Origin of the sequence: Nonomuraea zeae (genome assembly GCF_005889725.1) — a bacterium.
Lineage (GTDB): Bacteria > Actinomycetota > Actinomycetes > Streptosporangiales > Streptosporangiaceae > Nonomuraea > Nonomuraea zeae.
On sequence record NZ_VCKX01000053.1, the window covers coordinates 1 to 51916 of the forward strand.

A 51916-nucleotide genomic window follows, 5' to 3' on the forward strand; every position below is an offset into this window, starting at 1 on the left:
GCCCCCGCCCCGCCTTGATGGCGATGCAGTCGTCGCCCACGTCGAACACGCACCCCGAGATCACCACCGAGCGGCACGACTCCGGGTCGCAGCCGTCGTTGTTGGGCCCGCGCGAGTAGATGGACACGTTCCTGACCAGCACGTTCTCGCATCGGACCGGGTGGATCTCCCACATGGGGGAGCGGACGATCCGCACGCCCTCCACCAGCACGTTCCGGCACAGGTACGGCTGGATCATGTTCGGCCGCAGGAAGTGGCCGGCGCCGAAGACGCGCTCCTCGACCGGCACGCCCTCCACGGCCATCCGCTGCAGCTCGGCCCAGTCCTCGGCCTCGTGCGGCGTGCCCTCCCGCCAGCCGAACTCCGGCGTCCCCACCCACGGCCACCAGTGCTCCGGCCCGGCCCCGCCGTCGAGCACCCCGCTCCCCGTGATCGCGATGTTCTCCTGGCCGTAGGCGTAGATGAAGGGCGAGTAGTTGTAGCACTCGATGGCCGAGAAGCGGGTGTAGACGGCCGGGAGGTAGTCGGCGGGGTCGGTGCTGAACAGGATCGTCGCGCCCGCCTCCACGTGCAGGTCCACGTTGCTGAGCAGGTGGACGGCACCCGTGGGGTACGTCCCCGGCGGCACCCGCACGTGGCCGCCGCCCGCCTCGTGACACGCCTCGATGGCGGCTCTGAACGCCTCGGTCCACTTCTCCCCGGCCGCGTAGGAGGTCACGTCGAGCCAGCGGTCGGGGAACTCCGGCGGGCGCACCCGGTCCCGGAGCTCGTCCGCGTACCGCCAGGCCTCGGCCTCGTTCATGTCACCTTCCTCATGCGCAGCGCGTGGTAGAGGGGCAGCGCGATCACCCAGGACGGGTTCCACGTGTTCGCCTCGCCCGTACGCTGCCAGTTGGTCTGGAAGAACCCTTCGCCCTGCTCGCCGGGCACCTCGAAACCCCAGTCGCCGGGCTCGGTGCAGATGCCCTGGCCCATGGCGCGCAGGATCGCCCCGGCCCGCTCGGCGTACCAGGGGCGGCCGGTGGTCAGGCCGAACTCCGCCAGCTCGGACGTCGGGAAGAACACGTCGAGGTGGTGGTTCTGCACGCTCACCGACGGCCACCCGTACGCCTTGAAGCCGCGCCGCTCGAACGTGCTGCCCCGGCCGAACTCCGGCGACCACACGTAGACGAACGTCAGCAGCCAGTCGGCGGCCACCTCCGCCCACTGCGCGTACAGCTCCCGGCCCGTCAGCCGGTACATCTCGTGGGCGGCCAGGAAGAAGTACATCCCGGCCTCCTTGTCCTCGCCGGAGGCGTCCAGGGTGGCGTGCGCGAACGGCCGCTCGAACGTGGCCGCGTGCAACCGGTGATAGCGGCCGAGCACCTCCTCGGCCCGCAGCAGCCACACGCGCTCGCCGCTCAGCCGGTAGGCCCCCAGCATGGCCTGCACGCACGCGATCCCCGCCGCGCTGACCATCGGCGTGATCGGCGACCCCAGCGGGGTCCAGCCCAGCGGCACGACCCCCTCGGCCAGCCTCGTGTGCCAGAAGAGCGTGGCGGCGTCCTCCACCGCCTCCTCCCACTCCGGCGGCACCTCCAGGCCCGCGTCCCTGAACTGCGCGGCGAGCGCGGCCAGGTCGGCGATCGTCTCGCCGTGGGCGCGGCTGGAGACGAAGTCGGCCCCGTCCTTGCGGAACATCTCCCACCTGGCGTCGTCGACCAGGTAGCGGGCCGAGCGCAGGCCGCGTACCGGCGTCGCGCTGCCCTCGACGTAGAAGTCGGCGGCGCGGCGGGCGCGCTCGATCCGCTCCGGCCGGTTCTCCTGGACGCCGAGCAGGGCGTCGCAGCGGGCCAGCTTCATGCACTGGCCGGTCCAGCCGTACAGGTACGAGCGGGGGCGGCCGTGGCGGACGCCCTCGTAGGCGAGGTAGCCGTCGCCCGTCCAGCGCGCGTCCATGGCGCCGGTCTTGAGCCGGACGATCTCGTCCACCGGCAGCGGCGCGGCGCCGCCGTCCGGGTAGAGCTTCGTGTGGACGAGCTTGCGGAAACCCAGGCCGCGCGGCTCCACCGGGCCCCAGTCCAGCGTGTGGTGGGTGGTGAGCGTCTGCCCAGGGGCGAGGTCCCGGTAGCCGACCGGCCGGTCCGCCACCTCGGCCTTGCTGACGTAGCAGACGTCCGGCTCGCCGTCGAACATGATCACGCCGGTCATCGCGGCCACGGTGAGGCCCGGCGCCCTGACGACGCCGAGCGAGCCGTAGGCGACGGTGCCGTCCTCGGCCCGGGTCGCCTCCGGGTGGGCGAAGAGGCTGACGTAGCGGTCGTCCCAGGCGGCGTTGACGGCGGGGATGGGCAGGCGGTGCTCCTCGCACACGTACCCGATGTGGGGGACCTTCCGGCTCGGGTCCGACGAGGGGTTGTCGTTGTAGAGGACGCCGGGCATGGTCACGTGGGCGTCGTCAGCGGGGAGGGGGAGCAGGAGGCCGGCCGCCACGTCGGCGACCTCCTCGCCCGAGCCGTTGCGCCACGTGGTGGTGAGGGTGAGCAGGCCGTCCGGGGTGAAGGCCAGCTCCAGCCGCGCGTCCAGCGCCCCGGCCGTCGCCGTCACCACCAGGGTCCCGCCGCCGGCGAGCCCGTGAGCCGGTGCGCCGGCCGCCCGGCGCAGGTGGACGGTGCCGGGTTCGGCGGGTTCGATGCGCCACGGGCGGCCCGCCGAGGCGGTGAGCAGGCCGCGCAGCGGCACCCTCAGGTACGGGGTGCCGGCGCCGCGGAGGCCGAGCAGCATCTCCGGCCCGCCCGGCCCCGTCACCATCTCGACGACCTTCCCGCCCGGCTCGGCGATGGCGGCCGTGGTGGTGGCGGCCGTGGTGGTGGTGTCCGTGGTGGTGGTGTCCGGGGCCCGGTGCGGGGGCGCGGTGGCCGTCACGGGCACCGCCTCAGCCGGATGGCCTGCCCGACCGTCCCCGGCAGGGGAACCGTCACCGTCGGGCCCTCCTGCACGCCACACGGGGTGACCGTCAGCTGCCACGTGTCGATCACCTCGACCTCGTACCGGCCGGCGGGCACCTCGTACTCCCGCTGCGGGAAGCGGTGGTCCCCGCAGAACTCCAGGTAGAACTCGCCGGGCACCTCCAGCATGGGCGCGTCCCGGTCGCGGTAGCGCGCCTCGTCCGGAGTGCCGCCCAGCACCTGCCGCAGCAGGGCGAGCCGGGGGACGGCCGCGCCGACCAGCGTGCCGCCGTTCCGCGACCAGGTCAGGCCGTCGTCGTCGGCGTACATCTCGCCGTGCGTCACGTAGCGCCGCCGCATCGCGCCGTCCCACGCGCTGGAGACGACCTCCTCAGGGGGAAGGCTGTGCCAGGGGTCGTCCGCGTCGCCCTCGTACCCGCACATGTCCATGAGCACCGGCTTGTGGTGCTCGCGCGTCCGCACCCAGGCGTCGCGCGGCCGGGGCGCGGTCACGCTGCCATGGGTGAACCCGTGCCGCCACAACAGCGGGGAGTCCGGCCCGGTCGTGATCGACAGCGGGTGGTGGCCGAAGTCCTCCTCTGCCACCAGGTGCGCCAGCCGCACCCAGTCGTGCTCGGACAGGCCCGGGATCCCCGAGGGGTCGTCCGACAGCGACCACCACACGTTCGGGTGCGCGGCCAGCCGCGGGACCACCTCGGCCACGTACCGGGCCGCCGCGCCGACGTCGGCGACGCCGTCGTCGGGACGCAGCAGCACGAGCTCGGCGGTCACGCCGATCGCCGCCAGCTCCGCGACCCGCTCCTCCAGCTCGTCGAGCGTGCACCGGGTGGCGCAGGCCGCCATCCGGACCCGGTCGAAGGGCGAGGACCGCAGCGTGGCCAGCGTCTGCGCGCGCCGCTTCTCCCCTTGCAGGTGCCAGCCGAGCGCGGTCGTCGCCATCGGCCCGATCTTCATCGGTCTCCCACCTTCGTCATGCGCAGCGCCAGGTACGGACGGCGCGGCAGCCCGACCCGGACCCGTTCCCGGTGCACCCCGTCCACCGGGGTGACCGTCATGTTCCAGACGTCGATCAGCTCGACCGCGTACCCGCCGTCCGCCGGCAGCTCCAGCGTGACCTGCCCGGGCTGCCGCCGGCCCAGGTAGCGCAGGACGGTGCCGTCGCGGCGCTCCTCCACGATCTTCCGGAGGAAGGCGATCCTGGCCGGGCTCTCGCCGTACAGACCGCCGCCGTTACCGATCCACGCCCGCTCCTCGTGGCCGGCCAGCGATTCGCCGTGGCCCACGTAGCCGCCGCGCGTCATGCCCTCCCAGAAGCGGTCCACCAGCTCCTCGCCGGTGACGTTGCCCCAGCGCTTGCCGATGTTCCCCTCGTAGCAGATCTCGTCGAGCACCACGGGCTTGGGGCAGGCGCGCAGCCACTCGCCGGTCGGCGCGACGTCCCAGTGCTGGATGCTCTGGTGCGTCACCCAGGGCTTGGTGTTGTCGTACAGGGTCGCGACCTCGTACATGCGGGTCCCGTTGTGGATCGAGCGCAGATGCTCGTACGGGTCCAGCCGCTGGATCGTGCGCAGGATGTCGTCCCAGTCCTCGACGCTCTTGGACTTGTTGAAGTCGTACTCGTTGGCGGCCGACCACCAGACGTTGCGGTAGGCGGCCAGGCGGGCGATGACGTGGCGCAGGTAGGCGTGGTCCGTCTCGCGCCCCATGTCTTCGATGCCGCGCACGCCCCCGTCGTACGGGTGGAAGAGGATCACGTCGGCCTCGATCCCCAGCTCCATCAGGTCGCGCACGCGGGCTTCGAGGTGGCGGAAGAAGACCGGGTTGAACCGGGTCTTGTCCAGCCCGCCGGGATCCTCGCCGGCGAACGGCACCTCGGGCGGCAGCATCGGCCCGGTCGGCAGCACGCACATGCGCAGCTTGTTGAAGGGGGAGGCGGCGAGGGTCCGCAGCGTCCGGCGCTCGCGCTCCTCGTCCATGTCGTGCGTCCAGTGGTACGCGGTCGTCCCGAACGGCAGGTACGGCGTGCCGTCCGCGTACGCGAAGTCGGTTCCCACGGCCCGCACGGGGCCGTGGTTGGCGGGGGAGGCGGCCGTCACGGAGAAGGCTCCGGACAGGCCGTCCAGCTCGGTCACGTTGCTGACGGTGGTGTAGCTCCACGGACCCACCGCGTCCGGCATGAACCGGACGCGGTAGACGCCTTCGCCGTCGTAGAAGCCCTCGGCCTCGACGATGCGATTGCGGAACTGGTACCGGGCCGACAGGCGAACCTCAGCGAAGGGGTTGCCGCCGGCCGGCCCGGCCAGCTCGATCTCGTGGACGCCCCAGCGTTCCACGATGGGGGACAGTGTTACCAATCCTTTCCGGATGCGGCCTGAGCCGTGATGTAGTTGGGGATGTCCTGCTGCTGGGTGAGGGCCAGCGCCTGGTCGGGCGTCCCGCCGTCACGCAGGATGTGCTGGCGGTAGACCGACCACAGCGGCAGGTCCCAGTACTCGGTGTTCTGGTAGTTCGAGATCGCGGCGTTCTCGCCCCAGTAGACGGCCGAGGTGTCGATCTTGGCCAGCTCGGGGATGGCCTTGCCGAAGCTCTGCACGACCTTGTCGGTCTGCAGGACCGCCTTGACGCCGTGGCTGGAGAGCTCGGTCTGGCCCTCCTCGGAGACCAGCCACTTCACGATCTGCAACGCCTGGTCCTTCTTGGGCGAGGACGGCGGGATGAACGCGGCCCGCGTGTTCGGCTGGTAGATCGTCTTGGAGTCTTGCTTGAGCATCGGGATCGAGCTGACGCCGATGTCGACGCTCTTGGCCTGATCAGCGAAGGCCGCCTCGTCCCCGTCCTCGATGAACAGCTCGTTGCCGGCGTACATGCTCAGCCGCGACAGCGTGTCGACCGCCATGGCCAGGTGGCCCGGCTGGCTCATGTCGCCCTTGAAGAAGTCGGTGACGGTGGTGAAGTCGTTGCGCGGGATCTCCAGGAAGCGGTACAGGTTGTCCACGTACTTCTTCCAGGCGTCACTGCTGACGTCGACCTTGACGTCCTCGGGCGCGGGCTCCTCGCTCGTCGTCGGCTGGAACGGGTAGAGGCCGGCCTGGTTGAAGTCCAGGTACTGGTCAGGGTGCTGCATGTAGCCCTTGTAGTGATCCAGGCCGTCGTCCCTGGTCAGCTGCTTGGCCTTCTTGTACGCCTCGTCGTACGTCATGCCGGGCTTGGGGTACTTGACGCGGAACTTGTCGAAGATCTTCTTGTTGTAGAGCAGCACGTGCTCGTCGATGAACAGCGGCACGGCGTAGATTCCGCCGTCGGAGCGCGACTTGGTCAGCTCCACCGAGGCCTTGTTCAGGGTGCTCAGGTCGATGCCGGCCTTCTCCAGGTCGGGCGTGAGGTCGCCGACCCAGCCCAGCGGCTCGAGGTCGCGGTCGATGCGGTTCTTCGGGTCCTCGATGATGATGTCCGGGGTGACCCCGGCCGCCTTGAGGTCCTCGTACCGCACGGGGTAGTCCCACGTCGCGTACTTGATCTTGACGTCAGGGAACGCCGCGCGCAGCTTGTTGCCGATGATCTCGTCGAAGACCCTGGTCGCGGCTCCCTGCTCATCCGCGACGGTCGCCTCGAACGGCTTGTAGTTGGCGGCGAAGATGAACACTTCGTCGTCGCAGACGCTGAACGGCAGCTTGTACTTGTTCGGCACGTCCTTGCAGGCGGCGGCCGAGGCGTTGCCGGGGACGGCGGTGACGCTCAGCGCGAGCGCCAGCAGAGCGAGACCACGAACCTGGTTCCTCATGAGTTCTCCTTCGCAGGCGCGTAACTGCACTGGCGCACGACATTCCGCCGGACGCCGTTCTTGAATTCGGTGATGGTGTGCTCGGGCCAATTGGAGAGCAGGCCGACCGAGTCGCGAAGATATTGCTCGTTGAAGACGACGTGCCGGATGTTGTTGCGGTTGTAGGAATAGACCATGTGAATGAAGCCGTCGGCGCTCTGCGTCAGCACGGGGTAGGTGAACTGCGGCCCCGACTGCGCCTCGACGTCCACCGTGTTCTCCCACGTGCGCCCCTTGTCGGGCGAGAGCGAGAGCCGCATGGGGGAGCGGTGCTCGACCCAGGGGTTGTAGGCCAGCACGAGCTTGCCGTCGTCCAGCTTGAGCACGGCGACGCGCGAGTTCGGGTTGCCGATGGGCTCGGCCACCGGCGCGCTCCACGTGCGGGCGAAGTCGGTGGACTCGCTCTTGTAGATCGCGCCGTCACCGGTGCGCAGGTACGCGACCAGCCGCCCCGGCTCCACCTCGGCGACGGTCGGCTGGATCGAGCCCTCCGGCGTGCGGATCCAGGCCCCGGTGTCCTCCGGGTACGCCTTCCACGAGGTCATGTCCTGGCTGAAGACGTAGAAGCCGGAGGTGGACTTCGACTCGTCGTAGATGGGCAGCAGCACCTCGCCGTTCGACATGCGGATCGGGTTGGTGCCGACCATCCACCCCCACTCCTTGCGGATGGAGGCCGGCTCGCTCCAGGTGTGGCCGCCGTCGTCGGAGGTGATCAGCCGGATCGGCGCCTGCTCCCAGCCGTGCCCCTCGATCGTCACGAAGAACAGGTAGAGCCGCTTGCCGTCCGACCACAGCACCGGGTTGCCGTCGGCCTTGCCCGGCTCGTCGAACACCACCTCGGGCTTGGACCAGGTCTTCGTGCCGGCCGCCAGCCGCGACAGGTAGAGCGCCTGGTCGGGGGCGCCCTCGGAGGCGCCGCCGTAGTAGACGGTCAGCAGGTCGCCCTGCGGGGCCTGCGCGATCGCGGCGGCGTGCACCTTGGGGACGCTCGTGTCGGGGGCGGCCACGTCCTGGCGGCAGGCGTACGCGCCGGTGGGCGCCACCTTCACCGCGCCGTCGTCGCGCTCGCCCGAGAGGTACGAGGGCACGGCCACCGTCACCGCCAGAGCACCGTATAAAAGGCTCTGCCGAACTTTCATCATGCGCCAATCTCTAGATATTTGATGGTCTTCCGCAGATAGGAGAAGGCGACCTCCAACCGCCCGTCCCCGCCGTCAATGACGCTCGGATAGGAATAGCCGAGCTCGTTCTGCCAATACTCGGAGTCGGAATCCTGCAGAATTCGCCGGAGCGGCCAGTTCGCGCCGCCGTCCTCGGAGACGGCGACGACCAGCGGGGTGCGCAGGGCCTTCTTGCGCCGCCGTCCCTGCTTGGTCACCCATCTGAACTGGTCGCGCTCCAGGCTCGCGTCGTTGTAGACGAGCGCGAGCCGTCCGTCGCCGAGCCTCGTGAGCTGGACGGAGGAGTCGTTGTTCGGCAGCTCGGTCCGCTCCGGAGCGGACCAGGTGCGGCCGTCGGCCGAGGTGCTGGCGTGGATCCGCCCCGCCCGCCGGTCGCGGAACATCGCCAGCAGCCGGCCGTCCGGTCGCCGCGCGATCGTCATCTGCACCAGGTCGCCGCTGCCGGGGATCTGGTGCTCGTCCCAGGTGCGCCCGCCGTCCGCGCTGACCTCGACGACGCTGCGGTCGCCGGCGGCCGTGTGGTCGCGGTCGTTGGGGGCGGTGCTGTGGTAGGCGGGCAGCACCCACGTCCCGTCATCCTGGACGATCGGCGGATGCCGGACGAAGATGCCCGGCTCGGAGAACAGCACGCGCGGCTCGCCCCACGTGCGGCCCGCGTCGGCCGAGGTGCGGGCCACGACGTGCGCCGTCGTCTGGTCGTACGGCTCGCTGGAGGTGTGCAGCAGCCACACCAGCCCGTCGCCGTCCTCGAACAGCACCGGGTTCTGCTCGCTGCGCCCCGGGTCGGCGGCGACGAGCACCGGCTGCTCCCAGCGGTCGCCGGACAGCCGGGAGACCACCACGTTCGTGCCCGGGTTGCCCTCCTCGGGCCCGCTGAACCAGGTGCACAGCAGGTCGCCGCCGCGCGTGCGCAGCAGGTTGGCCGCGTGGTTGTCGGGCCCGTGCGGCGCCGGCAGCAGCGCCTCGCGGGCGCCGGGCAGCACGGCGGACGGCCGGACGATGCCGTCGAATCGCGGGTCGGTCATGCGGTCACCTCTCGTACGTCCGGGTCAGGGACGCCGCGCAGCTCGAGCTCCTCGGCGAAGTGGCAGGCCACCCGCCGCCCCTGGACCTCGCGCAGCGGCGGCCGGTCGGTGCGGCAGACGTCCTTGGCGTACACGCAGCGCGGGTTGAACGGGCACCCCGGCGGCACGTGCGCCGGGTCGGCGATGTCGCCGAGCAGCTTGATCCGCTCCCGGTGCTTCCTGGCCGCCGGGTCGGGATCGGGCACCGCCGACAGCAGCGCCTCGGTGTAGGGGTGCATGGGCCGCTGGTAGAGCCGCTCGGTCGGGCCCTGCTCGACCACCCGCCCCAGATACATCACCGCGACGTCGTCCGCGACGTGCTCGATGATGCCCAGGTCGTGGCTGACGAACAGGAAGCCGAGGCTCTCCTGCTCCTGCAGATCCGTCAGCAGGTTCAGGATCTGGGCGCGGACCGACACGTCCAGGGCGCTCACCGCCTCGTCGGCGACGACCAGCCGGGGCGACAGCGCCAGCGCCCGCGCGATGCCGACCCGCTGCCGCTGGCCGCCGCTGAAGGCGTGGGGGTAGCGGTTGGCGTACTCGGGGCGCAGGCCCACGCGTTCCAGCAGCTCGCCGACGCGCGCGTCGATCTCGTCCCTGGTGCCGTACTTGTGCACCCGCATCGGCTCGCCGATGATCTCGCGCAGCGTCTTGCGCGGGTTGAGCGACGAGTGCGGGTCCTGGAAGATCATCCGTACCTGCGCCCGGTACGACTTGAGCTCCTTCTCCTTCAGCCCCGCCACGTCGACCACCGAGCCGTCCGGCCGCCGGTAGAGCATGCGCCCGGCGGTCGGGTCGTGCGCCCGCACGATGCACCGGCCCAGCGTCGTCTTGCCGCAGCCGGACTCCCCGACCAGGCCGAGCGTGCTGCCGGCCGCGATGTCCAGGTCGACCTCGTCGACCGCCTTCACCGCGCCGAGCTGCCGGCCCAGCAGGCCGCTGCGGACGGGGAAGTGCTTGGTCAGCCCCTCGATCCTGAGCAGGGGTTCCGTGCTCACTCGTCCTCCCCGTGATGATCAGGCTCGTAGAGCAGACAGGAGACATCGCGCCCGCCGACCGGGACGAGGCGCGGCTCCACCGAGTCGCACCGCCCGGCCATGACGCGGTCGCAGCGCGGGTGGAAGGTGCAGCCGTCCGGCCGCGCGTACGGAGGCGGGACCATGCCCTTGATCGCCGTCAGCCGGGTCCGCGAGGCCCGCCCCAGCCGCGGCATCGAGCGCAGCAGCGCCTGCGCGTAGGGATGGCTGGGCGCGGCCAGCACCTGCTCGGCGGCGCCGTACTCGACGACCTTGCCCAGGTACATCACCGCCATGCTGTCGGCCACCTGCGCCGCCACGCCGAGGTCGTGCGTGATCAGCATGATCGCCATGCCGAACTCGTCCTGCAGGTCCCGCAGCAGCTCCAGGATCTGCGCCTGCGTGGTCACGTCCAGGGCGGTCGTCGGCTCGTCGGCGATCAGCAGGCTCGGGTGGCACGACAGCGCCATCGCGATCATCGCGCGCTGCCGCATCCCGCCGCTCAGCTCGAACGGGTAGGCGTCCACCCGCCGCTGCGGCATGGGGATCCCGACCCGGTCGAGCATCTCGATCGCGCGTCTGCGGGCCGCGGCCTTGCCGACGTTCTCGTGCAGCCGGACCGCCTCGACGATCTGGCTGCCGATGGTGTGCACGAGGCTCAGCGAGGCCATCGGCTCCTGGAACACCATCGCGATGTCCTGCCACCTGATCTGCCGCAGCAGCTTGTGGGAGGCGCCGACCAGCTCGACCGGGCCGCTCGCGCGGTTGAGGGTGATCCGGCCGCCCTCGATCCGGCCCGGCGGGTCCACCAGGCGCAGGATCGAGCGGGCCATGACGCTCTTGCCGCACCCCGACTCGCCGACGATGGCCAGCGTCTCGCCCTTGCGCACCCGCAGGTCCACGCCGTCCACCGCGGCCACGACGCCGTCGTCCATGAGGAAGTGCGTACGCAGGTCCTCGATCTCAAGCAGCACGTCGTCTGCGGGCACGCCTGTTCACCTTCCTGTTCCCATACGGATCCGCGGCGTCCCTCAGGCCGTCACCGAAGAAGTTCATGGCGACCACGACGACCACCACCGCGATGCCGGGCGCGAGCATCCACGGCGCGTTCGCCACGACGCGCACGTTCTGCGCGCCCTCCAGCAGCACGCCCCAGCTCACCGCCGGCGCCTGCAGCCCCAGGCCGAGGAAGCTCAGGCTGGTCTCGCCGAGGATCATGGCCGGGATGGCCAGCGACAGCGAGGCGATGATGTGGCTGGCGAAGGACGGGATCATGTGCCGGAAGATGATCGGCAGCCGGCCCACGCCGTCCAGCCGCGCGGCCGTGACGAAGTCCTCCTCGCGCAGCGACAGGAACCGCCCGCGCACGTCCCGTGCCAGCCCGGTCCACCCGATCAGCGACAGGAGCACCGTGATGGCGAAATATCGGGTCAGCGGCCCCCAATCGGTGGGGAGCGCGGCCGACAGCGCCATCCACAGGGGCAGTGTCGGGATCGCCATCAGGAACTCGATGATCCGCTGCACGATGTTGTCGACAGCGCCCCCGAAATACCCGGAGATGCCGCCTATGAGCATGCCGAGTAAGAAGCTGGCCGCGACCCCGACGAGCCCGATCGACAACGACACCCGGGCGCCGTGGATGAGCCTGGACAGCAGGTCCCGGCCGTTCGCGTCGGAGCCCAGCAGGAAGAACGGCTCACCCTTGGTCACGGGACCGATCAGATGGATGTCGGACGGGATGAGGCCGAGCAGCTTGTACTCGTCCCCGTGCACGAACAGCCCCACCTTGGTCACCTTGGCCGGGTCCTCGGTGTAGGTCTGCTCGTACGTCGTCGCGTCGCGCCGGGTCGTGTAGCCGTACACGTGCGGGCCGTGCTCGCCCGAGAACCGCATCACCTGCGGCGGCGCGTACGTCATCGCCGTGTTCGCGGTCGAGCTGGACATCGGCGCGAAGAACTCCGCGAAGATCGCCACGAAGTAGACCGGGATCAGGATCGCCGCGCCGGCCATCGCGAGCCGGTGCCGGCGGAACTGCCGCCACATCAGCCGCCACTGCGGCAGCGTCCCTACTTCCTTCGTCGGTCGCCTGAGGAACATGCGGCGCTACTCTCTCTTGTACCGTTTGCGAATACGCGGGTCCCACCACGCCAGCGCCAGGTCGCTCACCACGGTGCCGATCACCGTCAGCGTGCTGAGGATCATGATGAAGCTGCCGACCAGGTACATGTCCTGGTTCATGACGCCGCTGAGCAGCAGCGGGCCGCCGGTGGGCAGGCTCATGACGACCGAGACGATGGTCTCCCCGCCGATCAGCCCCGGCAGCAGCCAGCCGACCGTGCTGAAGAAGGGGCTGAGCGACATCCGCACCGGATACTTCAGCAGCAGCTTCCACTCGGGCAGCCCCTTGGCCCTGGCCGTGTGCACGTAGGGCCGGTAGAGCTCGTCCAGCAGGTTCGCCCTGGTCACCCGGATCATGCCGGCCGTGCCGGACACCCCGATGACCACGATCGGCACCCACAGGTGTCCGGCCAGGTCGAGGACCTTGCCGAGGTTCCAGGCCGCGTCCTGGAACTCCGGTGAGAACAGCCCGCCCACGCTCTGCCCGAAATAGCGGAACCCGATGTACATGAGGACCAGCGCCAGCATGAACTCCGGGACCGCCATCCCGATGAAGCCGAGGAAGGAGAAGCCGTAGTCGCCCCAGGAGTACTGCTTGACCGCGCTGTAGATCCCGATGGGGAACGCGATCGCCCAGACCATGAGCAGGGAGCTGAGCGACAGGATCGCCGACAGCGCGACCCGCTCACCGATGAGCGTGGAGACCGGCTGGTGCCAGGCAAACGATTGACCGAAGTCGCCGTGGAGGAGGATGGCGGAGATCCAGCGCCAGTACTGGACGAAGATCGGATCGTCGAGGCCGTACCGCTGCCTGAGGTTGGCGATCTCCGCCGGAGTGATGCCCTCGCCGCCCGACTGCGCGTTGGCGACCAGCGTCGAGACGTAGTCGCCCGGTGGCAGGTTGATGATGACGAAGGCGGCGATCGAGATCACCCACAGCGTCACCACCACGTAGAGCAGGCGGCGGCCGAAATAAGCCAGCACGTCGGCGCCTCAGAGGGAGTACTGCTCGGGCTGGGTCGGCCCCGGGGTCACTTGTGCGGAGGCCATGGAGTCCGGCACGTTCTTGAAGGCAGTGGAGACGATGCCGTACTCGTTCGGCTGCGAGCTGACCCCGATCGAGTAGAACTGCTCCTTGGAGATCCGCACGACCTCCCTGGCCTGCTCCAGCGCCTTGGTGAAGTCCGGCTCGGTGCGCATCGCGGTGAACGCCTCCAGCTGCTTGCGCACCTCCTCCGGCGGCTCGTCGCCGCTCTTGCCCTTGCTGCCGTACCACTGGGCCCAGCGGATGGCGTAGCGGGCGCTGCCGGAGTTGCTCGGCACGTAGTAGTGGTCGCCGCCGGTGCCGGTGATCACGTCGAAGTCACTGCACGTGAACGTGGACGCCTGGGGGTTGTTGCCCATCGAGCGCTCGTCGAACAGGGTGGGCGCGACCGGGTCGACCCGCAGCTCGACCCCGACCGCCTCCCAATGCTTCTTGACGAACTCCAGCGCCTGGACGTGGTGCGGGAACTCCGTGCTGGACATGATGGTGACGGTCAGCGGCTTGCCGCCGGGGCCGAGCCGCTTGCCGCTCGCGTCCTTCTTCGTGAGTCCCGCCTTGTCCAGGTGCTCGTTGGCCTTGGCCACGTCGTACTCGGTGTACTGCTTGGCGAAGTCCGCGTCGTAGAGGGCGTTGGTCTTGGACGGCGCGGCCTGCCAGGGCTCGCCCTGTCCCGCGTACACGCCGTCGATGATCTCCTTGCGGTTGATCGCGTGCGACAGCCCGATCCGGAAGTCCTTCTTCCTGAACAGCTCTCGCAGGTCGTCGTCGGCGATCGTCTGGTTGAACTGGATGATCAGCGTGTTGCTGAGCCGGCTCTGGACGTCGAACAGCCGGTACTTGCCCTTCGTGGCGTTCTGCGCGACCAGCGGCTTGTTCTCCGGCGTGTTGAAGTTGCGCAGCTGCATGCTCAGCTCGCCGTTCATGATCTTCAGCAGCTCCACCTCGACGTCGCCGAGCAGCTCCGACCGGAACCGGTCGATGTAGGGGAGCTGGCGCCCCTTGTCGTCGACCTTCCAGTAGTACGGGTTCCGCTCGGCCACCACCGCCGTGCCGCCGCCGATCGCAGTGGTGATCTTCCACGGGTGCAGCGTGGGCATGTCGGCGTTGTGCGGGACGTCGTTCTTGAGCATGAACAGCTGGGTCCAGTCCTCCAGCTGCTGGTCCTTGGCGAGCTTGTCGGCGTCCGGGTTGTACTTCTTGTGGAACTCCTTGAGGTAGTGCTTGGGCAGCAGGAACCCGCTCGCCCCCGGCCGTTCGAACGTGGAGAGCGCGATCTGGAACAGCAGGCCGGCCTTCGGCTGCTTGTAGACGTAGCGCACGGTCCGCTCGTCCACCTTCTCGACCTTGACCCGCTCGGTGGTGCTGCCGTTCTCCAGGAAGAGGTCGTAGATGCCGGTCGTGTGCAGGTCGTGGTAGGTGGCCACGTCCTCGAACGCGAAGATCATGTCGTCGGCGGTGCACGGCTGCCCGTCCGACCACTTGAGGCCCTCGCGCAGCTTGAAGACGTATTCCCGGCCGCCGTCCTTGACCTCGAACTCGGCGACGTTGGGGATGATGTCGTCGGGGCCCTTCTGGCCGTTGGTCCCGGGCTTGAGACGGACCAGGGGCTCGTACATGAGCGTGAAGACCAGCCAGTCCCAGTCGTCCTCGCCCACCATCGCCGAGGCCCACGTGCCGCCGTACCTGCCTGGCTCCTTCAGCGGGGTGACGACCAGCGGGTTCTTCGGCAGGCGCTGCTCCAGCGGGGGCAGCTTGCCGGCCTTGACCAGCTCGGCCAGCGCCGGCGCCTCCTTTGTGGACAGGTCGGCGGCCTGCGCGGCGCCGGCCGAACCCGTGTCGGGGCTGGTGTCGAAGAAGCTGCACCCGCCGGCCGTGGCCAGGGCCAGCAGACCTCCGGCGCGGAGCAGGTTCCTCCTCGTCAACGCTTGTTCTGTCATGGTGCTCCGTTCCGGGTCTAACGATTGACCTTGACCAGGCTGAAGGTCGCCGTGGTGTAGGTGTGGACGCCGTTCGGCTCCTGGTTGCCGTCCACGGCCAGGCCGATGTAGAACCGGCCGGTCCGCATGACGATGCGCTCGTAGCCGATGCGGTCCCAGTTCAGCGAGTTGCTGGAGAGGAAGGCCTCGAACTCGGTGTCCCCGCCGCTCGGCAGGCTCCGGCAGACCAGCCGCAGCCAGTACGGCTTCTCGCCCAGCGGATCCTGGCCGGCCGCCGGCCACACGCCGACGCTCGGCGTCCTGCCGTTGGAGGCGACCCTGATCGCCTTGGCGCGCCTGCCGGAGCCGTCCTCGTTGCTGGCCGAGTATCCGATGCCGGCCATCATGAACGGCGAGTTGGGCTCCAGGTCCTGCCGCACCATGATTCCGGCCACGGCGTCGACGTGGTTCTTGCTCACGCTGTCCAGCCGCGCAGTGATCTCGATGACCTCGCCGCGCTTGCTGAACCCGACGGACTTGTAGGCGAAGTGGAAGGAGTCGTTCCAGCCGGCGATCTTGCCGGATCCCTTGATCGTGAACACGCCGTCCTTGAGCGCCGTGTTGCCCGGGATCGGCACCTCGCCGATGTCCTGAACCTGCCAGCCCGAGTGGGTCCTGACGCGGTTGACGTGGATCGGCACCATCGAGGAGGTGGTGGCCGAGCCCGTGCTGTCGGTGGCCCTGGCCGTCACGTAGTAGGTGCCGTCGGTCACGCCCTTCCAGGTCGCCTGGTACGGCGCCGCCGTGGACTCGCCGATCTTCTCGTCACCGTGGAAGAACTCGACCTTCGCGATGCTCGCGCCGTCGAGTGCCTTGGCGTCGGCGGTGATCGCGACGGGCTGCTTGTCCTTGGCGGCCGCGAACACCTGGTCGATCGTGGGCGAGGTGATCGCCACCTCGGGGTTGCGGGCCCCGGCCCGCTGGACGGAGTTGAGGTAGCGCTCCAGGTTGGTGTACCCGTCGCCGCCCACCGTCTTGGCGTCGTCGGCGCTCTCCGGGTTCAGTCCCTGCGCGGTCTCCCACTCGTCCGGCATGCCGTCGTGGTCGCTGTCGGCGGGAGCGGTCACCTCGGTGGGTAAGGGCAGGAAGCCGCCCACGTCCTTCTGGGAGTTGATGTGCCGTCCCGTGCCGGTGCGCACCTCGTGGACCAGCCGGGCGTCGATCGCGTCCCGCCGCGGCAGGATGGCGCCGGCCTGCTCCAGGACGGTCGCGTACGCCTGCTGCGGGGTCTGCTCGGTGATGCCGTTCTCGAACTCCACCGGCTTGGGCAGCAGCGTGATGCCGCCGATCGGGAAGGTGATGCCGAGCGTGTTGTCGGCCGTGACGTCCGGGTGGCCCTCGACCTCGTTGCCGCTCACGTGCCACTGGCCGAACCTGCCGGGGGCGAGGATCTCCTTGGCGATGGGCGGCAGCGTGTTGGGGCCCGGCTTGTAGTAGTTGCCGACCATGTTGACGCCGTTCGACCACTCGCCGCCGTAGCAGGACGTGATGCCGTGGTTGTAGATCACGTTGTTGCGGTGGTCCACCACCATGTCCATGCCCTCGGTGAAGCTGAAGCGCGGGTTGCGGGCGTTCTGGTGGACGAGCAGGTTGTGGTGGTAGGTGATGGTGTCACCGCCCCACAGGCCGCCCATGCCGTGCCGGCCCTTGTCGTGCACCGAGTTCGTCAGGCCCTCGGAGATGAGGCACCACTGGACGGTCACGTTGGTGTTGCCGTAGACGGAGAAGCACTCGTCCACGCCCCAGCTGAACGAGCAGTGGTCGATGATGATGTCCCGCACGCCCCGGGCACTGAACGTGTCGATGCCGGTGCCGAGCTCGTCGCCGCCGCGGAAGCGCAGGTGGCGCAGGATGATGTTGTCGCCCTTGATCTGGGTCTCGTTGCCGATGACGGTGACGCCGTGCCCGGGGGCGGTCTGGCCGGCGATCGTCAGGTTGGACCCGGTGATGTCGAGCCCGCCCTTGATCCGGATGTTGCCGGCGACGCGGAAGACGACCGTGCCGTCGGACTTGGCGACCGCCTCCCGCAGCGACCCCGGGCCGGAGTCGTCGAGCGTGGTCACCTCGTAGACGGCGCCGCCCCGGCCGCCGGTGGTGTACATCCCCGCGCCCTCGGCGCCCGGGAAGGCGGGGATCTTCTTCGCCGCGGCCTGCGCCTGGGGGGCAGGAGTGGCCGTCTGGGCGGGCGCCGGAGTGGGGGTCACCGCGGCGGCGGCCTTGCCGGGCATCCCGGCCAGCGCCACCGCGGGCGTGGTCAAAGCCGCAGAACGCACGAAAGTGCGGCGACTGAATGGTGATTGCTGGGGATCGAAGCCAAGGGCCTCGGCCATCGAAACGCTCTCTTTCCGCCCTGGGAAAGGCAGGGCTGTGCCAACTTTCGGCACACTCCGGACCACGCTGTCGCTTAGGGGTGAGAATTTTTATTCAGCCATGAATGGAGTGGATTCATCACATCGTGAACGACACGCATGTGGCTGTCAAGAGTGGTTTCCGGGCAGATGACGCGCGGGTAAACTCTCGGCCGCCGTTCAGGAACGGCGAAGGCCGCCGTGCGACGTGCACGGCGGCCTGGTGGAGCGGCGGGGGAGAGCCGGCAGGATCAGTCCTTGAGCAGTTGCTCGGCCACTCCCACATCCGTGATGAGGGTGTTCACCCATCCGCCCTTGAGCGCGGCCCTGATGGCGGCCGTCTTGCGCCGGCCCCCGGCGATCGCGATGCGCCTGGGCACGCGCAGCAGATCGGCGGCCGGGATGCCGAGCACGCGCTCCTCCAGCGGCGAGGCGATCAGGTGGCCGTCCGCGTCGAAGAAGCGCAGGCACACGTCGCCCACGGCCCCGAGCCCGCGCAGCGTCTCCAGCTCGTCCTCGGAGATGGCGTTGCCGCTCTCCTGGAGCAGCGGGGACGGGCTCAGGCTGCCGATGCCGACCAGCACGGTCGTCAGCCGCGACCACGCGTCCACCACCTGGCGCACCACGTGGTCGTCCGACAGCGCCTGGCGCGCCTGCGGGGTGCCGACCAGGCCGGGGGCGGGCAGGAAGACCGGCTCCGCGCCGGTCAGATCGGCCAGGTGGGCGGCCAGCCTGGTCGCCTGCACCTGCGCGGATCCCTTGCCCACGCCGCCGATGAGCTGGACGACCTCCTCGGCCACCCGCACGGGACGGCGCTGCATCGCCTCGACCGTGGCCAGCAGGCTGGCGCTCCACGAGGAGATGCCGAGGTGCTCGCCGCCGATCAGGGTGGCGTCGAGGTAGGTCGCGCCGGCCGAGCCCAGCGCGGCCACGACGTCGTGGTTCTCGCCCACGGCGTCGACCACGATGATCTGCTCCACGCCGTATTTGCGCTCGAGGTCCTCCTCCAGCAGGGCGTGCACGCCGCTGGGGACCACGACCACCGTGCGCACGATGCCGATCTCCGCGGCCTCCTTGAGCAGCCGCGACACCCGCGGCTGCGAGATGCGCAGCTGGGCGGCGATCTGCGGCTGGCGGACCCCGTGCTCGTGGTAGAGACGGGCGACCCGCACCAGGAGCCGCATGCGCTCGGACTCCTGACTGAGCCGGCGGCCGGCGAACCTCATGGGCTCGCCGCCACCACGGCTCTTGTCGGACTGACTGTCAGCTCCCACGATCGCTGGCCTCCGCTTCGGCTTCGCCGCTCCTGCTGGTCCGGTGGCGAGCCCGGGCCACTGCCGAGTGCCATTCTGCCATCGAGGCACCCCTCCCTAGATCCCGGCGAAGGCCCGTAGCTTGGCGAAGAAATCCTCGTGGATGAACCGCGCGTCGATCGAGTCGTAGGCGCGGATCGGCCGGTTCCGGGCGGCGAAGTCGTGCGTGCCGTCGTAGCGGAAGTTCGGCGCCGGACGCTCCAGCCAGGTGCCGCATTCGGGGTGCAGCAGCAGCCCGACGGCGGGGGAGTCGCCCAGCACGCGGAACTCGATCGACCCGCCGTGCTCGCGCTCGTTCCACTCGACGAGCTGGCGCACGAGGTAGTCGCCGATCTCGCCGCACGGCGCGACCTTCGCGTCGAGCTCGGCGTATCCGACGGCCATCATCCGGTACGTCGGCGCCGGGATCTGCCAGACCTTCAGCGCCGAGGAGAAGACCAGGTTGGCCGCCAGGATGTCGTTGGACAGGTTGAACTCGGGGCGTCCGGGCGGGGCGGCGCGGCCGTCGTACCCGCCGCCACCGATCCAGATCACGGTCACGTCCCGCTCGGCGATGCGCGGCTCCAGGAGCAGCGCCGCCGCCATGTCGGTCAGCGGGCCGAGGAAGGCCACGTAGAGGGGCTCGGCCACGTCGCGCATGGCCTCCTCGACGATCAGCTCCACGCCCGGCGACGCGACCGGGCGGCCCGCGTCGGGCAGCGCGTACGGCAGGCCGTCCGCGACGGTGACCGTGTCTTCCAGCTTCATCAGCCGCAGCAGCAGGTCGATTTCCGCCCGGCTTTCCTCAAGGCTCGTACGGGTGCGCCGGTTGCCGAAATGCGCGGCGACCAGGCCCCGAATGTCGAGACTCGGCGAGAGCAAGGCGTGCACGATGGCGAATTGGTCGTCCGCCTCGTTTTTCGCGTCGGTGTTGATGATCACCCGGCGTCTGTTGGAAAAGGTTCTGCGTGCCATCCGCACCTTTCTGTGAATATTTATTCAATTATGTATCTATATTCTGATATTAGGTTGTGACATTTGTGGTGTCAAGGTCCCACAGGATGACCGACAACGCGTGCGGCGAGATCGTGTGATCGTCGTGGGTCGCGTCCTCCAGGAGGTCCCACCGGCCCTGCTCGGGCCGCCCGCCGGCCAGCAGCGCGACCCGGTCGCGCACCGGGGCCTGGTAGGCGCGGTGCCCCACCCCGTTGAAGCAGCACTCGTCGAACCGGTTGAGTATCTGGAGCTGCCCGCGTCCCGGGCCGATCGAGGCCAGCACGTACATGTCGAGGAAGTCGTCGGACGGGCCGGTGTAGAAGCCGGGCAGGGCCGCCCTGGTCTGCTCGAAGTCGCCGATCGTGGGGCTCGGCTTCGGCGAGGCGGGCCGCAGGAAGAACGGCAGCGACCCGGCCACCGGGTAGCTGCGGGTGATCCGCGGGTCCAGCGCCGAGTACACCGTGGTCGTCCAGCCGCCGCCCGACAGGCCGATCATCTCCACCGACGCCGGCCGGTACGTGGCCAGCGCATGGTTCAGGGTGACCGTGAGCGGTTCGAGGAAGAAGGTCAGCGTCGAGAACTGCGCGCTCTCCCAGGGCGGCAGCTCCCGGTGCGAGGGGCCGGGCAGCAGCTTCGACGGGTCGGCCGGGTCCGCGATCTGCTGCTGGTTCCAGTGGTGGAACGGCATCGCGTACACCATCACCCGGTAACCCCGGTCGAGCAGCGCCTGAACCACGCGGAGCATGGTGTCGAACGGCTCGCCGTGCCCGTTGTGGTAGAGCGCGAGCCGCCGGTTCCAGGCCCGGCGCGGCACCAGGTCGTACACCTTGGCGGAGACCTGGTAGCGCAGCGGGACCGTCAGCAGGTCGATCCGGCGCACGCCGGTCAGGGAGGCGAAGTCCGGCGCGCTCACGCCGCTCTCCACGGCCGGCAGCGTCTTGGGCTGCCCCGCGCCTTTCCAGATGTAGTCGATCATGCGCTGCCGCCGTGCGGTGAGGTCGCCGGCGCTCGCGACGCCGATCAGCGGCTCGATGTCGACGCCGGCGACGGCCGCGGGCAGGGTCTTGTACTCGGGGCCGAACTTCGCCGCCGACTCCTGGTTCACCGGCGCCACCGGCCGGGGCGCGACCTTGCCGCCATGTCCGGTCGCCGAGGCCGCCCGGGCCGCCGGGGTCATGACCGCGCCGGCCGCCATGGCGCCGATCCCGCCCAGGACCCCGCCCAGAACGCTGCGCCTGCTGCTCACTGACCTGTCCAAACCGATCATCTCTCCCGTGGTCTTCAGCGCCGGCCGGACTGGGGATCCCAGCCGCCCAGGACGAATGAGGGGTCGCTCCACCGCGCCGCCTCGGCGGCCGTGAGCTGGCGCGAGCAGGCCAGCCGCTGCGAGGTGTCGACCGGGTGCCCGGTCAGGTCGGTGCTGCGGTACTCCCAGAAGGACGCCGACTGGGCCTGCGCGCAGTCGTTCGGGTCGATCTGCCAGCCGACGGGCGCGATGTGCGTGTCCATCGCGGTGTCGATGAAGACCGCCTGGCTGTGGGTGAAGCGCCACACGGCGCTGCGGCTCAGCATCACCGAGCCGTCCGGCACGCCCGGGGCCCGCGCCAGCCTGGTGCGGACGAACACCGTGCCCGGCCGGGTGTCGTCGTTGCGGCTCTGCGAGATGTAGCCGGAGTCGGTCGACTCCAGCACCGAGTCCTGGATGAACACCGTGCCGGTGCCCCAGACGAAGTCGGTGTCGCCGCTGATGCGGCTGTCGGTCACGAAGCCCTTGCCCTGCAGCCGCAGCGTGTCCTGGTTGCTGACGAGGTTCATCCGCTCCAGCGTGATGCGGTCGTTGTTGCCCCTGAACGCCTCGGCCTGCGACCCGCCGTCCGGCGTCGTGTTGTGCAGGGTCAGGTCGCTCATCCGGAAGTCGGCCGCGTCCACCCCGAACGACGCCCGCCAGCAGTTGTGCAGGTCGGAGGTCTCCAGCACGCGGCGCGGGCACACGTCCGCCGGTCCGCCGCCGCTCAGCGCCTTGTCGCCGTTGCGCAGGTCGTTGTTGGGGTACCGGATCACGGTCCGCTTCGCGCCCGAGCCCCGCACGGTGAGGTGCGGCCGGTCCTCGCGGACGTAGACGATCTCGGTGTAGACCCCGGGCCGCACGTCGATCGTCACCGGCCGGGAATTACCGGTGGGCACGGCGTCGATCGCGCCCTGCACGGTGCAGAAGTCGCCGCTCCCCGAGGCCGACACGGTCAGGTGGCGCGGGCCCGGCGCGTGCCTGCCGGTCGTGAAGCGCCAGGCCCGGGGGTCCTGGACGCCGTCGAAGCCGGTGAAGACGCCGGGATCGACGGTGACGTAATACTCCTGGCCGTATTCGAGCTGCCGGTGCGGGTAGACGCGGGCGGCGGAGCCGTCGATCATGATCGATTCGTACGAGAAGTCGTGCGGCAGCCCCGTGTCGGAGATCGCGGCTCCGATGTTCTTCCGGTCGGTCCTGGCCGAGGCCGCCTCGATGCGGTCGGCGAGCGTGCCGTCGGCCTTGCGGACCTCGATCGCGCCGGACGAGCCGAGCGCCGGCGGGGTGGGGAAGGTGATCGTCAAGGGGGCGTCGACGCAGGTCCGGTCCGCCCGCCCCGGCACCGAGAACCGGGCCCCGGACTCTGCTGCCGCCGGAGCGGGCGGGGGTAAGGCGAGCGCCGTACTCGTGAGGACTGTCGTGAGGATGGCCGTGAGTGTTGCCTTCACACGCATCTCCGAATGAATAAAGGCTAGTGAATATATATGTAGAGGTCTCACTCGCCCCGGTCAAGGGTTGTGCGTGCCCGTCTCTGCGGACGGCTCGTTTTCGGAACGTTCCAGGTGGGAGGCCCTACCACCGTCCGTAATACGGACATCCCAATAGTGTGATTCTGGTTGTCCACTACGGCGCCGAGACTCTAGCGTGATCGCGATCATGCCTCTCGGGGCGCTTCCTTCACTCAAGGAGCGATGTTCGCATGTCCGGATTCGAAGCAGATGAGCGGCGCGGCCAGGTCAGCAGGCGCGCGCTCGCGGGTGGGTTAGCCGTCACGGGCATGGGCGCCCTGTCGATGTGGGGCGCCGGCCCGGCCGAGGCCAACACCGACCCTTCGGTCTACAGCGTGGACGTCAAAGATTTTGGCGCGAAGGGCGACGGCACCACCGACGACTCCGACGCGATCAAGGCCGCGGTAACGGCGGCCCTGTCCGGGCGCAGCAACGGGGTCGTCAGGAAGGAGGTCTTCTTCCCGCCGGGCAACTACAAGATCACCAAGAAGGACACCCTGATGTGGTCGCCCACCTCAGGAAACGCCGACCAGGTCTTCGGCCTGCGCTTCCGCGGCGGCGGCCCCCGGGTGACGAACATCAGCTTCGCCACGGACTTCACGGCGAACGCCGACCCGCGCGAGAACAACCTGATCACCGCCGCGGTGCGGCTGCGGTACGCGTACTTCGAGGACATGAGTTTCCAGTCCAACAACGCCAACAACCGCTTCGCGTACTACTGGTCGGTGGACACCATCGACGCGAACTCGCAGTACCCCACCTACGGCCACGGCCAGAACCAGTACTTCGTGTACAAGAACGTCGAGTGGAAGGGCCCCTGGGACCGGGTCATCGGCATCGACGGCGACCACGAGGCCAACAACAACAGCGAGCACCACTTCATCATGTGCTCGACCGACACCGTCTCCGTCTACACCGACGCGTTCCTGCACTGCGGGATCTCCAGCCCGTCGAGCCGCAACCAGCAGAACCAGTTCCTCAACTTCTTCATGCTGTCGTGCAACTTCGCCCTGGCCGGCGGCGACTTCTTCCGCTTCGACCGCGGCGGCTCGATCAACGTCATCGGCGGCTCCTGGTCGATGGTCGGCTCCAGCCCGGCCCGCTACTTCTACATGCCCCTGGCCAACGGCGAGCTCAGCGCCACCCGCCTGAACGTCCAGGGCGTGCGCTTCGAGCCGAAGAGCGCCAACCACAAGATCATCGACTGCAACTGGAACAACGGCCACGTCACCTTCACCTCCTGCTCCGACATGGCCGCGCTTCAGGTCGCCGGCGCGGCGAGCTACAGCCTGCACCGCTACGGGACCACCTCCGGCAAGATCCCCATCGTCCGCTATCAGGACTGCACCCTGGCCGGCAACCACCTGGTCGACGGGGTGGGCACCAGCCTGACCAACGGCAAGATGATCTACGAGGGCTGCCGCTTCTACCACACGAACACGGCCGTCAGCACGACCACCGGCACCGCGTTCCTGCGTTACGCCGGCGCCCCGGCCCGTTACGCCTTCCGCGACTCCTGGGCCACCGCCGACGTCTCCGGCTGACCCGCCACCCCGGCTCCGCGTCCGGCCCTAAAGTCTGATCATGGCCTTCGACGACGGCACGCTGCGCGCGGCTCTCGATGACGACACGGCGGTGCTCCGCGCGACCAGCGCGGAGGCCATGGCCGACCTCCAGGCCCTGCTGCAGCTCTGCGCGTCGGGGAAGCTGCGGTGCAGCGAGCAGACGCGCAGGCCGGGCGCGGCGACGGTCGCCACCGTGGCTTCGGTGCTGAGCGGCGGCGACTTCTACGCCGGGGAGCCGATCGCGGCGTACGCCTGGCCGCTGCTGTTACAGGCCGGCGGCCTGGCCGAGCTGGCCGGCGGGAAGCTGCGGCTGACCGCCCGCGGGCGTACGGCGCTGGCCAGACCCGCCGCGGAGACGATCAGGCACCTGTGGCGGCGCTGGGTCAGCGGCGGGCTGATCGACGAGCTCACCCGGATCGAGGAGATCAAGGGCCAGCGGAGCAAGAACGTGCTGACCGCCGTGAAGCCGCGGCGGCAGCACGTCGCCGCCGCTCTCGCGCTGTGCGAGCCGGGCGAATGGGTCAGGATCGACGACCTGTTCGCGCTGATGCGCAGGCAAGGGCTCGACCCGGTCGTCGCGCGCAGCGAGCGGGCCCTGTGGAAGCTGTACCTGGTGGACCCGGAATACGGCAGCCTGGGCTGGGAGGGCTACGGCGACTGGCCGATCCTGGAGGGCCGCTACACGCTCGCGGTCGTGTTCGAGTACGCGGCGACGCTCGGCCTGGTCGACGTGGCCTACGTCGCGCCCGACGGGGCGAGGGACGACTATCACCGCAACTGGGGATCCGACTCGCTGCCACGGCTGAGCCGCTACGACGGGCTGCGGGCGGTGCGGCTGAACCCGCTGGGGGCGTACGCGCTCGGCCTCAGCGGGCGCTACGAGCCGCCGGGCCAGGCCCCCGGGCACGTGCTCAAGGTGCTGCCGAACTTCGACGTCGTCGCCACCGGCACGCTGCGGCCGGTGGACCGGCTGGTTCTCGACGCCTACGCCACGCGGACCTCCGACCGGGTCTGGACCCTGTCGGCCCGATCGCTGCGCCGGGCGCTGGGCTCCGGCGAGGAGCTGGCCAGGCTGCGGACGTTCCTGGGGGAGCGGTGCGGGCACGACCTGCCCGCCACGGTGAAGACGCTGTTCTCGGACGTGGAGCGCAGGGCCCGCCAGGTGCTGGACCGCGGAGTCGTCCGGCTGATCGAGGCCGAGGACGCGGCGATCGCCGCGCTCATCGCGGGCGACCGCAAGGCGGGCCCGCTGTGCCACTCGCTCGGCGGCCGCTTCCTGTACGTGCTCCCGGAGCACGAGGACGCCTTCCGCCGAGCGGCACTGGCCCTCGGATACGTGGTCTAGAGCCTGGGCGCCGAACCGATGGGCTCCCCGGCGGTGCGGCAGCCGGGCGGCACCCCGTCAAGCGGCGTCGAGGGCTTCGGTGATCTTGCGGGTCATGTCCGCCACAGTGGGGCTCGGCGGGCCCTGGTGGATCCGGGCGGCCGCTTCGACGGCAACGAGGACGGTGCGGCGGAAGTTGCCGGCCTCCGCCGGGTCCTGCTGCTTGAGCAGGCTGACGGCCGCCGTCAGGGCCGGCAGCACGTGGTCGGCGATCGCGGCTACGGACTTGCCGGGCAGCTTGATGTCGTTGGTCTTCTCAGCGAGCACGTGCCCGATCACGCCGGTGGCGGAGGCCAGGGCGATGGAGCCCTCGGTGGCGGACTTGTGGGGCTTGCCGGCCACATCGGCGGCGGACATCAGCGTGACGGCGCCGTACGCGGCGGTGCGCAGGGTGAGCTTGTCCTGGTCGGTGAGGGTGATGGACATGGTGGGATGCTCCTTCGGGGCTGTGCGGGGGAAGTCGGAGGCCGGGGCCGCCCTGGTGGATGATTCACTCCCGGGCGGCCCGGTGTGGGCCCGATGTGGGCCCGGTGTGAGCCCGGTGTCAGTCGTCGATCGCCTGGTAGAGGGTGGTCCAGAAGTCGTTCATCAGGTGTGCCGGGCTGGGCACGGAGTAGCCGAGCTGGCAGAGCAGGATGCCGGTGAGCTGGTTGGCCGGGTCGGCGTAGACCGAGGTGCCGCTGCCGCCGTCCCAGCCGAACTGGCCGATGGGCGCGTAGTCGCCACGGTAGGTGCGCACCGCCATCCCGAGGCCCCAGCCGCCCTGCTGGCCCTGGCCGAAGGAGATGTGGACGTTCTCGGTGGCCATGGCGGTGCGGGGAGCGTTCTGCTCGGGGGTGAGGCGGTTGGTGGTCATCAGCTCGACGGCGGGCCGGGACAGGATCCGCCGGCCGTTGTGGGTGCCGCCGTTGAGCAGCATCCGGAAGTAGGCGTGGTAGTCGTCGGCGGTGGAGACCAGCCCGCCGCCGCCGCCCTGGAAGGCCGGGGGCCGGCTCCAGCGGCCGTCCTTGGGCTCGTCCCAGGCGAGGAACTCGCCGGTCTGGGGATCGGGGGCGTACAGGGTGGGCAGCCGGTCGATCTTCTCGGCGGGCACGTGGAAGCCGGTGTCGGTCATGCCCAGCGGCTCGAAGATGCGCTCGCGCAGGAACTCCTCGAACGTCCGGCCGGTGACCCGGGCGACCAGCACGCCGACGAGGTCGCTGCTGATCTGGTACTGCCAGCGCTCGCCGGGCTGGTACATCAGCGGCAGCTCGCCCAGGCGGCGCAGCCACTCGTCCGGCTCGGGCATCTCCACCGGCAGGTTGGGCGTGAGCCCCTGCTCGAAGATCGCGCCCATGATCGGGGTGCCCAGCGCGGTCATGTCCATGCCGAGTCCGAAGGTGGAGCTCAGCACGTCGCGTACGGTGATCGGCCGCCGCGCCGGGACGGTGTCGTCCAGCGGGCTGTCGATGCGCTTCAGCACCTGCCGGTCGGCGAGTTCCGGCAGCCACGCGTCAACGGTGTCGTCGAGCCGCAGCCGGCACTCGTCCAGCAGCACCATCGCCGCCGCGATCGACAGCGGCTTGGAGGTGGAGGCCATCCGGAAGATCGTGTCCCGGCGCATCGGCGCGCCACCGTCATGCTGCATCGTGCCGAGCGCCTCGACGTGTGTCTGGGCGCCCCTGCTGACCAGGGCCACCAACCCGGGGATCTTGCCGGAGTCGACATGCCGGGCCAGCACGTCACGCAGTCTGCGCAGCCCGGTCACGGAGAAGCCGTTGTCGTTCTGTCCCATCATGAAGCTCCTTGGCTACAGTGTTCGATCTTGCGAGATGCCCGAGGACCGGGGGTGAGCTCGGTGTGGCCCAGGGGCCCGGAGACCGCAACCGCTGAACCGTTCATGCCGTAACCTTCGCCGACCGTCCTGATACCGGGCCGTCGCCGTCCTGACGCCGTCGCTGACACGGCGCCGCAGGGGCTGCCGTCACCCGGCTGGAGCCGGTCCCGTCTCACCAGGAGGGCTGAGGAAGGTGCCGCGGGAGGCGTCGATGATCGGCCCGGCCACCAGCGCACCGTCAGCCGGCAAAGGCGTCATCTCGTCACTCCAGAAGTGGTCTCAACCATCTGGTGACTAGGATCGACGCGAACAACTACCTGGGACAACGACAATCTACGCAAGGCCGCATTAACCCCCGGGTTAACGCCAAGGGGGAGCGGGGAACTTCGCGCGAACGAGCCTGGGCAGGGCCTCAGGACTCGCGGGGGCCGGGTGGGGGCGCGCCGGGTGCCGGCACACCCCCACGTCAGCGGGCTAGCTGGGAATCGGGTACGGGAACGCGCCCGTCACCCCGATCTTGTCGTACTCCATCTTCGAGCCGTCGAACCCGTCGGCCCAGTTGGCGTTCTTGACCTCGTTGCACTGGTAACTCTGATACTTGTCGTCGGTCACCTTCCCGACCTCGATGTTCTCGAAGGAGAACCCGCAGCCGCCGGCGTCCATGTGCACGCCGCGCGTCCCGCTGTCCGGCATCGAGGCGTCCGGGATGACGTCCCCGATCACGACCTGCGACACGTGGTTGGTGATCTCGTGCGGCTCGGCGTTGCTGATGCCGTAGGTGTAGAAGGCGCCCATGTCACCGCTGTCCAGGCCCGCCTCCTCGATCCTGAGGTACTTGAACACGTTGCCGTGCGCGTACCCGTCGCCGTCCTTGACCTCGGGACGGACCTCCAGGCTGACGCCGTAGCGGGCGCTGTGCCTGACGACGGTGTGGCTGACCTCGTTGCCGCCGGTGTTCATGAGCTCGATCCCGGACGCGTCCCCGGGCACGAGCTCGCCGATGTGGTGGATGTAGTTGTCGGTGAACACGTTCTGCCCGGCCACGTCACCCTCGCCCGGGTACGGCCCCTCGACCTTGATGCCGTCGGCCCCGATGTTCTCCAGCAGGCTGCCGGAGACCCGGAGGTGGTCGTTGGCGAACAAGGCGTAGATCGCCGTGAACCCGGTGTCGGAGACGTGCAGGTTGGTCAGGCCGACGCCGCTGGTGTTGGTGAGCGTCACCGCCCCGAACCGGTTGCGCGGCATCTCGATCTGCCGGTCGTACTCGGGGTACTTGTGCGGCTCCCCGGCGTCCCCCGCGCTGATCCAGCCGTTGCGGTACCAGCTCACGAAGTCGCTGTACTGCAGGGCCAGGCCGTCGAAGGTCAGGTCGCGGACCCGGTGGTCAGGCGAGGAGCCGGCGATCGAGACGAGCGTCTTGACCGTCGGCGCCAGGACCTTGTCGATCGACGTGCGCGGCCAGTAGTACACCTCGCCCTTGGCGAAGTCGAGGTAGTACTCGCCGGGCTGGTCCAGGAAGTCCAGCGAGTTCTGCAGGAAGTACCGCGAGCCGCCGCCGCTGTTGACCAGGGCGTACCGCGTCCAGTGTTCGAGGGTGATCTGGTTGTCGTCCCACGACGGGTTCTGGATCGGCACGGTGTCGGTGAACCAGCTCCACGACCCGCCCGACCAGACCACGGCCTGGGCGTTGTCGAGGTTCCAGCTCTTGTCCCAGTCGCCGGGCTTGGAGTACAGCCACTGGCGCACCGCTTCCTTCTCCGGCTCCTTGAGCACCGAGGTCAGGTAGGGCGCCCACACGTCGTCGGACCTGCGGTTGGGGTAGCGGGCGGTGGTGGCCCGGGCGCCGTCCTCGAACAGCGTGTAGAAGCTCCGGTCCACCTTGGCCTTGTAGATCTTGTCCTTGTACGGCTCCCAGCCGGTCACCGGCCTGGCCCCCAGCAGGCGGGCCCTGCCGGGACCGTCCACGCTGCGGTAGGTCACGCGGTGACCGTCCTTGCCGGAGTCGGCTTCGGTGAACTCGATGGTCTTGTCCACCACGTAGTCGCCGGCCTTGAGGTTGACCACGACGTCGCAGCTCTGACGCTGTTTCCTGAGCTCGTCGCGGGCGTGCTCGATGGTCTTCCACGGCCGCCGCGCGTCGCCGGGCCCGCTGTCGGTCCCGTCCGGCGCGACGTAGTGCTCGACCGGCTTGCAGGGCGCCTGGGCGGAGGCGGCGGGCGCGGCGACGAGCGCCGCGACCACCACCAGCGCCGTGCTCAGCACTCTCACTGGGAGGCCCCGGGGATCGGGTACGGGAACGAGCTGGTCACCCCGATCTTGTCGTACTCCATCTTCGCGGGGTCGAAGCCGTCCTGCCAGTTGGCGTTCGTGACGTTGTTGCACTGGTAGCTCTGGTACTTGTCGTCGCTGACCTTGCCCACCTCGATGCTGTCGAAGGTGAAGCCGCAGCCGCCGGCGTCCATGTGCACGCCGCGCGTCCCGCTGTCCGGCATGGCCCCGGCCGGGTCGTTGATGACGTCCGTGATCACCATCTGCTTGACCGTGTTGTCCATGAGGTGCGGCTCGGTGTTGCTGACGCCGTAGGTGTAGAAGGCGCCCATGTCGCCGCTGTCGAGCCCGGTCTCCTCCAGCTTGATGTAGGAGAAGTTGTTGTTGCGGGCGTAGTTGTCCTCGTTCTTGACCTCGGGACGGACCTCGAGGCTGATGCCGTAGCGGGCGCTGTGCTTGACGTTGATGTTGCTGACGGTGTTGTTGCCCGTGCTCATCAGCTCGATGCCGGACGCGTCGCCGGGGACGAGCTCGCCGACGTGGTAGATGTAGTTGTTCGTGATCGTGTGGTGCCCGGAGATGTCGCCCTCGCCGGGATAGCCGCCCTCGACCTTGATGCCGTCGGCGCCGATGTTGTCCAGCAGGCTGTCCGACACCTTGACCCGCTCGTTGGCGAACAGCAGGTAGATGCCCATGTAGCCGCTGTCCGACAGGTGCAGCCCGGTCAGGTCGATGTCACGGGAGTTGGTCACCGTGATCATCCCGAACCGGTTGCGCGGCATCTCGATCTGCCGGTCGTAGACGGGGTACTTGTGCTCGTAGCCCGAGTCGCCCTCGCTGATCCAGCCCGCGCGGTACCAGTCCACGAAGTCCGAGTACTGCAGCGCCAGCCCGTCGAAGGCGAGGTTCTGCACGCGCTTGTCAGGGGACGAGCCGGCCAGCGAGATGATCGTCTTCACCGTCGGGGCCACGACGTTGTCGATCGAGCCCTTCGGCCAGTAGTAGACCTCGCTGTTGGCGAAGTCGAAGTAGTACTCGCCCGGCTGGTCCAGGAAGCGCAGCGTGTTCTGCAGGAAGTAACGCGAGCCGCTGCGACTGTTCATGAAGGCGTAGCGGGCCCAGTGGTTGAGCGTGAAGAAGTTCTTGCGGAAGTCGGCGCCGCCCAGCGGCACGGTGTCGGTGAACCAGCTCCACGAGCCGCCCGACCAGACCACGATCTGCGAGTTCTTGTCGAAGTCGGCGTCCCACTCGGCGGGCACGTCCTCCGGCTTGAAGTACAGCCAGTTGCGCACGGCCTCCTTCTCCGGCTCGCCGAGCACGGAGAACAGGTAGGGCGACCAGAGGTCCTCGCTGGTCCTGTTCGGGTAGCGGGCCGTGGTGGCGCGCTTGCCGTCCTCGAACAGCGTGTAGAAGGTACGGTCCACCTTCGTCTTGTAGATGTTGTCCTTGTACTTCTCCCAGCCGGTGAGCGGCTTGGCCCCGAGCAGGCGGGCCTTGCCGGGCCCGTCCGCGCTGCGGTAGGTGATCTTGTGGCCGTCCTCGCCCGAGTCGGCCTCGGTGAACTCGATCGTCTTGTCGACGACGTAGTCACCGGCCTTGACGTTGACCACGATGTCGCACTTCTGCTTCTTCTTCGACCTGAGCTGGTCGCGAGCCTGCTCGATGGACTTCCACGGCCGCTGCGCGCTGCCGTCGCCCCGGTCGCTGCCCGTGGTGGCGACGTAGTAGTCGCATGTGGGCTTGGCCGCCCCGGCGGGGGTGGGGGTCGCCAAGCCGCCCAGCAGTAAGACGACCGCGCCTACGGACCTGAAGATCACTGGCTCTCCTTTACGTCCCGCCACCGCTCGAACTCGGCGCGGGTCTCGGGGGTGAGTGGGTAGTAGTCGGACAGCGCCGCGCCCTCCTCGATGCGGGCGCGGCTGTAGCGCTCCCACTGCTCGTGGTCGGCGGCGGCTTCGAGCACCGAGTCGGCGCGGCGGCGTGGCACCACCACGGCGCCGTCGTCGTCGGCCACGCACAGGTCGCCGGGCAGCGCGAGCGCGCCGCCGACGGCCACGGGCACGTCGTACGCCCAGGGGAACAGCTCCGCCTGCGAGGCGTAGTGCGGGGTCGCGCCCGTGCACCAGATCGGCACGCCGAGCCCGCTCACCCTGGGCAGGTCCCTGATGCGGCCGTCCACGACGATGCCCGCGCCGCCCTTGCGCTTGAAGTAGCGGACCAGCATGTCGCCGAAGCAGCCGGTGTAGGCGCTGCCGTACGCCTGCACGACCAGCACGTCACCGGGCTGGACCTCCTCCAGCACGTGCCACAGGGCGGTGTGCCGCTCGACGTACTCCTGGCCGAGCCCGGAGGCGATGTCCTCGCGCTGCGGCATGAACTGCAGCGTGCGGACCCGGCCGGCGATCTTCTGCCCCGCCGCGATGGGACGCGGTCCCTCGATGAAGGTCCGCCGGATGCCCTGTGCGTGCAGTTTGGCGCAGGCGGTGGCCGAGCTGATCCGGGACAGCCCCTCCACGAGGACGGGATCGGGCTCTGCGGGCAGCTGCCCGCGCACAGGGAGATCCCAGATTGCGTCGTCCATGTAACTCCTCAGTAGTGCTGGTGCGACGGCGTGCGGACGCGCGCGGTCGTGTGCAGGTCGAGCCGGATGCGGCGGCCGGGCGGCAGCTCGACGAGCAGGCGCGGGCCGCCCACGCTCACCTCCCGCTCGGCCTCGGTGATCGGGGGAGAGGTGTAGGCGCGCGGGTCGCCCGGGTAGGCCCCGCCGTCGGAGGCGGTGTCGGAGGCGGTGTCGGAGGCGGTGATCGTCGCGCGGTCGATGTGGTGCTCGCCGAACGCGCCCGCCTGCACCACGACCCGGCGGGTCCGGCTCAAGCTCAGGTTCGCCAGCTCCACGCGGGTGCCGTCGGGGCGTACCGAGTCGACCAGCGCGGCCACGTCCGGGGGCAGCCCGGGGCGGCGGCGGTCGGCGTCGAAGTAGGCCAGCCGGGCCGGCAGCAGCCCGCCGTTGTAGAGCACCTGCGGGGTGCCGGTGACGAGCTGCAGCAGCGCCTCGGTGAGCACCGGGTTGAGCCGCTGCCAGTGGTGCACGTGAATGGTGGACAGGTCCGCGCGGTCGGCGTCGACCAGCGCCATCCTGCGCTGCACCTGCCCGAGCGCGGTGGACAGCATGGCCTCGGGGAAGCCGGGGTTGGCGCCGCGCAGGAACTCCAGCCAGGGCGCCTCGTGCCCGGCCTCCTCCTTGTTGCGGAACGGCCGCACCGTGGACCAGTCGTAGCCGCTGGCCCTGCGGATCCGGTCGAGCCGGTCGGCGTCCCCGCGGCCGAGGGTCATGTGCCAGAGCCAGACCGGCAGGCCGAGCTGCGGCGGCTGGAAGTCGAACCAGCCGGAGTCGTCGTGCCGGTTGGGCACCAGCATGGTGGGCTTGGCCGCCTCGTCGCCCAGCTCGGCCAGCCACCGGTCGCTGATGCTCATCTCGGTCTCGGTCACGCCGGCCTGGATGGCGCGGTCGTACACGATCTCCAGGGGGTCGCGGCCGATGGCGAGCGCGGCGTCGTCGCCGGTCAGCAGGTGGGCGTTGACGGCGGCGATCGCGGCGGCGGCCCCCACGCTGTAGAGTCCGTGCGGCCACTGCCAGCCGTAGTTGCCGCCGTACCACCGGCCGTCGTGCAGCTCGCCGACCACGCCGGACGGGCCGACGTTGTCGGGCAGGATCCCGTCGTTGGCCTCCGCCCGGCGCTGCCAGGCGCCGATGTAGCGCAGCGCCCAGTCGCGGTAGCGCTCGTCGCCGTCATAGAGCCAGGCGTTGACGGCCAGGCTGGTCGCGGCCAGGTTCACCGCCACGTCGCCGCGGCCGATCCGCTCGCTCATCGCCGCGCCCATGCGGGCGGCGTTGCTCGGGTCGCCCAGGTCCTCCCAGGACGTGATGCCCGGCAGGTCGCGCAAGGGCAGGCCGAACGGCCGCATGCTGACCAGGTCCGTGTGGTAGGAGGCCCATTCCCACTGCAGGCCGTAGCGGGGGCCGCCGGCGCCGTTGTGCGGGGCCCGGATGATGTCGTGCTCGGCGTCGTAGTTGGCCGAGCCCGGCAGGTAGAGGTCGGCGAAGCGGCGGGCCCGGTCGCGGAAGCGCTCGTCGCGCGGGTCGGCCGCGCAGATGCCGTAGAACAGCAGCATCGACTCGCCCTGGTGGAACCAGTCGTAGCCGCGCTCGTACTCGTCCACCAGGTAGCCCAGCTCCGTGAGCTGGGTGGTCACGCCCTCCCAGTGGTGCTTGGCGGCGTCCAGCAGGTCGTCGGCGCCGCCGAGCTGGTAGAGCGTGGGCCAGTTGAAGAACGCCTCGTAGAAGTCGTCGGCGCCGTCCCGGTCCGCGGCCGGGCCGTGGTAGACGAGCCGCCCGTCGGGCCCGCAGTAGCGGGCGGCGAAGGCCCGCCAGGCCTCGTCCAGGGCGTCGAACAGCCGGCGCTCCAGCACGGCCCAGGCCGGAGGCACGCCGAGCGGGACGGTTGCGATGACAGAGGGGCCGTTTGCGGGATCGGGGGATGCAGCGCGCATCTTCAACCTTTCGTTGCTCCGGCGGTCAGGCCGCTGATGATGTGCCGTTGCATGAAGACGAAGAAGACCAGCAGGGGCGCGATGGCCAGCAGCAGCGTCGGGAAGACCACGGTGTAGTCGGTGGCGTACTGGCTGACCGCCGCGTAGACGCCGGTGGTGACGGTGTAGAGGCCGCTGCCGGGGCCCAGGATGATCTGCGGGTTCACGAAGTCGTTCCACACCGAGAAGGTGTTCAGGATGACCATCGTGGCGACCGCCGGCCGCATCAGCGGGAAGACGATCTGCCAGAACGTCCGCAGCCGGCCCGCCCCGTCCACGGCCGCCGCCTGGTCGAGCACGGCGGGGATGGTGGCGATGTAGCCGGCGTACAGGAAGATCGAGAAGGGCAGCGTGAGCGTGGTCTCGAACAGGACGAAGCCCCGGATGGTGCCCATCAGCCCGAGGGTCTTGAGCACGTACACGACGGGGATGACCAGCACCTGGCCCGGGATGAACGTCCCGGCCAGGAAGAACAGCATCAGCACCCGGAACCTGCGCTTGGGGCTGCGCGCGATGGCGTAGGCGGCCGGGGCGGCCAGCACCACCGACAGCACGTTGACCGCCACCACGAACAGCAGCGTGACCGCGTAACCCTTGACCACGTTGAACTGCGGGTTCGTCAGGGCCCTGCCGAGGGGTTCGAGGGTGAGGCCGCCGAAGCCGAAGGGGTTGGCCAGGATGTCCTGCTGGCCCTTGAACGCGTTGACGGCCAGCACGTACAGGGGGATGAGCATGAAGGCGACGGTCGCCCAGAGGAAGGTCTTCTTCACTGGTGCACCGCCAGCTCGCCGCGCCTGCGCAGCTTGGTCACCACGAACGCGAGCGCCGCGGTCACCAGCATGAGGATCACCGACTGGGCCGAGCCGAAGCCGAGCCTGGCGTCGTGGAAGGAGTTCCACAGGATGAGGTAGGCGACGGTCTGCGTCTGGCCCGCCGGGCCGCCCGCCGTGAGCGACACCACCAGGTCGTACGTCTTCAGCAGCGTCACCAGCGACAGCACGATGTTGACGGTCACGGACGGCCCGAGCGCGGGCAGCGTCACGTTCCTGAACACCTGCCAGCGCGAGGCCCCGTCGATCCGCGCGGCCTCCAGCAGCGAGTGCGGCACCGCCTGCAGCCCGGCGAGGTAGAGCACCACGTTGACGCCGAACCCGGCCCACACCAGCACCGCGATCATGGTGACCGTGGCCCACGTCGGATCCGACAGGAACGGGATGACCGACCCGCCCCAGGTGGTCACCAGGTTGTTGACCGCGCCGGTGGTGCCGAGGATGGCCGACCACAGGAAGCCGACCACCAGGGCGCTGAGCACGTGCGGGTAGAACAGCACGATCCGGAAGAACGTGTTGGCCCGCGAGGCGCCGTTGACCAGCAGGGCGAAGCCGAGGCCGAGCAGGTTGAGCCCGGCCGTGCCCGCCGCCGCGACCAGCAGCGTGACCAGGGCGGCGCGGCGCAGCTCCGGGTCGTCCAGGAGCCTGGCGTAGTTGGCGGCGCCGACGAACGCGGGGTCGGCGCTGAAGCCGTCCCAGTCGGTCAGGCTCAGGTAGAGCGCCACGCCGACGGGGATGATGAGCATCACGGTGTAGAGGATCGTGGCCGGGGCGACCATGATCGTGGTGGCGAGCCCCTCACGCCTGCGCCGCCGTGGCGGGTCCGGCGCCTTGGCCAGGGTGATGGGCGCTTCCCTGGTGAGGGTCATGAGCGTCCGGCCACCCAGCGGTCCACGCCCTCGGCCACTTCCTTGGGCGACTTGCCCACGTACAGGCCCTGGACCTCGGTGTTCCACGCGGCGTTGAAGCCCTTGGGCAGGGTGGCGTCGCCGTAGCCCTCGCCCTGGGGGACCCCGGAGGGCGCCTTGTCGAGGATCTCCTGGACCTGCTTCTCCAGCGGGGTGAACTCGCGCTCCACGCCGGTGCGGAAGTTGCCGTCCTGCGCGAGCTGGCTCTTGACCGCCGCCGGGTCGGTGACGAGCCACTGGACCAGCTTGAGCGCGGCGTCCTTCTGCGGGGTCGACTTGAGGATCATGTACGGCGCCGCCAGCGTCGCACCCTGCGGACCGGGGTAGGTCTGCCCCTTGTCGACCGGCGCGGGGAAGACGCCCACCTCGAAGTCCTTCTTGGCCTTGGCCTCGGAGGCGGTGAACCAGCTCCCCATGACGTACATGGCCGACTTGCCGGTCAGGAACGCGGTCTCGGCGTCGGCGTACTTCATGCCCAGGGCGTTCTTGTCCACGTAGCCCTTGTCGATCCAGGTGCGGTAGCGCTCCAGGTAGGGCAGCAGCGACTCGCCCGCCTTGACCTTGCCCGCCTTGACGTCCTGCTGCCAGACGGGGTGGGTCTGGGCGCGGCTCGGGTTGGACAGTTGCAGGAGCTGCAGCCCGGTCAGGAAGTCGCCGCCGGTCTGGAGCGGCAGGTAGCCCGCGTCCTTGAGCTTGCCCATGGCGGCGTCGAGCTCGTCGAACGTGGTCGGCGGCGTGTCGATCCCGGCCTTGTCGAAGGCGGCCTTGTTGTAGAAGACCAGCGACTGGGCCTGCACGCCGACGCCGACCGAGTAGATCTTGCCGCCCAGCTTGGCCTGCTCGGCCAGCGGGGTGTCCTTCGTCCAGGGCTGGTCGGTCAGGTCGAGCATCTGCTTGGCCAGCGTCTCGTCCGCCATCAGCGTCTCGACCACGTCGGGCGCGTTGCCGGCGGCGAGCTGCTGCGGCAGGGTGTCGGCCACGCCCTTGCCCGTCGGCGCCTCGATCTTGACGTCGATGCCGGGGTTGGCCTGCTCGAACGGCTTGACCAGGCCGTCCCAGTAGGCCTGGGTGAGGTTCGGGCTGATGTTGACCAGCATCCTGACCGTGCTCTGGCCTCCCGCGCTCTGCTGAGCTTGGGAGTCGCCGGCGAAGCCGCCCCCGCCGCAGCCGGTGAGCAGGAGCAGGCATCCGATGGCCGGTAGAGCGAGGGGTGTACGGGGGGAACGCATCGCACCTCCAAGGGGGCGAGATCTGCGACGCCTTTTAATGGGTCGTTACTCGATTAGCGATTATTTAATACGTTGGTAACTGGGGTCGGTCAAGGGCTTACGTGGCCCGACAAATAAGTTTCCAGCAGGTGACTGAGTCATAAATACGTTAAGATGGCCACGTGGCTGGACGTGATGAAGGCAAGCGGCTGACATTGGGCGCGGAGGAGCTGTCCGCTCTGCGGGCGTGGGCGGAGGAGCCCGGCGGCGGGCTCAGCCTGCGCAGCCGCATCGTGCTGGCGTGCGCGGAGGGCCTGCCGCGCAAGGAGATCGCGACCCGGCTGGAGGTGAGCCCGGCGACCGTCGCCAAGTGGCGCGCCAGGTTCGTGGAGCGCGGGCTCGACGGCCTGTCGGACGCGCCCAGGCCGGGGCGGCCGCGCAGCAGCGAGCGGCAGGAGGCGGAGCGGGTGATCGCGGCCGCGGCCGGCGGCTCCGCCGTGCCCTCCACCCGCACGATGGCCAGGCAGCTCGGGCTGTCGCAGTCCACGGTGGCGCGCATCTGGCAGGAGCAGCAGATCGCGCCGCCCGACTCCCGGCTGCTGCTGCCCAGGGAGCTGCTGTCGGACCGCGTCTACGCGCTGCTGCGCGGCTGGATCGTGTCGGGGGAGCTGGTGGCCGGGCACCGGCTGGTGGAAGCCGAGATCGCCAGACGGGTCGGCACCAGCCAGGCCCCGGCCAGGGAGGCGATCAAGCGGTTGGCGCACGAGGGCCTGGTCATCTCCTATCCCAACCGAGGCAGTTATGTCGCGGAGATCTCCGACGAGCAGGCCCGGGAGGTTCGCGACATCAGGGTGTTGTTGGAGGAGTATGCCGCACGCGGCGCGGCCGCCCGCATCCAGGCCGAGACGTTGCGGCAGCTCTCGGCCGACGTGCTGGCGATGCGGGCGGCGGCGCGCGACGGCGACATCGGCGCGTTCAGGGACGCGGACCTCGCCTTCCACCGGCGGGTGTGCGCGGCGTGCGGCAACTCCTTCCTGCTGCGGCTCTGGCGGACGATCGAGTCCAACCTGTGGAGCCTGCACGTGGTGGGCAACCCGCTCTACGACGGCGACTGGTCGGCGATGGCGGGCCATCACGACGACCTGGTCTCGGCGCTGGCGTCCGGGGACCCGGACGAGGCGGCCCGCCTGTTCGCCGCCCACGCCCGGGGCGAGGCCTCCAGGACCCCGCCCCGGGCCGTGCCCGGAATGCAGGGTCAGGCGGACGCCGCGAGGTCGTAGACCGCCCCTCGGCGCGTCTTGAGCACGAGCACGCCCGGCTCGGGCCGTTCCACCGGGACCGGCTGGCCGTGCTCGGTGACCGTGACCGTCCCCGCGGTCCGCAGCCTGAGCTCGCGCCCCAGGTCCGAGCGGATGCGCCCGCGGGCCAGGCCGCCGCCGCTCCACTCCAGGTCCACCTCGAAGCCGCCCCTGGCCCGCAGCCCGCGGAACGACCCCGCGGGCCAGGCGGCGGGCAGGGCCGGCAGCAGGTGCAACTGGTCGCCGTGGCTCTGCAGCAGCATCTCCGTGATCCCCGAGGTGCCGCCGAAGTTGCCGTCGATCTGGAACGGCGGGTGCAGGTCGAACATGTTCGGCGCCGTACGGGCAGGGACCAGCAGGTTCCCCAGCCGCTTGTACGCCTCGGCCGCGTCGAGCAGCCGCGCCCAGAAATTGATCTTCCAGGCCAGCGACCACCCCGCACCGGCCTCGCCGCGCAGCTCCAGCGTGCGCCGCGCGGCCGTGGCCAGCTCGGGGGAGATGCGCGGGTCGATCTGGTGCCCCGGGAACAGCCCCCACAGGTGGGAGATGTGCCGGCTGCGCGACAGCGCGGCGTCGCCCCGGTAGTCCTCCTGCCACTCCTGGATCTGCCCGAGATGGCCCACCTGGTTGGGCACGAACCGCGCCCGCGCCTGCTTGACCTGCTCCCGCATCCCCTCCTCGACGCCGAGGATCTCCGAAGCCTCCTCGAACGCGCCGAACAGGTCCCGCAGGATCTGCATGTCCATGGTGGGGCCCGCGCAGATGCTGACGTTCTCGCCGCCGTCCTCGTGGTGGCCCACCTCCGGCGAGTGCGAGGGGTTGGTCACCAGGTAGCCGGTCCTGGGATCGGTCTGGAGCGTGTCCAGGAAGAACTCCACCGAGCCCTTGATCAGCGGGAAGTGCTCGCGCAGGTGCCGCTCGTCGCCCGTGTAGAGGTAGCGCTCCCACAGGGTCAGGCAGAGCCACGCGCCGCCGCTCGGCCACACGCCGTAGAAGGCGAAGTCCACGGGCGCGGTGCCGCGCCAGCCGTCGGTGTTGTGGTGCGCCACCCAGCCGCGCGCGCCGTACTGCGCTCTGGCCGTCCTGGCGCCCGTCTCCGCCAGGTCCTTGATCAGGTCGAACAGCGGGTCCATGCACTCGATGAGGTTGCCGGGCGCGGCCGGCCAGTAGTTCATCTGGCAGTTGATGTTGATGGTGTACTTCGACTCCCACGCGGGCGCTAGCGAGTCGTTCCAGATGCCTTGCAGGTTGGCGGCGTAGCCGGGGGAGCGGGAGCTGGAGATCAGCAGGTAGCGGCCGTACTGGAAGTAGAGCGCGGCGAGCTGGGGGTCGGTGTCGAGCTGCTTGCGGGCGATGCGCTCGTCGGTCGGCAGCGCGACCGCCTCCGAGGTGCCGAGGTCGATCTCCACCCGCCCGAACAGCTTGCGGTAGTCCTGCACGTGCCGCCGCCGCAGCACCTCGTACGGCCGCCCGCCCGCCTTCGTCAGGTGCCGCCCGGCCACCTCGGCGGGGTCGCCGGCGACGTCCTTGAAGCTGCGGTAGCTGGAGCCCATGGAGATCAGCAGCGTGACCTCGTCGGCCCCGTCCACCGACAGAGTGCCGCCGTCGGTCCCGACCGTGCCGCCCTTCGCCTCGGCCCTGGCCAGCGCGCGGAAGCGGACCTCGCCCTTCAGCCCCTGGGTGTCGCCGCTGACGCCGTCGAGCGCGATCGTGGCCTTGCCCGCCTCGGCCGTGGTGGTGGTCTGCGGGCTGGAGAAGGCCGCCTTGAACGTCACCGCGCCCGGCTTGTCGGCCGTGTGCCGGACGACGATGACCTGGTCGGGGTTGCTGGCGAAGACCTCGCGCGTGTGGCGCACACCGTCCCGGACGTAGGTCACGGTGGTGACGGCACTGGTCAGGTCCAGCTCGCGGCGGTACTCGGTGAACTCGGCGGAGCCGGGGAAGGTCAGCGTGAGGTCGCCGAGCACCTGGTAGGGGGCCTGCTCGCTGGGCTTGCCGAGAAACTTCTGGTCGGCCAGGTTCTGCGCGGCCTGCCACTTGTCCTCCCAGACCAGCCGCCTGATCTCGGGGAGCGCGGCCAGGGCCTCCGGGTTGTCGTAGTCGTGCGGGCCGCCGGCCCAGATGCTGTCCTCGTTGAGCTGGAAGCGCTCGGTGTCCACGCCGCCGAAGACCATGGCGCCGAGCCGGCCGCAGCCGACGGGCAGGGCCTCCAGCCAGGCGGCGGCCGGGCGGGCGTACCAGAGGGTGAGCGGGTTGCCCTTCGTGCCGCCGCCGGCGGCGGCCAGCGCCGCGCCGGGGGAGACGCCGCTCACGAGCAGCGATCCGGCCGCCGCCCCTAAACCGCTCCTGAGCACGCCCCGTCGTGTGTAGCCGTTGGTCACCGTTACTCCTGTTCCAGAACACATGCCGCCCTTGGGCGGAAGCCGCGAGAAGCGATGAGGTGATCGCGCCGCAGGGCGCATGGACGCACTCGCCGGGCGTGCGACCCGACCGGCTCCGATGCCGAGGACGGGGACGTCGCAGGCGAGATGTTTCACGGACGTTAAGCCGCGAACGTAGGATGTATATCTACGCGAAGAGCCTGGATATGTCTATACCTCCTGAATATCTAGGCAGAACATAGGATGTCTGGTAGGTTTCGGGCTGCCAACGATCTCCTGGTGGAGGGGAGCCGGACGTGAGGCTCGGTCGCAGCGACGTCACCGTTTCCCGGATCGGGCTCGGCACCGCTCCGCTGGCGGGGCTCTACACCCCGGTCGGCGAGGAGCAGGCCGCGGCCACGCTCGAAGCCGCCTGGTCGGCGGGCGTCCGCTACTTCGACACCGCGCCCCGCTACGGCGCCGGCCTGGCCGAGCTGCGGCTGGGCCGGTTCCTCAAGGGCGTCGATCGGTCGCGGGTGACGGTGTCCAGCAAGGTCGGCGCGCTGCTCGACCCGGTCAGGCGCGACTACACCGTGGAGGGCGTCTACGCCTCGCTGGCCGCCAGCCTGGAGCGCACGGGCCTGGACGCGTTCGACATCCTGCTCATCCACGACCCGGACGACCACTGGGAGCAGGCCGTGCGCCACGCCTACCCGGCGCTGGAGCGGCTGCGCGCCCAGGGCGGCGTGCGGGCCGTCGGCGTGGGCATGAACCAGACCTCGATGCTGGCCAGGTTCGTGCGCGAGACCGACGTGGACTGCGTGATGGTGGCCGGCCGCTACAGCCTGCTCGACAGGAGCGCGGAGCGGGAGCTGCTGCCGCTGTGCGGCGAGCGGGGGACCGGGGTGATCGTCGCGGGCGTCTTCAACGGCGGCATCCTGGCCGATCCAGGCCCCGGCGCGCACTACGACTACGCCCCGGCGGCCGAGCCGGTGCTCAGCCGGGCCCGCGGGCTGGCCGCCCGCTGCGCCGCGTACGACGTGCCGCTCGCCGCGGCCGCCCTGCAGTTTCCGCTGCGCCACCCGGCGGTGACCGGCGTCGTCGTCGGCGCGCGCAGCCCCGAGGAGGTGGGCGAGGACCTGAGCCTGGCCGCCGTCCCCATCCCCGACAGCCTCTGGGCCGAGCTCGACCCGGAATGACCTCATCCGGCCGCCTGCGGCCGGATCCCGACCGATGGACATCGCATGAGCCGTATCGACGCCCACCACCACGTCTGGGACCTCGACGCCCGCCCCCACACCTGGCTGGACTCCGAGAAGATGGCGCCCGTCCGCCGCACCTTCACCCTCGACCAGCTGGAGGGCCAGGCCGCGGCGGCGGGGGTCAGCAGGACCGTGCTGGTGCAGGTGCTGCCCGACCTGGCCGAGACCGAGGAGTTCCTGGCCCTGGCCGCCGGGTCCGAGCTGGTCGCCGGCGTCGTGGGCTGGATCGACCTCACCGCGCCCGGCGCCGCCGACACCCTGGCCGCGCTGCCCGCCGGCCTGGTGGCCGTGCGCCACGGCGTCCAGTCCGAGCCCGACCCGGGCTGGCTCACCCGCCCCGACGTCCGCCGCGGCCTGGCCGCCGTCGAGGCCGCCGGGCTCGCCTACGACCTGCTCACGCTGCCGCACCAGCTCCCGGCCGCCATCGACACGGTGAGCGCGCTGCCCGGGCTGACGTTCGTGCTCGACCATCTGTCCAAGCCGCCCATCGCCACGGGTGAGCTGGAGCCGTGGCGGGCGCGGATCCTGGAGCTGGCCGCCCGCCCCAACGTCTACTGCAAGCTGTCCGGGATGGTCACCGAGGCCGACTGGACGTCCTGGCGGGTGTCCGACCTGCGGCCGTACGCCGAGACCGTCCTGGAGGCGTTCGGGCCCGAGCGGGTCATGTTCGGCTCCGACTGGCCCGTGTGCCTGCTCGCGGCCGGCTACGAGCAGGTCGCGGAGGCGGCGGACGAGCTGTGCGCGGGACTGTCGGAGAGCGAGCGCGCCGACGTCTTCGCGGGCACGGCCCGCCGCGCCTACCGCCTCCCCGAGTAGCTGCGGCTCAGGCCGTCTCGACACGGAACGTCGTGTGGTACGTGCGCGACTCCTCCGGGCCGAGCCAGATCATGCTGCCGTCCTGCCTGGCCGCGGCGTCGCCCGACACGTGGTGCGTGGACGGCTCCAGGCCGACCGCGTAGTTGCCGGAGCGCAGGTTCAGCCACTCGAAGAAGCACGGGAACTCCTCCGCCCGCCACTCCACGCTGACCTTCATGCCGAGCCGGTCGTTGATCACGGCCACCCGGTGCACCCCGTCCTCGACGGGGTTGAGCGCGTGCTCGTACACCTGCTCCACGAACCCGGGCACCGGCCCCGGGAAGGTCAGGTGGTCGGCCTTCTGCTCGGCCACGCTGTCGCTCTGCCAGAGGGTCTCGCGGATGTCGGCCTCGAACCTGGCGCCCTCGTCGAGCAGCGGCCAGCCGAGGTTGATGTGGTAGAGGAACATGTGCGGCGTCGGCTCGAACCCGGCGTTCGTCACGGTGTCCACCAGCCGGATCTCGTCGCCGCCCAGGTCGGCCTCGATGCGGCGGACCAGGCGCAGGTTCTCGGCGAAGACCGCGGCCTGCCGCACCTCGCCCTCGGCCCACAGCACGCAGCGGTCGCCCTCCCAGCGCTCGCCGTAGCCGGTCAGTCTGGCGGGCAGGTTGCCCGCGCGGCCGTGCAGGCCATGCCGTACGGACTGCCTGGGCGGATACCGGTACGCGCCCGCCGGCACGTCGCCGCCGAACAGCGTGTGGTCCAGCCCGGCCGTGACGATCAGCCCGGAGAACGAGCGCAGCCAGGACAGCCCGTCCTCGTCCGCGTTCTCGTGCAGGCCGGGATGGCGGAAGCCGGTGGGCGAGCGCCAGCCGAACGAGCGCCCGGCGTGCTCGGCCGCCCCGATGTCCATGCACCGGTCGACCAGCACGTCGAAGGCCAGCCCCGAGCCGGTGCGGAACTCCAGGGTCCGGATGCCGCGCTCGGCGCCGTCGCCGAGCGTCACCAGCCGCACCCCGCCGGCCGCGCTCAGGTCGCCCGTCAGCTCGGCCAGCTCCCTGCGGGACGGCGTCATGCCATCACCCACCCTCCGTTGACTTCGATGGTCTGGCCGGTGACGAAGGAGGCGTCCCGGCCGGCGAGGAAGGACACCACGGCGGCCAGCTCCTCGGGCTTGCCGCGCCGCTGGAGCGACTGCCGCTCCAGGACGAACCGCTCGTACGCCTCCGGATCGGCGTGGATCTCCTCGGCGGCGGTCGGGAAGGCGCCGGGGGAGACGCAGTTGACGCGGATCTCCTTCGGGCCGAGCTCGCGGGCCAGCGCCCGGGTGAGCGCCGCCGCCGCGCCCTTGGTGGCGACGTAGGCGGCCAGGTCGGACCAGCCGCCGTGCATGGTGATCGAGGCGATGTTGACGATCGCGCCGCCGCCCAGCTCGCTCATCTGCCCGGCCGCGTGCTGCGCCGCCAGCCAGTAGGCGCGCTGGTTGACCGCGTGGACGTGGTCGTACTCGGCCAGCGGCACCTCGAGGAACGGCCTGGCGGGGTAGACGGCCGCGTTGTTGACGAGGATGCCCACCGGGCCGAGCCGCGCGGCCGTCTCGGCGAACGCGGCCTCGATCGCGGCCGGGTCGCGCAGATCCGTCTTCAGGTTGAGCGCGCCTTCGAGCGAGCCCGCGTCCAGGTCGAGTGCCGCCACCTGGTGGCCGTCGGCGGCCAGCCGGCGGACGATCGCCCTGCCGAGCGCGCCCGCCGCGCCCGTGACGAGCGCCGTGGTCATTGCTTTCTCCATTCCTTGTGCAGGTGCCTGAGCAGGTCGCGGGGATGGTCACCGGCGAGCAGCCCGTCGCGGATCAGCGCCGAGGACGTCTCCTGCAAGGCGATGTAGCCGGGGAAGCGCGGCCTGATCCAGGCGGCGTCCATGGTCGCCCGGGTGCGGCGGTAGAAATCGCCGCTCTCCCAGGCGGCGCGGGCGGCGGGCTGCCCGCCGGTGGCCGGGAACAGCCCGGTCTGCACCGGCTCCGACAGCAGGCGGCGCAGGTGGGCGCGGACGGCGTCGCGGATCTCGCCGATGCGCCGCCCGGAGACAGCCAGCCCGGTGCCGCCGAGCACGCTCCCCGGCTCCCCGCCCGGCCAGGAGGGCGCGTCGGTGAAGGCCAGCGGGTAGGTGGCGTAGCCGTACACGAGGGGGCACCAGTCGGCCGCGCCGCGGGTGAGCGCGTCCAGCACGCCGATCGGGTTGAGCACGGAGAGCTCGCGGTCGGCCAGGGCCAGCAGCTCCGCCATGAGCTTCAGCGCCCGCGTCCCGGCCTCCTCGTCGAGGAAGTCGCCCGAGCACAGCGCGCTGTACATGAGGAACGCGTGCGGCCCGCCGAGGCACAGGGCCGGCCTCGTGCTCCTGGCGAAGTCCGGCAGCTCCGGCCACGTCCCCGGCAGCCGCACGCCCGGGCGGGCGACGGCGACCTGGGTGGCCGCGTCGAGCGGCAGCGCCCACTGGCGGCCGTCCAGGTGATAGCTGTCGAAGCTGCGGCCGACCGAGCCGGCGCGCAGGCTCAGCAGCTCGGCCGGCTCGAACAGCTCGTCCATGGGCACGAGCGCGTCCACCGCCGCGCCCAGCCCGGGATGGTCGATCACCAGCACGTCGTAGCGCCGGCACAGCTCCGCGATGGGCTCGGACTCGAACCCCTCCAGCGGTTGCCGGTCCCACTCGATCGGCTCGGGCACGTCCCCGTATGGGTTCGCGCCGGCGAGGTCGAGCCGGGTCAGCTCGTCGAGCGGGGCGTAACCTCGGGGGTGGTCCCAGGTCAGTCCTCGCATGCCAGCACGCCCTCCGCGACCAGCTCGGCGGTGCGCTCGGCCGGGTAGCCGAGCTCTTCCAGCAGCTCCCTCGTGTGCTCGCCGACCAGCGGTGCGCCCATGCGGACGGCCGGCGGGGCGGCGCTGAGCCCGTAGGGGAAGCCGGGCGTGGTGACGGTGCCCTCGCTGCGGTGGTCGTAGGTGACGAACGAGCCGTTGTGCCGCACCTGCGGGTCGGCCACCAGGTCGGCGTAGCCGTACACGGGACCCGCCCACAGGTCGTGGCGGGCGCAGATCTCCAGCCACTCGGCCGTGGTGCGCTCGGGCAGCCGGCGGGCGACGATCGCGGTGATCTCGTCGCGCCTGGTGTGCCCGTCGGCGTCGCCGTCCATCCCGGCCAGCTCGGGCAGGTCGAACGCCACGGCCAGGGCGTCCAGCCTGGGCATGCCGAGCGCGATGTGGCCGTCCTTGGTGGCGAAGACGCCGTACGGGGCCCGGATGTAGGTGTGGCCGTGCGGCTCGCGCCCGCGCCGCTGCGGGACCCCGCCGACCGTGAAGATCGACAGCTCCTGCATCTGCACGGCGATGGCCGCGTCCAGCATGTTGACGCTCACCCGCTGGCCCTCGCCCGTGCGCTCGCGGTGCAGCAGCGCGGCCAGCGCGCCCTCGAACGCGCTGTAGGCGGTGATGGCGTCGATGGCGTACGTGCCGGCCGGCGCGGGCGGGTCGCCGTCGCGGCCGGTGCTGAGCATGGCCCCGCTCATGGCCTGCAGCAGCAGGTCCTGGCCTGGTCGCGACATGTACGGGCCGCTCTCGCCGTAGCCGGACATGGAGACGTAGACGATGCGCGGGCTGAGCGCGCTGATCGTGTCGTAGTCCATGCCGAGCCGCTCGGCCACGCCCGGACGGTAGTTCTGCAGGAACACGTCGGCCGACGCGGCCAGCTTGTGGACGATGTCGCGGCCCTCGTCGGACTTGAGGTTCACGGCGAGGCTGCGCTTGTTGCGGTTGAGCGACAGGAACGAGGCGTTGACCCGGTTGCCGGTGGCGCCGCCCGCAGGGGCGTGCCGCTGCCACTCGCCGGTCACCGGCTCCACCTTGACCACGTCCGCGCCCAGGTCGCCCAGCCGCATGGCGGCCAGCGGCCCCGCCATCGCGATGGACAGGTCGATCACGCGGTAGCCGTCGAGAACGCCCATCAGCGCCCCTCGAAGACGGGCTCGCGGCGCTCGGCGAAGGCGGCCCTGCCCTCGGCCGCGTCGGCGGTGGAGAAGCAGACCGTCTGGAGGTCGCGCTCGTACTGGATGGCCTGGTCGAGGGGCATCGAGTAGGCCGCCTTGAGGTTGGCCTTGGCCGTCTGCGCGGCGATCGGCGGCCGGGCGGCGATCCGCCCCGCCAGCTCCCGCGCGGCCTCGGTCAGCTCCTCCTGCGGGTACACGTCGGTGACGAGCCCCCAGGCCACGGCGCGCGCGGCGTCGATGGGGTCGCCGGTGAGCAGCATGGTGGCCGCGTTGCCCGGGCCGACCGCGTGCGCGAGCAGGGCCGACTGGCCGCTGCCGCCGATCCAGCCGAGCTTGATCTCCGGCGCGGCGAACGTCGCGGTGTCGGCGGCCAGCCGGATGTCGCAGGCCATGGCCAGCTCCAGGCCGCCGCCGTAGGCGTAGCCGTTGACGGCGGCGACGATGGGCGTGCGCAGGGCGCGGACCGCGTCGCCGTAGTCGCCGCGGTTGCGGAACTCCCACGGCGTGGCGTACTCGTCGAGCTCGCCGATGTCGCTGCCGACGCAGAACGAGCGCTCACCCGCACCGGTGAGCACGGCGGCGCGGATGGCGGGGTCGGCGTCCACCCGGCTCAGGCAGGCGCGCAGCGCGGCGGCCATGTCGGGGGTGATGGCGTTGAGCTTGGCTGGTCTGTTGAGGGTCACGACGGCCACGGGGCCGTCGACGTCGAGGAGGACGTCCAAGAAATCGCTCATTTCTGGCAGCGGAGTCTCTAGCAGCAGAGTCGTACGTGTTGCTCGGCGTCGGTGCGGGCCACCTCGACCACCTCGCGCATGGCCTCCTCGGCCTTGCGGTGGTGGCGGCGCCTGATCGCCACGGCCACCCGCTCGTGGCCGGGCAGCGTTTCCTTGTTGTGCGCCACCGAGCGGGTGTGCACCTGGCGCACGGACCGCAGGGCGATGCTGATCATTTCGTAGATGTAGAGCAGCAGGTCGTTGTCGGCGGCGGCGAACACCGCCTTGTGGAAGGCCAGGTCGGCCTCGATGAACGGCTCGGGGTCGTCGGCGGTCGCGTACAGCGCGGCGAGGGCCTCGTCGATGCGCCGGACCGCCACGGCGTCCGCCCGCTCGGCCGCGACCCTGGCCGCGCCGGGCTCCAGCGCGACCCGCAGGTCGGCCAGCACCCGGATGTCCCCTGAGTGCGGCTCGGGGACGAAACGCCAGGCCAGCACGTCGGCGTCGAGCAGGTTCCAGGACTCGCGGGGGCGCACGATGGTGCCCGCGCTCCTCCTGGTCTCCAGCAGGCCCTTGCCGGCCAGGACCTTCACGCCCTCCCGGACGGCGGAGCGGCCCACGCCCAGCTCTCCGACCAGCTCCTCCTCGATGGGGATGGACGTGCCGGGAGCCAGGGACCCGCTGACGATGCGGGCGCCGAGGGCCTGAACCACCTGGACATGCCGGGCGGCGTCCCTCTGGGGATCGGTTGCCACGCTCGGCACGCTATCGGGCGGGTCCGGCTTTTCATAGACCTTTCATCCGATGAAGTTGGAATTTCATCAGATGAAGTGACAAGCCCTTAACATTTCGCACACTTGGTAGTACCTTTCCGACAAGTGGTACTACCAATTGTCGTGCGAGGTGATCGACATCGGTACCGACCCCGTGTCCGACGCGCTCGCGGACCTGATCCGCGAGCTGGGCGAGGGCGGCCGGCTGCCCGCCGAGCGCGAGCTCGCCGAGCGGCTGGGCGTCAGCCGCACGGCGCTGCGCGACCGCCTGCAGCTCCTCGAAGGGCTCGGCGTGCTGCGCAGACGCCAGGGCTCCGGCACGTACGTCCAGCGCCTGGCCCCGCAGGGCCTGGAGTTCGCGCTCGACCTGGCGCTGTCGGCCAGCCACCTCAGCATCGAGTCCCTGCACTCGGTACGAGTCGCGCTGGAGCGCCAGGCCGCCAGGGAGGCGGCGCGCAAGGGCGACCCCGTCGCCATCGCCCACGTGGGCAAGGCCCTGGCCGACATGGAGGCCGCCGTCACCGGCGAGGACATCGACCGCGCCGACTTCGCCTTCCACCAGGCGCTGCTGCACGCCACGGGCAACGCCGCCCTGACCTTCTTCGCCGACGCGATGACCGGCGTGCTGTTCCGCGCCGTGCGGCAGCGCCGTGACCGGCTCAAGACCCACCCGCGCGACAAGGAGGTCTCGGTGGCGGCGCACCGGCCGCTCTACGAGGCGCTGCTCGCCGGCGACGAGAACGCCGCCGGCCAGGCCAGCGACGACCACTTCCAGGTCTGGCACGACCTGTTCACGCACCCCCGGATGGAGAGGCCATGACGAAGAGACTGGGACTGATCCACACCTCGGCGACGCTGGTCGAGGTGTTCGCGAAGCTGTGCGCCGAGCGGCTGCCCGGCGTCGAGACGTTCAACATCGTCGACGACAGCCTGATCAAGAACACCGTCGCGGCCGGCCGGCTCACGCCGCAGACCGCGCGCCGGGTCGCCGGGCACATCGGCTCCGCCGAGGCCGCCGGCGCCGACCACATCCTCGTGACCTGCTCCTCGATCGGCGCGGCGGTGGAGGCGGCCGAGCCGCTGACCGGCGTGCCGGTGACGCGGGTCGACCGGCCGATGGCCGACCGGGCCGTCGCGCTCGGCCGCCGGATCGGCGTGCTCGCCACCCTGTCCACCACCCTCGACCCCACCGCCGACCTGGTACGCAGGCGCGCTGCCGCGGCCGGGGCGGAGATCGAGCTGACGGCCAGGCTGTGCGAGGGCGCGTTCGAGGCGCTGATGGGCGGCGACGCCGCGACCCACGACGCCCGCGTGGCCGCGGCCCTCGCCGAGCTGGCCGCGGAGGTGGACGTCATCGTGCTGGCTCAGGCGTCGATGGCGCGCGTGGCCGGTACGGTCGAGGCGAAGGTCCCCATCCTGGCCAGCCCGCCGCTCGCCATGGACCACCTGGCGGACGAGCTCGGCCGCGAGCGGGCGGGCCGATGAGCCCAGCGGCGTCCGAGGGGCGTGAGCTGACCGTCGCCACCTACCGCATCCTCACCCGGCTGCCGGTGGAGCAGGCGGTCGGCGCGATCGCGGGGGAGCAGAGCACCGGCACGTTCGTCAGCGTGCGCGGCGAGACCGACGAGCTGCGCGCCCGGCACAGCGCGGTGGTGCTGGAGCTCACGGAGACTCCCGTGCCCGACGCCGACGCCCTGCCGGGCACGCGGGGCGACGGGCCGCTCCGCGCGGGCCTGGTCAGGATCGGCTTCCCGCTGGAGAACACCGGGCCCTCGCTCACGAACCTGTTCCCGGTGGTCGCCGGCAACCTCTACGAGCTGCGCGAGCTGGCCGGGCTCAAGCTGGTGGACCTGGAGCTGCCCGCGGCCTTCGGGGAGGCGTACCTGCCGGCCCGCTTCGCCGTCGAGGGCACGCGGCGGCTGACCGGGCGGCCCGATGGCGTGCTGATCGGCACCATCGTCAAGCCGAACGTCGGCCTGCGCCCCGCCGACTACGTGGAGCTGGTGCGCGAGCTCGGGCTGGCCGGGGCCGACTTCATCAAGGACGACGAGGTCAACGGCGACTGCCCGCCCGCGCCGCTGCCGCAGCGGATCCGTGCGGTGACGGCCGCGCTCGACGAGGTGGAGCGGCGGACGGGGCGGCGGCCGATGTACGCCTTCAACATCAGCGACGAGCCCGACCGGATGCTGCGCAACCACGACCTGGTGGTGGCGGCCGGGGGCACCTGCGTGATGGTCAACCTGAACGTCGTCGGCTTCCCGGCCGTCGCCATGCTGCGGCGGCACGCAAGGGTGCCCATCCACGCGCACGTGACCGGCATCGGTGCGCTGGCCCGGCATCCGGGGCTCGGGATCGGGCACCTGGCGTACCAGAAGCTGGCCCGGCTGACGGGGATCGACCACCTGCACTGCGGCGGGTTCCACAGCAAGTTCTACGTCACGGACGACGAGGTGACGGCCATGGTGCGCGCGGTGCGCGAGCCGCTGCTCGGGGGCTTCGCGTGCCTGCCCGTGCTGTCGTCCGCCCAGTGGGCGGGGACCGCGCCGGTCGCGCTGGAGCGGACCGGCACCACCGACCTGCTCGTGCTGGCCGGGGGCGGGGTGCTCGGGCATCCGGACGGGCCGGCGGCGGGGATCACCAGCATCCGGCAGGCGTGGGCGGCGGCGGTGGCGGGGGTGCCGCTGCACGAGGTGGACGAGCCGGAGCTGGCCCGCGCCCTGGAGCACTTCGGCGGGCTGGTGCGCAGGTGAGGCCGCGATGACGCGCTTCGCCTTCGTCGCCGACGACTTCACGGGGGCGACGGACGCGCTCTGGCAGTTCAGGCGGTTCGGCCTGACCGGCTCCCTGGTCACGGACGTGGCCGGCCTGCACGACCGGGACGACGTCATCGGCCTGGCCACCACCGCCAGGACGTCGGGTGACCCGGCCGCCGTGGTGCTGCCGGCGTTCCGGGCGCTGGCGGAGCTGGGGCCGCTGGCCGTCCAGTACAAGGTCTGCTCCACCTTCGACTCCTCCCCGTCGCGCGGGAGCATCGGCGCGGTCGTCGCGGCGCTGCACCGCGAGGGGCTGGCCCGCGGCCCGGTGCCGGTGCTGGCCGCGCAGCCGGAGCTGGGCCGCTACACGTGGTTCGCGACCCATTTCGTACGGGCTGGGGATGAGGTGCAGCGGCTCGACCGGTATCCGCCCATGCGCGATCACCCGGTCACTCCGGCGACCGAGGCCGACCTGCGGCTGCGGCTGGCCGAGCAGGGCGCGGGGTCCGTCGGCTGGCTGCCCGCGGATCCGGCGGAGGAGGCGTACCTGGCGCGGGCGGGTGACGCGGCCTTCGTCGCGGACGCCATGACCGAGGAGCACGTACGCGCCCTGGGCCGGCTGCTGCTCTCCGGCGGATCGGGGGCGGGCCCGCTGTGGTGCGTCGGCTCCGGCGGCCTCAGCTACGCCCTCGCCTCCGCCTGCACCGCGAGACCGGCCTCCGGGCAGGGGACGGGCTGTCTGTTCTACCCATCTTTCCCGCCG

Annotated in this window: 42 protein-coding genes; 9 read left to right on the top strand and 33 right to left on the bottom strand. The window is 70.6% G+C overall.

What is annotated here, in order from left to right; genetic code table 11:
• The 17 genes from ETD85_RS18915 to ETD85_RS18995 form a co-directional block, all read right to left on the bottom strand.
• A partial coding sequence (locus ETD85_RS18915) for a glycoside hydrolase family 28 protein (protein WP_138691054.1) occupies positions 1-802 on the bottom strand: 802 nt, incomplete at its 3' end.
• On the bottom strand, positions 799-2904 hold the full coding sequence (locus ETD85_RS18920; RefSeq protein WP_206058398.1) for a hypothetical protein: 2106 nt from the start codon (positions 2902-2904) through the stop codon (positions 799-801). The genes ETD85_RS18915 and ETD85_RS18920, both read right to left, overlap by 4 nt.
• A complete protein-coding gene (locus tag ETD85_RS18925) occupies positions 2901-3902 on the bottom strand; it encodes a DUF5605 domain-containing protein (protein ID WP_138691055.1) in 1002 nt (333 codons plus the stop codon). Before ETD85_RS18925 ends, ETD85_RS18920 begins: the two co-directional genes overlap by 4 nt.
• The gene (locus ETD85_RS18930; RefSeq protein WP_206058399.1) at positions 3899-5281 is read right to left on the bottom strand and encodes a DUF5060 domain-containing protein; all 1383 of its coding nucleotides are present in this window, start codon (positions 5279-5281) and stop codon (positions 3899-3901) included. Before ETD85_RS18930 ends, ETD85_RS18925 begins: the two co-directional genes overlap by 4 nt.
• Positions 5282-5295: 14 nt before the next feature.
• Positions 5296-6729, bottom strand: coding sequence for an ABC transporter substrate-binding protein (locus ETD85_RS18935; RefSeq protein WP_138691057.1), 1434 nt, complete (start codon positions 6727-6729; stop codon positions 5296-5298).
• On the bottom strand, positions 6726-7910 hold the full coding sequence (locus ETD85_RS18940) for a sialidase family protein (protein ID WP_138691058.1): 1185 nt from the start codon (positions 7908-7910) through the stop codon (positions 6726-6728). The genes ETD85_RS18935 and ETD85_RS18940 overlap by 4 nt, the downstream gene beginning before the upstream one ends.
• Entirely contained in the window at positions 7907-8974 is a 1068-nt protein-coding gene (locus ETD85_RS18945) for a sialidase family protein (protein ID WP_138691059.1), read from the bottom strand. The genes ETD85_RS18940 and ETD85_RS18945 overlap by 4 nt, the downstream gene beginning before the upstream one ends.
• On the bottom strand, positions 8971-10011 hold the full coding sequence (locus tag ETD85_RS18950) for an ABC transporter ATP-binding protein (protein ID WP_138691060.1): 1041 nt from the start codon (positions 10009-10011) through the stop codon (positions 8971-8973). The genes ETD85_RS18945 and ETD85_RS18950 overlap by 4 nt, the downstream gene beginning before the upstream one ends.
• A complete protein-coding gene (locus ETD85_RS18955) occupies positions 10008-11018 on the bottom strand; it encodes an ABC transporter ATP-binding protein (RefSeq protein WP_240779234.1) in 1011 nt (336 codons plus the stop codon). Before ETD85_RS18955 ends, ETD85_RS18950 begins: the two co-directional genes overlap by 4 nt.
• On the bottom strand, positions 10993-12126 hold the full coding sequence (locus ETD85_RS18960) for an ABC transporter permease (protein ID WP_138691061.1): 1134 nt from the start codon (positions 12124-12126) through the stop codon (positions 10993-10995). The genes ETD85_RS18955 and ETD85_RS18960 overlap by 26 nt, the downstream gene beginning before the upstream one ends.
• A gap of 6 nt (positions 12127-12132) precedes the next feature.
• Positions 12133-13131: an ABC transporter permease gene (locus ETD85_RS18965; RefSeq protein WP_138691062.1), complete on the bottom strand. Its 999-nt coding sequence runs from the start codon at positions 13129-13131 to the stop codon at positions 12133-12135.
• A 9-nt stretch (positions 13132-13140) separates the two neighbouring features.
• Positions 13141-15129 (bottom strand): ABC transporter substrate-binding protein, encoded by a 1989-nt coding sequence (locus tag ETD85_RS18970; RefSeq protein WP_138691063.1) that lies wholly within the window; start codon positions 15127-15129, stop codon positions 13141-13143.
• 17 nt (positions 15130-15146) lie between these two features.
• Positions 15147-17426: an Ig-like domain-containing protein gene (locus ETD85_RS18975; RefSeq protein ID WP_138691064.1), complete on the bottom strand. Its 2280-nt coding sequence runs from the start codon at positions 17424-17426 to the stop codon at positions 15147-15149.
• A gap of 341 nt (positions 17427-17767) precedes the next feature.
• The gene (locus ETD85_RS18980) at positions 17768-18790 is read right to left on the bottom strand and encodes a sugar-binding transcriptional regulator (protein WP_240779235.1); all 1023 of its coding nucleotides are present in this window, start codon (positions 18788-18790) and stop codon (positions 17768-17770) included.
• A gap of 96 nt (positions 18791-18886) precedes the next feature.
• On the bottom strand, positions 18887-19783 hold the full coding sequence (locus ETD85_RS18985) for a nucleoside hydrolase (protein ID WP_138691065.1): 897 nt from the start codon (positions 19781-19783) through the stop codon (positions 18887-18889).
• A 49-nt stretch (positions 19784-19832) separates the two neighbouring features.
• Positions 19833-21050 carry a hypothetical protein gene (locus tag ETD85_RS18990; protein ID WP_138691066.1) on the bottom strand — a complete coding sequence of 406 codons (1218 nt, stop codon included), beginning with the start codon at positions 21048-21050 and terminating at the stop codon, positions 19833-19835.
• Positions 21051-21085: 35 nt separating this feature from the next.
• Complete coding sequence (locus tag ETD85_RS18995; RefSeq protein WP_170246742.1) at positions 21086-22537, bottom strand: pectinesterase family protein; 1452 nt, start codon at positions 22535-22537, stop codon at positions 21086-21088.
• Positions 22538-22788: 251 nt separating this feature from the next.
• Between ETD85_RS18995 and ETD85_RS19000 the strand changes: the two genes are divergently transcribed.
• Both ETD85_RS19000 and ETD85_RS19005 read left to right on the top strand, forming a co-directional pair.
• Positions 22789-24141, top strand: coding sequence for a glycosyl hydrolase family 28-related protein (locus ETD85_RS19000; RefSeq protein ID WP_138691068.1), 1353 nt, complete (start codon positions 22789-22791; stop codon positions 24139-24141).
• Between the two features lie 40 nt (positions 24142-24181).
• Complete coding sequence (locus ETD85_RS19005) at positions 24182-25507, top strand: hypothetical protein (RefSeq protein WP_206058400.1); 1326 nt, start codon at positions 24182-24184, stop codon at positions 25505-25507.
• A gap of 57 nt (positions 25508-25564) precedes the next feature.
• Here the strand turns inward: ETD85_RS19005 and ETD85_RS19010 are convergent, their stop codons facing one another.
• The 9 genes from ETD85_RS19010 to ETD85_RS19050 all read right to left on the bottom strand — a co-directional run bounded on the left by ETD85_RS19010 (position 25565) and on the right by ETD85_RS19050 (position 37187).
• On the bottom strand, positions 25565-25972 hold the full coding sequence (locus tag ETD85_RS19010; RefSeq protein ID WP_138691069.1) for a hypothetical protein: 408 nt from the start codon (positions 25970-25972) through the stop codon (positions 25565-25567).
• A gap of 118 nt (positions 25973-26090) precedes the next feature.
• Complete coding sequence (locus tag ETD85_RS19015; protein ID WP_240779236.1) at positions 26091-27323, bottom strand: serine hydrolase domain-containing protein; 1233 nt, start codon at positions 27321-27323, stop codon at positions 26091-26093.
• Positions 27324-27836: 513 nt separating this feature from the next.
• Positions 27837-29630: a right-handed parallel beta-helix repeat-containing protein gene (locus ETD85_RS19020; RefSeq protein WP_206058401.1), complete on the bottom strand. Its 1794-nt coding sequence runs from the start codon at positions 29628-29630 to the stop codon at positions 27837-27839.
• Positions 29627-31447: a right-handed parallel beta-helix repeat-containing protein gene (locus tag ETD85_RS19025; protein ID WP_206058402.1), complete on the bottom strand. Its 1821-nt coding sequence runs from the start codon at positions 31445-31447 to the stop codon at positions 29627-29629. Before ETD85_RS19025 ends, ETD85_RS19020 begins: the two co-directional genes overlap by 4 nt.
• Entirely contained in the window at positions 31444-32211 is a 768-nt protein-coding gene (locus tag ETD85_RS19030; protein WP_138691071.1) for an RraA family protein, read from the bottom strand. The genes ETD85_RS19025 and ETD85_RS19030 overlap by 4 nt, the downstream gene beginning before the upstream one ends.
• Before the next feature lie 8 nt (positions 32212-32219).
• Entirely contained in the window at positions 32220-34181 is a 1962-nt protein-coding gene (locus ETD85_RS19035) for a DUF8034 domain-containing protein (RefSeq protein WP_138691072.1), read from the bottom strand.
• A gap of 2 nt (positions 34182-34183) precedes the next feature.
• Positions 34184-34990: a carbohydrate ABC transporter permease gene (locus ETD85_RS19040; protein ID WP_206058403.1), complete on the bottom strand. Its 807-nt coding sequence runs from the start codon at positions 34988-34990 to the stop codon at positions 34184-34186.
• Entirely contained in the window at positions 34987-35919 is a 933-nt protein-coding gene (locus ETD85_RS19045) for a carbohydrate ABC transporter permease (RefSeq protein ID WP_206058404.1), read from the bottom strand. Before ETD85_RS19045 ends, ETD85_RS19040 begins: the two co-directional genes overlap by 4 nt.
• Positions 35916-37187, bottom strand: coding sequence for an ABC transporter substrate-binding protein (locus ETD85_RS19050; RefSeq protein WP_138691073.1), 1272 nt, complete (start codon positions 37185-37187; stop codon positions 35916-35918). Before ETD85_RS19050 ends, ETD85_RS19045 begins: the two co-directional genes overlap by 4 nt.
• A gap of 161 nt (positions 37188-37348) precedes the next feature.
• Between ETD85_RS19050 and ETD85_RS19055 the strand changes: the two genes are divergently transcribed.
• A complete protein-coding gene (locus ETD85_RS19055) occupies positions 37349-38446 on the top strand; it encodes an FCD domain-containing protein (RefSeq protein WP_138691074.1) in 1098 nt (365 codons plus the stop codon).
• On the opposite strand, the gene ETD85_RS19060 is transcribed toward ETD85_RS19055, so the two are convergent.
• Complete coding sequence (locus tag ETD85_RS19060; RefSeq protein WP_240779237.1) at positions 38422-40845, bottom strand: glycoside hydrolase family 95 protein; 2424 nt, start codon at positions 40843-40845, stop codon at positions 38422-38424. The genes ETD85_RS19055 and ETD85_RS19060 overlap by 25 nt on opposite strands.
• 296 nt (positions 40846-41141) lie before the next feature.
• Here ETD85_RS19060 and ETD85_RS19065 point away from each other — a divergent pair, with 296 nt between their 5' ends.
• Both ETD85_RS19065 and ETD85_RS19070 read left to right on the top strand, forming a co-directional pair.
• Complete coding sequence (locus tag ETD85_RS19065; RefSeq protein ID WP_138691076.1) at positions 41142-42023, top strand: aldo/keto reductase; 882 nt, start codon at positions 41142-41144, stop codon at positions 42021-42023.
• A 45-nt stretch (positions 42024-42068) separates the two neighbouring features.
• Entirely contained in the window at positions 42069-42902 is an 834-nt protein-coding gene (locus tag ETD85_RS19070; RefSeq protein WP_138691077.1) for an amidohydrolase family protein, read from the top strand.
• Positions 42903-42909: 7 nt separating this feature from the next.
• Here the strand turns inward: ETD85_RS19070 and ETD85_RS19075 are convergent, their stop codons facing one another.
• The 6 genes from ETD85_RS19075 to ETD85_RS19100 are packed head-to-tail and all read right to left on the bottom strand — an operon-like array spanning position 42910 to position 48382.
• A complete protein-coding gene (locus ETD85_RS19075) occupies positions 42910-43956 on the bottom strand; it encodes an aldose 1-epimerase family protein (protein ID WP_138691078.1) in 1047 nt (348 codons plus the stop codon).
• The gene (locus ETD85_RS19080) at positions 43953-44657 is read right to left on the bottom strand and encodes an SDR family NAD(P)-dependent oxidoreductase (RefSeq protein ID WP_138691079.1); all 705 of its coding nucleotides are present in this window, start codon (positions 44655-44657) and stop codon (positions 43953-43955) included. The genes ETD85_RS19075 and ETD85_RS19080 overlap by 4 nt, the downstream gene beginning before the upstream one ends.
• Positions 44654-45694 (bottom strand): type 2 periplasmic-binding domain-containing protein, encoded by a 1041-nt coding sequence (locus ETD85_RS19085; RefSeq protein WP_138691080.1) that lies wholly within the window; start codon positions 45692-45694, stop codon positions 44654-44656. Before ETD85_RS19085 ends, ETD85_RS19080 begins: the two co-directional genes overlap by 4 nt.
• On the bottom strand, positions 45682-46872 hold the full coding sequence (locus ETD85_RS19090; RefSeq protein WP_138691081.1) for a CaiB/BaiF CoA transferase family protein: 1191 nt from the start codon (positions 46870-46872) through the stop codon (positions 45682-45684). Before ETD85_RS19090 ends, ETD85_RS19085 begins: the two co-directional genes overlap by 13 nt.
• On the bottom strand, positions 46872-47648 hold the full coding sequence (locus tag ETD85_RS19095; protein ID WP_138691082.1) for an enoyl-CoA hydratase/isomerase family protein: 777 nt from the start codon (positions 47646-47648) through the stop codon (positions 46872-46874). The genes ETD85_RS19090 and ETD85_RS19095 overlap by 1 nt, the downstream gene beginning before the upstream one ends.
• 17 nt (positions 47649-47665) lie before the next feature.
• Complete coding sequence (locus ETD85_RS19100) at positions 47666-48382, bottom strand: FadR/GntR family transcriptional regulator (RefSeq protein WP_170246743.1); 717 nt, start codon at positions 48380-48382, stop codon at positions 47666-47668.
• Between the two features lie 148 nt (positions 48383-48530).
• On the opposite strand from ETD85_RS19100, the gene ETD85_RS19105 reads away from it, so the two are divergent.
• From ETD85_RS19105 to ETD85_RS19120, 4 genes are all read left to right on the top strand, one after another.
• Positions 48531-49220 carry a FadR/GntR family transcriptional regulator gene (locus ETD85_RS19105; protein WP_170246744.1) on the top strand — a complete coding sequence of 230 codons (690 nt, stop codon included), beginning with the start codon at positions 48531-48533 and terminating at the stop codon, positions 49218-49220.
• A complete protein-coding gene (locus tag ETD85_RS19110) occupies positions 49217-49885 on the top strand; it encodes an aspartate/glutamate racemase family protein (protein ID WP_138691085.1) in 669 nt (222 codons plus the stop codon). The genes ETD85_RS19105 and ETD85_RS19110 overlap by 4 nt, the downstream gene beginning before the upstream one ends.
• Positions 49882-51150, top strand: coding sequence for a RuBisCO large subunit C-terminal-like domain-containing protein (locus tag ETD85_RS19115; RefSeq protein ID WP_138691086.1), 1269 nt, complete (start codon positions 49882-49884; stop codon positions 51148-51150). The genes ETD85_RS19110 and ETD85_RS19115 overlap by 4 nt, the downstream gene beginning before the upstream one ends.
• Positions 51151-51157: 7 nt before the next feature.
• Positions 51158-51916 (top strand): four-carbon acid sugar kinase family protein (locus ETD85_RS19120; protein WP_138691087.1); only part of this gene is annotated, 759 nt, incomplete at its 3' end.

Excerpts from the sequence above, each read along its gene's own strand:
- ETD85_RS19110 (WP_138691085.1), top strand. The coding sequence starts at position 49,217 with ATGACGAAGAGACTGGGACTGATCCACACCTCGGCGACGCTGGTCGAG.
- ETD85_RS19075 (WP_138691078.1), bottom strand. The coding sequence starts at position 43,956 with ATGACGCCGTCCCGCAGGGAGCTGGCCGAGCTGACGGGCGACCTGAGC.
- ETD85_RS18935 (WP_138691057.1), bottom strand. The coding sequence starts at position 6,729 with ATGAGGAACCAGGTTCGTGGTCTCGCTCTGCTGGCGCTCGCGCTGAGC.
- ETD85_RS19005 (WP_206058400.1), top strand. The coding sequence starts at position 24,182 with ATGGCCTTCGACGACGGCACGCTGCGCGCGGCTCTCGATGACGACACG.
- ETD85_RS19030 (WP_138691071.1), bottom strand. The coding sequence starts at position 32,211 with ATGGACGACGCAATCTGGGATCTCCCTGTGCGCGGGCAGCTGCCCGCA.
- ETD85_RS19080 (WP_138691079.1), bottom strand. The coding sequence starts at position 44,657 with ATGACCACGGCGCTCGTCACGGGCGCGGCGGGCGCGCTCGGCAGGGCG.
- ETD85_RS19050 (WP_138691073.1), bottom strand. The coding sequence starts at position 37,187 with ATGCGTTCCCCCCGTACACCCCTCGCTCTACCGGCCATCGGATGCCTG.
- ETD85_RS19035 (WP_138691072.1), bottom strand. The coding sequence starts at position 34,181 with ATGCGCGCTGCATCCCCCGATCCCGCAAACGGCCCCTCTGTCATCGCA.
- ETD85_RS19115 (WP_138691086.1), top strand. The coding sequence starts at position 49,882 with ATGAGCCCAGCGGCGTCCGAGGGGCGTGAGCTGACCGTCGCCACCTAC.
- ETD85_RS19010 (WP_138691069.1), bottom strand. The coding sequence starts at position 25,972 with ATGTCCATCACCCTCACCGACCAGGACAAGCTCACCCTGCGCACCGCC.
- ETD85_RS18945 (WP_138691059.1), bottom strand. The coding sequence starts at position 8,974 with ATGACCGACCCGCGATTCGACGGCATCGTCCGGCCGTCCGCCGTGCTG.
- ETD85_RS18970 (WP_138691063.1), bottom strand. The coding sequence starts at position 15,129 with ATGACAGAACAAGCGTTGACGAGGAGGAACCTGCTCCGCGCCGGAGGT.
- ETD85_RS18940 (WP_138691058.1), bottom strand. The coding sequence starts at position 7,910 with ATGATGAAAGTTCGGCAGAGCCTTTTATACGGTGCTCTGGCGGTGACG.
- ETD85_RS19015 (WP_240779236.1), bottom strand. The coding sequence starts at position 27,323 with ATGATGGGACAGAACGACAACGGCTTCTCCGTGACCGGGCTGCGCAGA.
- ETD85_RS18985 (WP_138691065.1), bottom strand. The coding sequence starts at position 19,783 with ATGGCACGCAGAACCTTTTCCAACAGACGCCGGGTGATCATCAACACC.
- ETD85_RS19070 (WP_138691077.1), top strand. The coding sequence starts at position 42,069 with ATGAGCCGTATCGACGCCCACCACCACGTCTGGGACCTCGACGCCCGC.
- ETD85_RS19085 (WP_138691080.1), bottom strand. The coding sequence starts at position 45,694 with ATGCGAGGACTGACCTGGGACCACCCCCGAGGTTACGCCCCGCTCGAC.
- ETD85_RS19095 (WP_138691082.1), bottom strand. The coding sequence starts at position 47,648 with ATGAGCGATTTCTTGGACGTCCTCCTCGACGTCGACGGCCCCGTGGCC.
- ETD85_RS18960 (WP_138691061.1), bottom strand. The coding sequence starts at position 12,126 with ATGTTCCTCAGGCGACCGACGAAGGAAGTAGGGACGCTGCCGCAGTGG.
- ETD85_RS19045 (WP_206058404.1), bottom strand. The coding sequence starts at position 35,919 with ATGACCCTCACCAGGGAAGCGCCCATCACCCTGGCCAAGGCGCCGGAC.
- ETD85_RS19090 (WP_138691081.1), bottom strand. The coding sequence starts at position 46,872 with ATGGGCGTTCTCGACGGCTACCGCGTGATCGACCTGTCCATCGCGATG.
- ETD85_RS18925 (WP_138691055.1), bottom strand. The coding sequence starts at position 3,902 with ATGAAGATCGGGCCGATGGCGACGACCGCGCTCGGCTGGCACCTGCAA.
- ETD85_RS19000 (WP_138691068.1), top strand. The coding sequence starts at position 22,789 with ATGTCCGGATTCGAAGCAGATGAGCGGCGCGGCCAGGTCAGCAGGCGC.